This window comes from Paenibacillus sp. FSL R5-192, from assembly GCF_000517845.1.
Lineage (GTDB): Bacteria > Bacillota > Bacilli > Paenibacillales > Paenibacillaceae > Paenibacillus > Paenibacillus amylolyticus.
Genome location: NZ_ASPR01000014.1, coordinates 1,441,787 through 1,499,457, shown reverse-complemented (window position 1 = coordinate 1,499,457; position 57,671 = coordinate 1,441,787). Strand labels below are relative to the sequence as shown.

At 45.3% G+C, this 57,671-nt stretch carries 50 protein-coding genes and 1 pseudogene (2 of these 51 running past the window's edge); 10 read left to right on the top strand and 41 right to left on the bottom strand.

The genetic code is table 11. The features are described from left to right. The 11 genes from C161_RS14925 to C161_RS14875 form a co-directional block, all read right to left on the bottom strand. On the bottom strand, positions 1–560 hold the 5' portion of the coding sequence (locus C161_RS14925; RefSeq protein WP_036670954.1) for an RICIN domain-containing protein. The gene continues 1,147 nt to the left of window position 1, outside the view; 560 of the gene's 1,707 nt are visible here — the first part of the coding sequence; its start codon is at positions 558–560; its stop codon lies beyond the left edge, outside the window. Positions 561–571: 11 nt separating this feature from the next. Further along, positions 572–775 carry a hypothetical protein gene (locus C161_RS14920; RefSeq protein ID WP_036670952.1) on the bottom strand — a complete coding sequence of 68 codons (204 nt, stop codon included), beginning with the start codon at positions 773–775 and terminating at the stop codon, positions 572–574. Positions 776–833: 58 nt separating this feature from the next. Further along, positions 834–1,781 carry a carbohydrate ABC transporter permease gene (locus C161_RS14915; RefSeq protein WP_036615897.1) on the bottom strand — a complete coding sequence of 316 codons (948 nt, stop codon included), beginning with the start codon at positions 1,779–1,781 and terminating at the stop codon, positions 834–836. A gap of 17 nt (positions 1,782–1,798) precedes the next feature. Then, the gene (locus C161_RS14910; protein ID WP_082219083.1) at positions 1,799–2,644 is read right to left on the bottom strand and encodes a carbohydrate ABC transporter permease; all 846 of its coding nucleotides are present in this window, start codon (positions 2,642–2,644) and stop codon (positions 1,799–1,801) included. 53 nt (positions 2,645–2,697) lie between these two features. Beyond that, on the bottom strand, positions 2,698–5,274 hold the full coding sequence (locus C161_RS14905; protein ID WP_084650178.1) for a DUF5696 domain-containing protein: 2,577 nt from the start codon (positions 5,272–5,274) through the stop codon (positions 2,698–2,700). A gap of 17 nt (positions 5,275–5,291) precedes the next feature. After that, positions 5,292–5,927: a YIP1 family protein gene (locus tag C161_RS14900; RefSeq protein ID WP_036670948.1), complete on the bottom strand. Its 636-nt coding sequence runs from the start codon at positions 5,925–5,927 to the stop codon at positions 5,292–5,294. After that, on the bottom strand, positions 5,911–7,374 hold the full coding sequence (locus C161_RS14895) for an NHL repeat-containing protein (RefSeq protein WP_036670947.1): 1,464 nt from the start codon (positions 7,372–7,374) through the stop codon (positions 5,911–5,913). The genes C161_RS14900 and C161_RS14895 overlap by 17 nt, the downstream gene beginning before the upstream one ends. 15 nt (positions 7,375–7,389) lie before the next feature. Further along, on the bottom strand, positions 7,390–8,265 hold the full coding sequence (locus tag C161_RS14890; protein ID WP_026081082.1) for a carbohydrate ABC transporter permease: 876 nt from the start codon (positions 8,263–8,265) through the stop codon (positions 7,390–7,392). Positions 8,266–8,267: 2 nt separating this feature from the next. Then, on the bottom strand, positions 8,268–9,224 hold the full coding sequence (locus C161_RS14885; protein WP_036615906.1) for a carbohydrate ABC transporter permease: 957 nt from the start codon (positions 9,222–9,224) through the stop codon (positions 8,268–8,270). A 19-nt stretch (positions 9,225–9,243) separates the two neighbouring features. Next, entirely contained in the window at positions 9,244–12,141 is a 2,898-nt protein-coding gene (locus C161_RS14880) for an extracellular solute-binding protein (RefSeq protein ID WP_036670946.1), read from the bottom strand. Positions 12,142–12,246: 105 nt separating this feature from the next. After that, entirely contained in the window at positions 12,247–13,602 is a 1,356-nt protein-coding gene (locus C161_RS14875) for an extracellular solute-binding protein (protein ID WP_036670945.1), read from the bottom strand. A gap of 274 nt (positions 13,603–13,876) precedes the next feature. Between C161_RS14875 and C161_RS14870 the strand changes: the two genes are divergently transcribed. Continuing rightward, a complete protein-coding gene (locus C161_RS14870; protein WP_036670943.1) occupies positions 13,877–14,644 on the top strand; it encodes a helix-turn-helix domain-containing protein in 768 nt (255 codons plus the stop codon). Positions 14,645–14,768: 124 nt separating this feature from the next. Here the strand turns inward: C161_RS14870 and C161_RS14865 are convergent, their stop codons facing one another. From C161_RS14865 to C161_RS14845, 5 genes are all read right to left on the bottom strand, one after another. Next, on the bottom strand, positions 14,769–16,394 hold the full coding sequence (locus C161_RS14865; RefSeq protein WP_036670941.1) for a response regulator: 1,626 nt from the start codon (positions 16,392–16,394) through the stop codon (positions 14,769–14,771). Further along, positions 16,379–18,145 (bottom strand): sensor histidine kinase, encoded by a 1,767-nt coding sequence (locus C161_RS14860; RefSeq protein WP_327196789.1) that lies wholly within the window; start codon positions 18,143–18,145, stop codon positions 16,379–16,381. The genes C161_RS14865 and C161_RS14860 overlap by 16 nt, the downstream gene beginning before the upstream one ends. A 48-nt stretch (positions 18,146–18,193) precedes the next feature. After that, positions 18,194–19,873 carry an extracellular solute-binding protein gene (locus tag C161_RS14855; RefSeq protein WP_036671098.1) on the bottom strand — a complete coding sequence of 560 codons (1,680 nt, stop codon included), beginning with the start codon at positions 19,871–19,873 and terminating at the stop codon, positions 18,194–18,196. A 125-nt stretch (positions 19,874–19,998) separates the two neighbouring features. Further along, complete coding sequence (locus C161_RS14850; protein ID WP_036670937.1) at positions 19,999–21,549, bottom strand: glycoside hydrolase family 43 protein; 1,551 nt, start codon at positions 21,547–21,549, stop codon at positions 19,999–20,001. A gap of 7 nt (positions 21,550–21,556) precedes the next feature. Continuing rightward, positions 21,557–23,074 carry a glycoside hydrolase family 43 protein gene (locus C161_RS14845; RefSeq protein WP_036670935.1) on the bottom strand — a complete coding sequence of 506 codons (1,518 nt, stop codon included), beginning with the start codon at positions 23,072–23,074 and terminating at the stop codon, positions 21,557–21,559. Between the two features lie 161 nt (positions 23,075–23,235). Here C161_RS14845 and C161_RS14840 point away from each other — a divergent pair, with 161 nt between their 5' ends. Next, complete coding sequence (locus C161_RS14840) at positions 23,236–24,105, top strand: AraC family transcriptional regulator (protein ID WP_036670934.1); 870 nt, start codon at positions 23,236–23,238, stop codon at positions 24,103–24,105. A 121-nt stretch (positions 24,106–24,226) separates the two neighbouring features. Here C161_RS14840 and C161_RS14835 read toward each other — a convergent pair whose 3' ends face one another. The 4 genes from C161_RS14835 to C161_RS14820 all read right to left on the bottom strand — a co-directional run bounded on the left by C161_RS14835 (position 24,227) and on the right by C161_RS14820 (position 27,941). Next, positions 24,227–25,921, bottom strand: a complete 1,695-nt coding sequence (locus C161_RS14835; protein WP_036670933.1) for an ABC transporter substrate-binding protein — start codon at positions 25,919–25,921, stop codon at positions 24,227–24,229. Positions 25,922–26,196: 275 nt separating this feature from the next. Further along, positions 26,197–26,472, bottom strand: a complete 276-nt coding sequence (locus tag C161_RS14830) for a barstar family protein (protein ID WP_036670932.1) — start codon at positions 26,470–26,472, stop codon at positions 26,197–26,199. A 14-nt stretch (positions 26,473–26,486) separates the two neighbouring features. After that, positions 26,487–26,921: a ribonuclease domain-containing protein gene (locus C161_RS14825; protein WP_036670931.1), complete on the bottom strand. Its 435-nt coding sequence runs from the start codon at positions 26,919–26,921 to the stop codon at positions 26,487–26,489. Between the two features lie 258 nt (positions 26,922–27,179). Further along, positions 27,180–27,941 (bottom strand): alpha/beta hydrolase, encoded by a 762-nt coding sequence (locus C161_RS14820; protein WP_036670930.1) that lies wholly within the window; start codon positions 27,939–27,941, stop codon positions 27,180–27,182. A 139-nt stretch (positions 27,942–28,080) separates the two neighbouring features. Between C161_RS14820 and C161_RS14815 the strand changes: the two genes are divergently transcribed. From C161_RS14815 to C161_RS14805, 3 genes are all read left to right on the top strand, one after another. After that, positions 28,081–28,692, top strand: a complete 612-nt coding sequence (locus C161_RS14815; RefSeq protein ID WP_036670928.1) for a TetR/AcrR family transcriptional regulator — start codon at positions 28,081–28,083, stop codon at positions 28,690–28,692. Positions 28,693–28,719: 27 nt separating this feature from the next. Beyond that, positions 28,720–29,601, top strand: a complete 882-nt coding sequence (locus C161_RS14810) for an AraC family transcriptional regulator (RefSeq protein ID WP_036670926.1) — start codon at positions 28,720–28,722, stop codon at positions 29,599–29,601. Between the two features lie 108 nt (positions 29,602–29,709). After that, positions 29,710–30,990, top strand: a complete 1,281-nt coding sequence (locus C161_RS14805; RefSeq protein ID WP_036670924.1) for a glycoside hydrolase family 27 protein — start codon at positions 29,710–29,712, stop codon at positions 30,988–30,990. Positions 30,991–31,048: 58 nt separating this feature from the next. On the opposite strand, the gene C161_RS14800 is transcribed toward C161_RS14805, so the two are convergent. From C161_RS14800 to C161_RS14785, 4 genes are all read right to left on the bottom strand, one after another. After that, the gene (locus C161_RS14800; protein ID WP_036670923.1) at positions 31,049–31,405 is read right to left on the bottom strand and encodes a hypothetical protein; all 357 of its coding nucleotides are present in this window, start codon (positions 31,403–31,405) and stop codon (positions 31,049–31,051) included. Between the two features lie 138 nt (positions 31,406–31,543). Continuing rightward, positions 31,544–32,272: an amino acid ABC transporter ATP-binding protein gene (locus tag C161_RS14795; RefSeq protein WP_036670921.1), complete on the bottom strand. Its 729-nt coding sequence runs from the start codon at positions 32,270–32,272 to the stop codon at positions 31,544–31,546. Beyond that, positions 32,265–33,710, bottom strand: coding sequence for an amino acid ABC transporter substrate-binding protein/permease (locus tag C161_RS14790; RefSeq protein WP_036670920.1), 1,446 nt, complete (start codon positions 33,708–33,710; stop codon positions 32,265–32,267). Before C161_RS14790 ends, C161_RS14795 begins: the two co-directional genes overlap by 8 nt. A gap of 344 nt (positions 33,711–34,054) precedes the next feature. Further along, positions 34,055–36,160 carry a serine hydrolase domain-containing protein gene (locus C161_RS14785; RefSeq protein WP_036670919.1) on the bottom strand — a complete coding sequence of 702 codons (2,106 nt, stop codon included), beginning with the start codon at positions 36,158–36,160 and terminating at the stop codon, positions 34,055–34,057. Positions 36,161–36,445: 285 nt separating this feature from the next. Between C161_RS14785 and pdxR the strand changes: the two genes are divergently transcribed. Continuing rightward, on the top strand, positions 36,446–37,876 hold the full coding sequence (gene pdxR, locus C161_RS14780) for a MocR-like pyridoxine biosynthesis transcription factor PdxR (RefSeq protein WP_036670918.1): 1,431 nt from the start codon (positions 36,446–36,448) through the stop codon (positions 37,874–37,876). A gap of 45 nt (positions 37,877–37,921) precedes the next feature. Continuing rightward, positions 37,922–38,542, top strand: a complete 621-nt coding sequence (locus C161_RS14775) for an NAD(P)-dependent oxidoreductase (RefSeq protein ID WP_036670917.1) — start codon at positions 37,922–37,924, stop codon at positions 38,540–38,542. A gap of 154 nt (positions 38,543–38,696) precedes the next feature. Here C161_RS14775 and glyA read toward each other — a convergent pair whose 3' ends face one another. The 10 genes and pseudogenes from glyA to C161_RS14725 form a co-directional block, all read right to left on the bottom strand. After that, positions 38,697–39,941: a serine hydroxymethyltransferase gene (gene glyA, locus C161_RS14770; RefSeq protein WP_036670916.1), complete on the bottom strand. Its 1,245-nt coding sequence runs from the start codon at positions 39,939–39,941 to the stop codon at positions 38,697–38,699. 25 nt (positions 39,942–39,966) lie between these two features. Further along, the gene (locus tag C161_RS14765) at positions 39,967–41,172 is read right to left on the bottom strand and encodes a benzoate/H(+) symporter BenE family transporter (RefSeq protein ID WP_036670915.1); all 1,206 of its coding nucleotides are present in this window, start codon (positions 41,170–41,172) and stop codon (positions 39,967–39,969) included. 19 nt (positions 41,173–41,191) lie between these two features. After that, a pseudogene (locus C161_RS14760) lies at positions 41,192–41,934 on the bottom strand (YggS family pyridoxal phosphate-dependent enzyme). Between the two features lie 328 nt (positions 41,935–42,262). Continuing rightward, positions 42,263–43,195: a ribose ABC transporter substrate-binding protein RbsB gene (gene rbsB / locus C161_RS14755; protein WP_036670914.1), complete on the bottom strand. Its 933-nt coding sequence runs from the start codon at positions 43,193–43,195 to the stop codon at positions 42,263–42,265. A gap of 13 nt (positions 43,196–43,208) precedes the next feature. Next, entirely contained in the window at positions 43,209–44,171 is a 963-nt protein-coding gene (locus tag C161_RS14750; RefSeq protein WP_371129067.1) for an ABC transporter permease subunit, read from the bottom strand. 10 nt (positions 44,172–44,181) lie between these two features. Beyond that, entirely contained in the window at positions 44,182–45,663 is a 1,482-nt protein-coding gene (locus C161_RS14745; protein WP_036670912.1) for a sugar ABC transporter ATP-binding protein, read from the bottom strand. A 14-nt stretch (positions 45,664–45,677) separates the two neighbouring features. Further along, positions 45,678–46,079, bottom strand: a complete 402-nt coding sequence (gene rbsD, locus C161_RS14740) for a D-ribose pyranase (RefSeq protein ID WP_036670911.1) — start codon at positions 46,077–46,079, stop codon at positions 45,678–45,680. After that, a complete protein-coding gene (gene rbsK, locus C161_RS14735) occupies positions 46,079–46,957 on the bottom strand; it encodes a ribokinase (RefSeq protein WP_036670909.1) in 879 nt (292 codons plus the stop codon). The genes rbsD and rbsK overlap by 1 nt, the downstream gene beginning before the upstream one ends. Next, the gene (locus C161_RS14730; protein ID WP_036670908.1) at positions 46,950–47,939 is read right to left on the bottom strand and encodes a LacI family DNA-binding transcriptional regulator; all 990 of its coding nucleotides are present in this window, start codon (positions 47,937–47,939) and stop codon (positions 46,950–46,952) included. The genes rbsK and C161_RS14730 overlap by 8 nt, the downstream gene beginning before the upstream one ends. 312 nt (positions 47,940–48,251) lie before the next feature. Beyond that, positions 48,252–48,659 carry a cupin domain-containing protein gene (locus C161_RS14725; protein ID WP_036670907.1) on the bottom strand — a complete coding sequence of 136 codons (408 nt, stop codon included), beginning with the start codon at positions 48,657–48,659 and terminating at the stop codon, positions 48,252–48,254. A 200-nt stretch (positions 48,660–48,859) separates the two neighbouring features. On the opposite strand from C161_RS14725, the gene C161_RS14720 reads away from it, so the two are divergent. Beyond that, positions 48,860–49,420, top strand: coding sequence for a TetR/AcrR family transcriptional regulator (locus C161_RS14720; RefSeq protein ID WP_036671096.1), 561 nt, complete (start codon positions 48,860–48,862; stop codon positions 49,418–49,420). A gap of 157 nt (positions 49,421–49,577) precedes the next feature. Then, positions 49,578–50,546: a DMT family transporter gene (locus C161_RS14715; protein WP_156946115.1), complete on the top strand. Its 969-nt coding sequence runs from the start codon at positions 49,578–49,580 to the stop codon at positions 50,544–50,546. Between the two features lie 98 nt (positions 50,547–50,644). Here the strand turns inward: C161_RS14715 and C161_RS14710 are convergent, their stop codons facing one another. The 5 genes from C161_RS14710 to C161_RS14690 all read right to left on the bottom strand — a co-directional run bounded on the left by C161_RS14710 (position 50,645) and on the right by C161_RS14690 (position 55,111). Continuing rightward, positions 50,645–51,787 carry a DUF4309 domain-containing protein gene (locus C161_RS14710; protein ID WP_036670905.1) on the bottom strand — a complete coding sequence of 381 codons (1,143 nt, stop codon included), beginning with the start codon at positions 51,785–51,787 and terminating at the stop codon, positions 50,645–50,647. A gap of 301 nt (positions 51,788–52,088) precedes the next feature. After that, complete coding sequence (locus C161_RS14705; protein WP_036670903.1) at positions 52,089–53,222, bottom strand: serine hydrolase domain-containing protein; 1,134 nt, start codon at positions 53,220–53,222, stop codon at positions 52,089–52,091. Positions 53,223–53,438: 216 nt separating this feature from the next. Further along, positions 53,439–53,633 (bottom strand): hypothetical protein, encoded by a 195-nt coding sequence (locus tag C161_RS14700; RefSeq protein ID WP_017688524.1) that lies wholly within the window; start codon positions 53,631–53,633, stop codon positions 53,439–53,441. Positions 53,634–53,791: 158 nt separating this feature from the next. Then, positions 53,792–54,664, bottom strand: a complete 873-nt coding sequence (locus C161_RS14695) for a YitT family protein (RefSeq protein WP_036670902.1) — start codon at positions 54,662–54,664, stop codon at positions 53,792–53,794. 90 nt (positions 54,665–54,754) lie between these two features. After that, a complete protein-coding gene (locus C161_RS14690) occupies positions 54,755–55,111 on the bottom strand; it encodes a MerR family transcriptional regulator (RefSeq protein WP_036670900.1) in 357 nt (118 codons plus the stop codon). Between the two features lie 111 nt (positions 55,112–55,222). Between C161_RS14690 and C161_RS14685 the strand changes: the two genes are divergently transcribed. After that, positions 55,223–55,996, top strand: a complete 774-nt coding sequence (locus tag C161_RS14685; RefSeq protein WP_036670898.1) for an SDR family NAD(P)-dependent oxidoreductase — start codon at positions 55,223–55,225, stop codon at positions 55,994–55,996. 200 nt (positions 55,997–56,196) lie between these two features. Here C161_RS14685 and nspC read toward each other — a convergent pair whose 3' ends face one another. Continuing rightward, positions 56,197–57,324 carry a carboxynorspermidine decarboxylase gene (gene nspC / locus C161_RS14680; protein ID WP_036670896.1) on the bottom strand — a complete coding sequence of 376 codons (1,128 nt, stop codon included), beginning with the start codon at positions 57,322–57,324 and terminating at the stop codon, positions 56,197–56,199. Between the two features lies 1 nt (position 57,325). Next, positions 57,326–57,671: the final stretch of a saccharopine dehydrogenase family protein gene (locus C161_RS14675; RefSeq protein WP_017688530.1), read on the bottom strand. It continues 893 nt past the right edge of the window; 346 of the gene's 1,239 nt are visible here — the last part of the coding sequence; its start codon lies off the right edge, out of view; it ends in the stop codon at positions 57,326–57,328.

The following is a 57,671-nucleotide window of genomic DNA, read 5'->3' as shown; positions in this document are numbered from 1 at the left end:
CCCCAGATTTCGTTGAATTTTTGCAGGTTGGCAGGTGTTGTTGCCTGATCATCCTTCAGTGTGAAGTCCAGTCCCAGGACAACATAGACACCTTTTGTTTTGGCATATTGAATGTACGGAATAATTACATTTTGCGTAACGGTCTGCACACCGGCAAAGTTATATGTACCAGCAGCCACATCTCCCATGTCCTGACGATCGATGAACAGACGCACCTGATTCATATTCCAGCCATGATTGCTTCCGTACTTCGCGCTGGTGTCAGCAAAAGTATCGGTAATGTCTTTCAGATAAGCCAGTGTAGCTGCATGACGGTTATTGCCGTGCAGATTGAGATAATAATTGCTGTCCTGATATGTCCAGTAGGCACCTGAGGGTTGATGCCAACCGTTCAGTAGCACAGGCTGGTTGTTGCTGTTCACCAGGTTTTTGCCGTTTACGTGCAGCTTGCCCATCGGCATGCCCACCCATGCTTCGGCACGGCTGCCTCCCCATGGAGCAATTGTGATCAATAAAGCCAGAATGAGTACAAGTTTACAAGATGTCATGAACTTCTTCACTTTAATTCCTCCTAATCTGATATATTGCCTTGCAATAATGCGAGGTAAGTTCCGTCAGAGTATCTCTGATCAAACAGATCGCTCAGGGTCGGCGCCCGCTCCCGCAGCCCGTTCCACACCAGCAGGGGGATCCTGCGCAGGGAAGGATCCCCCTGCTGTGAGCAGACGTTCATGAGATCGTTACATGCCCCCTTTTCACAGATGGAATGTTGCATGAAGTTCCTCCTCCCTCTTCCAGTCTGATCCCACTCCAAACGTACAGAAGAACTTAACTTAACCGACGATTCCCGTACGCTCTACACTCTCTACGAAATATCGTTGCACAAACAAATAGATGATGATCAAAGGCAGAATGGCAAGAAGAATTCCTGTATCCTGGATCATACTCAGATAGAACGGATCGGCTTGGGAAGCTGCACCGTCAGTAACCTGCTGGGCCAGATTATACGGAAGGGACGATAACTGAGTCGACATGACTTTACTTGAAGTCAGATAAGTCGTCGTATAAAAGCTGTCGTTCCACTGCCATACGAAGGAAAACAGCATGACTGTTACCATGGACGGAATGGCATTGGGCAGCATGATTCTTGAAAATGTTCGTCCGATGCCCGCGCCGTCCACATAGGCCGCCTCCTCCACTTCCTTCGGAATACCTCTGAAGAATTGCCGGAAGATAAAGATGTACAAACCGGCTTTAAGTGAATTGGCCGTAATTGCCGTCAGAATAAACGGCCAATAGGTATTAAGCAAATTAACAGGTTTGCCGGCTATAAGCGTCATAAGCCCCATCAGGTCAAAGCTTTTCAGATTCAGGTATACCGGAATGAGAATGGTCGTTGGCGGTACAAGAATCGTTAGAATTACACCAGCAAACAGCCAGTTGCTTCCCCTGAATTTCAGTCTGGCGAATCCGTATCCTGCAAGTGCACAGGATGCTGTAGTCAGCAGTGTAGTCGTTGCAGACAGGGCAAACGTATTAAACAGCGTTGCCCAGTAATCCATTACGCGTATCGCCTCTTTGAAATTGTCGATGGAGAAGTTCTGTGGAATCCACACCACCACTGCCGAATACAGATCACCTTTAGCTTTGATGGATGTGGAAACCTTCTGAAATATGGGAAACAGGATAACGAAGGAAAGCCCGGTAATCAGAACGAATCGGATCATGGCCCACAGCCAGCCTTTCCAATGCTCCAGCGATAATAATCGTGATGTTGTCACGTGGGACACCCTCCTTTCTAATCTTGATAGAAGACTCGCTTCGAGAAAATGATGTTTACGATAACCAGAATGATGGCAATGGCCAGAAAGTAGACCCATGCCATGGCAGAACTTAATCCAAAGTCAAATTTGACGAAGCCGGTATCCCGGATCAGTTCCGTCATGGCGTTATTGGCAAACGAATCAATGATTGTATAGATCGCATTGACAAAAATAAGCGGGCTGACCATTGGGAACGTAATTTTCCAAAAGGCTTCATAACCCGTTGCCCCTTCCATCTTCGAAGCCTCATACAGTTGAGGGGAAATCGTCTGGATCCCTGCCAAAAAGATCAAAATCTGTACACCGGATTGACTGACGATCTGATAGATCCGATCTACGGCGCTACTCAGATACGTAACGATCCAATCGCTCACTCCGGCGTTAACCATCAGATTTTCGAGTTCAAATGTCCCGAGTGAGCTTCCACCTGTGCTACTCTGATTAACCGCTTCAATCAGGCTGGTGCTCTCCAGTGTCATAATCACTCCCGATGCCAGAATAACGGGCAGGAAAAAGATCGACCGCGCAACAGCCCGGCCCCTGAACTTCTGATTCAGGATGACGGCAAGGAACAGACTGAATATAACGATAAGCGGTACGTTGATGAGCACGTCTGTGATCGCCTCAATTAACGCACGGTTAAAGCTTGTATTGACGGTCAGCGCCTGAATATAATTGGCAACACCGTTGAACTGAATTGCTATGCCTTCCGCGTTAGCCTGAATTGTACTCATGCTGTATCGCAGAGAGGCTAACAGCGGAATGAAGAAAAACAACACAAAACCAATGAGCCAGGGAAGCACGTAGATTACGCCCCACATGGCTTTCTGCTGAGCATACGTACGACTTCCCCATTTCCATTTCAGGAGCGTCTTCAGAGCTGCTCACCACCAGTCACATAGCTTTGGGCTTCCACTGTATCGTTGTCAACTTCTACAGGGAAGTCGTTATAATTGACGATTACGAACCCGCCACCTTCATATGTTGTCCGGAAGACGCCCTCCTCCAGGGATTCATGGGACATCATGGAACGTCCAGCAAACGGTTGGTTCACCTGGTTCACCTCGTTGTAGATCTCGGCAGCCAGATCGATCCATTGTTCATAATTCGCCGCGTAGAGATCATCATAATCCGTTTCTTTCACAACATGGTTTGGCGCATTGAACCATGCAAAGTAAGGACTGGCTCCATATTCAATCAGCTTCAGCACATATTGCCTTGCATTGGTATATGTGGAGAGATTGTATGGCGTCCCCGTATAACCGATGCTGCCGTGTACAACGAGCTGATAGAACGGAATCTCTTCATCCTCCAGCTTGAAACGACTGCTGGTCATCGGCGCATCTGTCAGACCAGTTACATACGGCAGGGCATAAGCGTTCCCGCCTTCAGCAACAAGCGAGCCAGCCTGCTGCCCGATCTGTTCAAGTGCCTTCTTTACGGAGCCAAGCGCTTGTGTTCGGTCCACCAGCTTTTTCGGATTCATATCGCTGTTTAACTGAGCTGCCAGATCATTCAGGCTTAGTGAGAGTCCATCCTTTTGAAGGGACCTCAGCTCATCTAACATGTCTGCCGTCACGTCCTCCAGCTTGTTGGGCGAAAGCACATAGGTTGGTGAACGATCCCGGTCCCGCCGCTGGATGGCCTGGTTCATCGGATACAAGACCGCCGGTTCCTGAGTTAATGTGCGTGAAGCTTCCTTGGACGGTTTAAACCCTTTTTTGGATTGCACATTCAGCAGAGCGATATCGGGATAGAAACCGATGCCCGCTTCTTGTGTGTATGCGCTGAAATCCCGCAATCCCTTTTTCCCGCCTACCGCGCCGTCTACTTGGATGGAATCCGGCAGTCGATGATGAAGCCCGCCGTTAAGCCATCCTGCATAGCGCACCTGAATATTGGATACCTTCTTCTCCGTCAAGGCGGAGAGAATGTTTTTGGCTTCATCAAACGTGGTCAAAGCCTCCGTTGAATCATACGGTATGCCCAGCATATGCTGCCTTGTTGTCATGCCGCCGAACAGTTGCAGATAAAAGGGAACGTTACTCTGCTCTTTGCTGGCGTTTAACTCGGGAAGTCCGCCGTTTTGCATCAGATAATCCCGATAGAGAGATGCAAGCCCCGAGTACGAGGCCTTATCTGCCCCGACAAAAGCATATCGAACGACGAAATCAGACGCGGTCGGTTTCTTCTGGAATTTCGGAAGTGTACGAACCATATCACTTGCCTGAAGGGTCACATCGCTCTTGTTCACCACATAGAAGCTGGGATATACGTTGTTGTAGCTGTTCAGCTTGCCGCTGATATCGGCATTCACAACTGCAACGGCATCCCCTTCTTCAATAATGCCCAGAAAAGCTCCCTCTTTCCGAATCAGTCCAAATACCGGCAACCTAGCTCTGGCTTCATTCGAACTTGCTTCCCGTAGTTTCATGGTCATATCCGGTCCATATATATCTTGTTGATAGGCAGGATACTGCAGCTTGCCATTGTTAAAATGGATCAGCGCTCCCGAACCGTCCGGAACCAGTATGGAGCCCTCTTCTTCTGAACCCCCAGCCCCGAAGTAATCCATTACAGATATGCTGTTGATCGGATATTCCTCCGGAAAATGAATGCCTGAGGACGGAACACGTACAAGCAGATCCTCTTCATCCAGCTCATATTCCATCGTAAGCATAAACAGCCGTGGTCCACTTCGTTCCTCTTCAATGCCAAACTCGGCATGATCCTGAGCCAGATCCTCCGATGTGTAACCGGCTGTGTCAAAAGCCTTCAAGGCCCGGGACAATTGCAATCCTTGCATCGCCTTATCAATCCGGACGTAAGCGCCTTCATCCTTGTCTTCCGCATAGCCGACCTTCAAGGCCCGTTGCCCGGCCTTGTCTAGCTGTGCAAGCAGCCTTTGTTCAAATCGCTCCTTGCTGATCTTCATCGGCAAGTCTTCTATGGATCGCTCAGTGCTTCCAAACTGGTAGTGGACCCGCACGCCGCTTGGCAGCACCTCGTAGCTTATCTGCTTGTGTGCAACACTATCCGTGAAGGAATTCACGGTGCTGCTCTGTCCGAGGCTGTTGAAGAAGCTGAGCTTCGTTTGTGATGACAATAGGTCTTTGTTTATCCCGGCTGCAACCCCATCCTGCTCACGATCTGCAGGATTGCTGCGCCAGATCTGGCCGCTCTGCGTGTGAATCACTGCAATCTCGGCAGTCTCTTCGTTAATGAACAATTGCAGCGCAGCATTCTGCGCAATGCCTACCATGCCGGGAAGGCGGACATCGCTGAACGATGATTTCAGTTTCTCTCCGGGAGGCAGGGAGGGAAAGTCCGTCTGATCAGCGGCAGTCACTGTCTCGTGAGCGAGCGGTGTTGGCGAGAATTGACAACCGCCCAGAAGCAGACTGCCCGCGAGCAGCATTCCTGTTATTTTTTTGGCTACGGTATAATTCATAACAAATTCCTCCTCCCTTAGCCCCGAAGCACTAATTCCTGATAGATGGTTACGACAAACGATACAATCTGCTGTACAAGACTGAAGAATAACAGGCACAGAAATGCCATAAACGCCATCGCCACAAGTGTCAGCAGCATCGTGAGCACCGTTTTGGCTGGTGTGTACTGATGAACCGTCATATTCCCCACAAATAACAGATATACCGTCCATGCAACGGCGAGTGCATTGGAGAAATAATAAAAGGCAGTTTCCTGCGCAGAGATCACAAGACTCAGCCAGATCCATGGAAAATGAATGAGTAACAACGGTACTAGTGCAAAACACGTTGACATGAAAATTTCGGAGAACTTGCCTTCCCCGTCCATCAATGTGGTTAACGACCAGTTGGCCACACACCAAAACAGTACCGGTATAATGACATATAACATTTCGAGCAGACTGTTCAGGTACTTTGGATTACTGAGATTAATGAGAAAACCGCTGTACTGGGCATGCAAAATTTTGGTGATGACCAGAAGCACCAGGATCATGAAAGCAATCAGCAGTGAGTTTCTCTGGTTCCGTTCATACTTCAATTCCCAGTATCCGTCAAACGGATGAAAAATCAGATGCAGCGGGTACTGGTATAGTTGCTTACTTGATGCCTGCATTCGTAGTCCTCCTTTTCTGCCTGCGAACGATGATGACGGTGACAATCGCAGCGACAGCCAGGAATATACCGGACATCATCCATGAAAAATGCTCACGCATCAGCTCTTTGCGGTACAAAAGAAAAGCTTTGGAATACCCTTTGGGCTCCATGCTGCGCTTGAAATATTTCGCAGACTCGGCGTATTCCTTCTGACGAAGCAATGCTTTGCCAATTCCCGCATACGCATATTCCAAGTTAGCGTTCATCTCGGCAGCTTGGGCAAACAGCACCGAAGATTGATCTTCATCACCGTTATAGTAGCTGCGCACCGCTTCGTGGAGTGTACGTCCGTATTCAGTTGTTTGAAAGACGGTGATTTCACCCAGCGCTTTATCCAGAACTAACATCCGGTCTCCCGCACGTTCCAGGGCAACAGGTGTATTAAATTGGCCCAGCCGGTTCCCGATGCCCCCATAAATATGGAGCAGATATCCGTCTCCATTGTAGGTAAAGATTCGGCCCTTGCTGGAATCCAGTACGGAATACATGTCACTGTCACCCACATCCACATCAATCAGGCGGGATGGCCCTGCTTCCTGGGTATACAGCAAATCACCCTGCGGAGTCTGATAGCCTTCTCTGCGCAAAATGTCTGTACCCTGGGCATTCAGCTTCTTGACCGGATCTTTGCCGCGATCCCCGCTAGTGGCGTAGATGAAGCCCTCTTCATCCATATCCAGATTGGTAAATTCCGTTGGAGTGAACATCACCATCTGGCTCCGCTGCTCCCGTGTTGCAAACCGTTTCCACAGATACTCCACCGGGTCCACCTGAACTCTGTTCGCTCCAATGAAGGAAGAGAACGTACCATCGGCGCTGAACTCCATGAATCCATCAAATACGCCTTCGGCCATGACGTAGATACGCTCCCCCTTGTCCATAACAATCCGCATCGGTTTAAACTGGAAGTCTGCTTTTAGCAGATCCGATTTTGGTTCAGACACGATCTTGACCAACTTCCCCTGTTCATCCAGATGCACCACCCGGTGATTATCCGAATCAGCGACCAGCAGATGGCCTTTTTCCGTGACGTACAATCCCTGTGGATTTTTAAAATGATCTTCCTTGCCTTCCTGCTCAAATGAATCAATCGTCCGTACCAGCTTGAAGTTGCGATCCATCTCAATGATGCGGCCATTGCCCGAATCGAGCACAAAGACGTGCTGATTGGCGGTAACATGCATGTCACTTGGCTCTTTCATAGGAGTTGTGTTCAGCTTCTTGCCGGTGATAATGGTTGTTGCCTCATATGCCGCCGGTGAAGGAACTGCGTCACCCCAGAAGGAATAATGATACGCATCCGTTTTACCGTCTGCATTCACGTAGGGCGCCTCTTGAACGAACAACAGGAGGCAGATCATGCCCATGATGATCGATTTACGTTTTTTCCATGTGCTTCTCCGCACCTCGCTGCCTCCTTTCTACTCTTTCATGCCCGAAGTGGCCATCGTCTGCATAACACTGCTCTGAGAGATGATAAACAGAGTGATCGGTACGATCATCAGCAGCAAAGCAACAGCCGCACCTACACCAGCTCTTGCAATCCCTCCCTGCACAATCTGACTGAGCGCATAATGCAGCGTTTTGAGATTTTCACTGTAAATGAAACTCCCGCCATCCGTTCCCCATAACGCTGGAAACTGCAGGATCATGAGCGTGAGCCATGCCGGCTTCACATTGGGCATCACGATGCTCCAGAATATCCGGTATTCATTGGCTCCGTCGATTTTGGCTGCCTCCAGCAAAGCATCGGGAATCTGCTCCATGAACTGTTTCATCAGGAAAAGTCCCAGTGAGAACGCAAGTGATGGCACAATAATGGACGCATGAGTGTTAATCCAGCCAAGCCAGGACATGACCATGTAGTTCGGAATCGCCGTAACATGCGGCGAGAACATCAGGGACAGGATGACAATGGTGAACAACACTTTGGAACCCGGAAAACGATATTTCGCCAGCGGATAAGCTGCTGCAGATGCAAGCAGGATATGCCCCGCTGTGCCAAGTATCGTAATGAGCAAAGTGTTGGCAATATAGCGGGATAACGGCACCCACGAATTGCCCATGAGATTGATCAGATCGGCAAAATTCTCCGTTGTCGGATTGTTCACCCAGAAGCGCGGCGGGAAAATAAACAGCTCATCCAGCGGCTTGAATGCATTGTTGACAGCATAGATGAGCGGAAGCACCATAAAGGAGCCGAACACGCCCAGCAATGCAAATAACATCAGGCTGACGGTAAATGACCGATTAAGCCTTTTTGGCATGCCAAACACGGCACGTACTTTGCTGGTCATCGTCATTCACCTATCTTTCTAAGCATTTTTTGCGTGAAAACGTTTGTACCCAGCATCAGGGCAAACAGAACCGTTGCGATGGCCGAGGCATAGCCCATCTCGAAACGAATGGTTCCGAAGTCCATCAGATGTGTGACAACTGTGTGTGCCGCATAGTTTACGCTCGGGAAACCTGCCAGTGCGATGGAGATCTCAGCTACGGCGAAGGAAGCGGTAATCTGCATTACCGCACCAAACATCAGCTGCGGTCTCATCGAAGGCAAGGTGATGTACCAGAGCTCCTGCCAGCGATTTTTGATCCCGTCTACGGTTCCTGCTTCAACCAGAGAACGATCAATGGTTTGCAGTCCTGCAATAAAGGCCAGGAAGCTGGTTCCCAGGCTCAGCCACAGCTGTACAATAATGACGATTGCCAGTACATACTTCTCGTCTGCGAGCCATTGGATCGGTTCCAGTACGACGCCAAGGCGCATCAGGAATCCGTTCATATACCCGTAGCTGTCACCCGAGAAGATGATCAGCCAGATGAAAAAGACGTTGCCCGATATGGATGGGGCATAGAAAACCAGCGTCATGACCGCCCGAATTTTAGGAGACAGCTCATTGATGATCCACGCAAACAAAAAGCAGGCTATATAACTGAGAGGGCCTGTAATTACGGCAAAAAGCAGCGTGTTTTTGAGCGCGATCAGAAATACGTCATCGTTCAGGAAAAGCCGGGAATAGTTCTGCCAGCCGACAAATCGCGGCAGCTCCAGCATATTGAAGTGAAAAAAGCTGAGCCCGAGTGAAATGCCGACCGGAATGACAGTAAACATGAAAAAAATCAGCATAAACGGTGCCATCAATACGTAATAATGCCTGCTGAGATACAGATCCCGCTTCAATAGGGACCACCAGCCGACCTGGCGGGTATGGACGGCAGGAGCGGCGGCTGTCTTGGTAGTTTTAGCTTGCAACCGTTACCCTCCCTTTCCTCTATTTCAGATTAAATTCTTTGCGTTTCAACTCTATTTCATCATCAATGTACAACACATAATCCGATAAGGCTTCACGCGGATTTTCATTAGCATTGACAACCTTACGGAAAGCGTTGTCCAGATGTCGTCCCGTGAAATAACCTCCAGGAAGCTGCGGGATTCCCTGTACCCATTCCCATTGTTTCTCGAGATTTTGATAATCCTTCACAGGCCAAGGCAATTGCTTCAAGGCTTCGATATTGGCCGTCGGGTAACGGGCAGCCGCTCCCATAAGACCTTCCATTTCTCTCCCGTATTCAATCTGGGTCTGCTCAGCAGTCCACCACTTCATGAACTTCCACGCCGCTTCCTTGTTGTCGGCATTTTCGAGCATCATCACCGCACTCGTCGCGCTGGCCACTTCATGCCGTATGGACCCATCCGGAAGCTGTGTACCCGGAACAATCGTAAAGTCCCAGAGATTGCGGATTTCCGGAGCCATAACTGTCAGCATGTTATACGTGGTGTAATCAGCAATCCCGATCGGCATTTCCCCTGTACGGAACCGGTTCGGAAAATCGGCTTTGAGCGGAAACTTGTAATTGGTATAAAATTGCGTCCAACGTTTGAACGCGTCCATTGAAATCTCCGAATCCAGTGCACTTTTCTTCTGGTCTTCGGTGTAGAACGTTCCGTCATTCTGATATAACAACATCGCAAAGGTTGAATTCGGAACCAGGTTGGCATTGTTCAGCGTATCCTCTATCGGCAGATAAAACTCCATGTTATGTTTCTGCAGCACGGAGATGGCGTTATATACGTCTTGCCACGTTTTCGGCGGTTCGAGGCCCAGTTCATTCAGAATATCTTTGCGGTAAAAGAGCATTGGAAAATGCTGCTGCTCCGGAAGGGCATATACCCCGTCGTTGTACCGGTAAGGCGTCAATCCGCTTTCACGGAACCTGCCCGAAACTTCCTCAAAATCGGGGAACTGGCTCAGATCCGCTGTTGCATTCCTCATCGCATAGTTCACCGGAATGTCTTCACCCATCTGCATGGCTACATCCGGTCCTTCCCCCGAGAGTGTTGCGGGCAGCAAAATATTAGGCGGAACGAGACGTAACTGCACGGACACATCCGTATCCGGGGTAAACGAATCGTCGATCATACCTTTCAGTACTTGGGCCTGATCTCGTCCGGTTGTGATCCATACGGTGATGGCATCCTTCTTTTGTTCCACGTTCCCAATGCTGTCGTAATCTTCGGTATACGAGGCAACATATGCGCCCAGTTCGTGCTTCACCTGCTGGACAGTGCTCGCTTCCGCTTTTGGCAGCGATTCACCCGGCGGAGATACGACAAGGTAATCCAACGTAATCGGCTGTTCACGTACCGATAGAATCCATGTGCCGAGACCGCCTACGTTAATTTTGAACGTATCCAGCCGTTTGGGAACCGTCTCTGGTCTGGCCGCCATATCTTCAAGCTGCAATACCATGGCGTGCAGTACGGCCACTTTGTCACTTTGCTCACCCGTGGCCTTTTCCAGGTAATCTGCAACGGAGCGCAAGGTGTCAGCTTGTCGTTCAAACACCTCCGTCATCTCCGGAATACGCCGTTCCAGCTGGTAATCCCGCAGTGGGTCCGGACTGTTGGAGGTGATCATTAATATTTTGCGATACATCTCATTCAGTTCCAGCACGCTGGATTCCACGGTCCGCAGCAGCGGAGCGATGTCGCCAAGTGTAACCGTCATTCGGATTCGGTGTTTTCCTTTTTCCAGATGAAACTGATATGGCTGATCTTCTCCCGATCCCAACACCTGAGTTTGCCAGGCAGGGCTGTAGTTAAATCGAATGCGTTTCATTTCCTTAAACGGAACTTCGCCGTTAATCGTCAGACTGCGGGTGGCATAGATGCCACGCAATTGATCCTGCTTCACCTTAAGCGCCAGTTGATACAGTCCGTCTTCAGGCACGTCAATTTCCCATTCAATCCATTCGCCCGGCAGTTTCCAGTTAATGCCCCCGATGGCGTTCATCCGAATTTTCGATACATTATAAGGCTCCAGTGAAGGACTTGATCGGTCCGAGATTGGTGCCAGTGTAGGGGATGATTTGCTGACAGCTTCCTCCCCCTGTACTTTCAGCATGACAGGAGCCGCTTGTTTCAAGCCAAGTGAGGCATAGGTCTTCTCCAGCTCTGTATAGGACGGGACTTCATTTTCCTGGTAAAGCTCGATATAATCAATCGCCATGCTTTCTCTTAATGAAGTGAGCGAGAACTGCTGACTGCCTTTTTCAAAATAAAACTGAAACGGTTCCTCGAAGTACCCTGCACTGTCCTTGAAGGAAGTCAGTTGCCATTCGGGCTGTTCCACTTGTCTTGGTCTAAGCTCGTTACCACGATCGTCCTGCCGGACGTTATCCTCGCGATTCCCCCATACCCTGTCAAACAGAAGAATATCGGCCCCTCTGAACGGGACCTTACCGTTAAGTTCAAGCCTGCGTTCGATCCCGGAGCTTTTGCCTTCTACGGGATAATAGTGAATGCGAATGTTGTACAAACCGCTCACTTGAACGGGAACATCCCAGCGAATGGTTCCAGTTTCCGGCGTAATTACGGCACTTCCGTCTAATCCGGCGTACCCTTGCACAACCTCAAATTCCCCATCCTCTGCCTGAACATAAGATTCGCCTTCGATGCGTACAATTTCATCCGGTTTGGCCGTATTGTCATGAGCAGTCAGATAATGCTCATAACTGAATGAATCCTCGGTTCCCGATACCGCCTCAAAGTCCTCAAGCGCATGTACGGTTCCCGGATTACGATCCCGCGATGGATATAGTGTCCATATGGAGAGCACCAAGGCCAGGACAAGCACCAGGATTAGTCCCTTTTTCTTACGTGACCGCATGTTTGAATGTATCCCCTTTCCTGTAAGCGTTGAGAGAACTGAACGATTGACTAACCCGGACAGACCGCACCTTCACTGGTGCGTTCTGCCCGTGTAACGTAATACTTATTTGTAAACCTCATCAATCGCAGCCTGGAAAGGAGCCTTGTATTTCTCGATCAGCGTAGATACGGACACCCCTTCTTTGAGCTCCCCATCAAAGTCCCAGAACGGCAAGGACGGGAATGTGTTATGGTCGAGAACCAACATACCTTCCGCGACCTCTCTGGCGTTGTTGATATCTGCTTCATCGGTCAGATGTGTCTCCAGTGTGGATTGTCCCGGATACTCATAGATCGAATCGATCTCGTTAATTTTCTCCCAGATGTACATCAGTTGTTCCGGATTCTCTACCGCTTTAGGAATCGTTATAGCCTGGTAACGTGACTCACCGGAGTGATACGCTGTTGCACTTGGACCTTTTGGAAACGGTACAAAACCAATATCGTAGTCCTGCATATCCGTCATAATACCTTCGACTTCGTACATAGCACCTGAATACATCAAGGTGTTGCCTTGACGGAAGAACGTGGATGGCTCTGTCCAATCGCCGCCCTCAGAAGCTCTGCCGACCTTCTCGGTAGCCAGTTTGGACAGGAAGTTCAACGCTTCTTTCGTTTTTGGATCTTCCAGGTTCTGCTTATCTTCTTTGGTCAGAGAAGCCTCGTTGGAATACAGAATCGGTTCCAGCAAGCCCGTTTGAGCGAGTCCCCAAGTATCCAGCTTGCCATCATTGTTTCGATCCTTGTTCGCTTGCTTGGCAACACTGATGAATGTATCCCAGTTCCATTCATCGGCATCCACATACTCTTGAAGTGGCTTCAAGCCGAGCTCTTGCATGAGTGTGCGATTATAGAAAATTCCGTTGATAAACGAGGACTGGTCCTCAGTAAAGCCGTAACCTTTACCTTCATACTGCATGTATTCCTTGGTTGTTTTCTGGTTGAATACCTTGTCGTTTTTAATATAATCATCCACCGGCCATAACAGATCCTGTTTGGTCAATGCCGGAATTGCATAGTTTTTGCCCAGTCTCACCAGATCGCCAAGCGGTTCACCGGCCATCAGGGAAGCAACTACTTTTTCCTGATATTCACCGAAATCGATGGAAACATATTCAATATTAAAGTTGTGTTTTTTCTTCAGCGCTTCGAGATTCTCAAGGCGTTGAATGTTGTCCGGGTTGTTCCCCTGTATTTCCATGTCCCACCAAGCAACAACCTTGATGGTTCTGCCGCCCATGTCAAAGTCCATTTCTGGCGTGGAGTTTTCATTCTTTGGCTCGGTTTCCGCGGGTTTTTGTTCCTCCTGTGGTGTTGTCTTTTCCGGCTCGGGTTGAGCAGTAGGTGCAGAACTGCATGCAGCAATCACCAACAAGACCGCAAATACCAGGCTTAGTAGCATGAACTTGTTTTTTCTCATCGTCTTCCCCCCTGATTGTCGTTTGCTATCACAGTGTATCGTCCAAATGAAAGCGCAAACAACCTGCCAGAATACAGATGTTTACCCGGGCTGAATATAGATTTGCGTAATTTTACTCAAGCAAATTGCATTATAGGTTTTAATTGGTAAAGAAATGCACTGTCTACAAAAATATGCACATTGTATGCGCTTTCTTTTATTACCATAATGAAATTAAGTCAAATTTCAGTTAACCTAGCGCATTACAATTCAGCAGAAGGTGAGGTATTGCTTCATGTATGATATTTTACTTGTGGATTTCAGCCGTCGTTTGTGCGGGGAGTTGCAACAGATGTTGCTACGGAGCAAAGCTCAATATACTATCGCAAATTGTGTGTTCTCATCGGCCGAGGCTTTGACCGCATTGTCAGAACGAGACTTTTCCCTTGTTATGGTACATACAGAGAGGTTTGATACCGCGGGGCTCTGGTTATGCAACGACATTCGAAAAAAAAGTCAGATACCTATTCTCCTTATGGGTGGAAGAGATCACTTCAGGTTCGTACGCAAAGCCTTGACGTATCAGGTAAATGATTATCTCCCGTATCCTGTTAGTCCCTCTTCTTTACTTAACAGTCTGCATGCACTTAGATCTCACCTTGAAACCGACCCGGCACACAAAACGTCGTCGTTCTTCAAAACACCCGTTCAAATGAATGGTAAACCCATGCACTCCAGTCATGTTATTCGTATCGTCAAGGCCTATGTACGGGATCATTTGAGTGATGAAATCACGCTGAAGAAGATCTCTGACATGCTTCATTTTAACTGTGCGTACCTTGGACAGAAGTTCAAGCTGGAAGAGAAGATGTCTTTCAATGATTATATGCTCCAGCAACGTATGGAAAAGGCCCAGCAGTTGTTGTCTTCTACGAATTTGCGAATATATGAGATTGCTATTGAGGTAGGTTATAAGGATATTGACTGGTTCTATAAAAAGTTCAAAGCGTATGCCGGATCGAGTCCCAATGCTTATAGAAGACAAAAAATCCACACGGCCTAAAGGTGGATTGCCAAATCGGTTTGTTTATTAATTAGATAATAACCACAAAAAAACGCAGGATGTATTCTTCTTCCTGCGTTTTTTTGTGGTTGTTTGGGTTTGGTCAATTCCAGAGTATTCACCATTAACGTACCAAAAGGGATTCCCGGTATTCTTGGGGAGTCATTCCCGTTATTTTCTTAAAAAGTCGGGTAAACGAATGTGCAGCCTCATACCCCACTTGAAGTGCGACCTCACGTACCATAAGATTTGTGTTCTGAAGCAATTCTTTGGCTTTCCGTATTCGGCAGTCGTCAATGAACTCTGACACGTTTATTCCCATTTCCTGCTTAAAAAATCGTGACAGATAGGATGGATTAAAATGATGAAGTTCTGCCAATCTCACCAGAGAAAGATCTTTCTCCAGGTTCTCCTTGACGTAACTGCATAAGGAATGAATTACAACGTTAGCGCGTTCCTGTTCATTTGATCTTTTGTAGCGTACCAGTTCATCGGCAGCACGATATAGAAATTGTACTGCATCCTTCATGCATGTATACTCCCCTAAGTGCAACAAGCTTCGTTGATCCGGGATCTTCTGTTGAAGACCCCAGCGATTGATCGTTGAATGCAATAATAAGGCCAGATTGTAGTATGTCTCCATAGCACGTTCCATCGTAATATCCTGTTGCAGCAGTTCGCCTGCAAGCTCCTCAAATATATCGTAAAATGGTTGAATTCTTCCCGTTTCCAAATATCCTGACATAATCTCGATCCGGTTTGAGATCCTCATGGATTCTTTGGGTACATCAGATGAGAGATCATTGCGATGATCCGTGAGTACCATGGATACACCATCCCCAATTTTCATCCACTGGAGTAATCGCAGACGTTCATATTGTTTGGTTAACTCGGACCAATTGCAGCTTCGACTACTTAATGAAAAAGCAATGGATACGCCAAGTGATACCATGCATGCTTCCTGTACCAGTTCCAGTGTACCTTCTAGAAATCGCACAAGTTTATCATTTGGCAACCCTTCCTCCTGCTTCGGCTGCAGCAGCCAGATCGTATCCCCATAATGGTCCGTTACACTTGCGCACACTGTCCGCTCATTCATCAGAGAAGAGCCTATAATACGAACAGATTCCTGGACTTGTGTGAGGTCCGAACCTTTTTCTGGCGGATTATTAAACCGACCCAGTATGAGATAAACAGGCGAGTTGATCTGTAATCTTATATCTCGTTTGGATAATTCGTCCTGCATATCCTTAGTAGAATCTATAACCGCTGTACAGTCTTGAAGTAACTTCCGCAAATACTCTTTTTGCTGTATCAGTGCAAGCTGTGAGTTGACTTTATGAGAATGTTCCAACAACTCAACCATGCTGTGACTTCGCCGGATCTCTTCCATCACATCTTCTACAACAGACATCACCTTGTCATAACCTTCCGTTTTGAGCAAGTAACGCACATTAGCCATCTGAAAAGCTTGATATGCATAATCAAAATCGCTGTGTCCTGTTAGAAAAATGACGCGGCAATTCGGCCAACTGGCTTGAATCCGCTCTGTCAGTTCCAAGCCACTCATGCCCGGCATGCGGATGTCCGTTAGAACAATGTCAATTCTCGAACGCTGCATCCAGGACAATGCTTCTGTTGCAGAGTAGGCTTTACATACGTCAAGCTGGTCGGGTATATGTCTAGCGAACGTTTCATAGAGACTATCCGTAATAATCTCCTCGTCATCTACAATTAAAAGTCGATACATTCGTTCTCTCCTTCTTTCCACTGGATTCGAATTGTGACTTTTAACCCTTGCAGTTCACTTCTGGATAGGAAAAGGCCACTTCCTTCTCCATACGTCAGGATCAGACGCCGATGAATATTTATTAACGCGGTCATTTCGTCTGTACCTCCGTCCTTATGCAAGCGTTGTTGAAGAGTTTGAATGTGTTGCTCTTCCAACTCATTACCATTATCCTCTACGGTGATCTCGGCATATGAACCTTCCATATTAAACCCAATAATTAGAAGTCCGGAGTCCGTATTCTTTTCAAGGCTGTGTTCGTAGGCATTCTCAATAATGGGTTGAATAATGAGTCTGGGAACTTTAATATGTTCCATCTCCGCAGGTAGTGACCCAAAATCAACTTTGATTCGTCTGGAGAATCGTAATTGTTGAATCTCTGTATAGATTCGTGAATGCTCAACTTCCACTTTCAACTTCACATGATCGGTTTCATTCCGGGTAATGAACCTGAAATACTCTCCGAGCATATTCGTGAATTGCTCAATACGTTCGGTTTCTCCTGTCCTTGCGAGTGAATTCAGAATAAAGAAGCTATTGTACAGAAAATGAGGATTAATCTGCGATTGGAGCTGTTTCAACTCGGCCCGCTGCATCATCAGTGTTTTCTTAAAATCACGGTCGATCAGGGATTGAAGATTTTCAATCATTAGATTGAAACGGGTGTAGAGGAAGCCAAATTCATCCTTTCGGTTATGCGCAATGGGGACATCAAGCATGCCTCCCTCCATTTTTTTGAATCTTTTCACCAACAACAGTAACGGGATATGAATCAACTTGTAACTTGAATAGAGATACGCCGTGATGGCAACAAATGATGTAATTGCAAACAGCCAAGCCCAATGATAGAACTTGCTAAGTGGCTTGGTAACAATTGCCTCAGGTAGATATGTAGCTACGGATAAGCCCAGGGAGTCCATATGCAACTGACTAACATGGTACATGGTGTCCCCGACTTTCATCCGAAAGCCATCAAGTGTACCCTTTACACAGTGCTCACGGTAATTCGCGAGAATAACACTAGCTTGATGTTTATCTGTGATGGCATGCCCCGTTTTGTCCTCAATCAGAAAAGTTGAACTCTCCGGGTACAAATTAAGCCGTGTGAGTTCATTCTGAAAATGGTATGTATCTAGCTCCACCTGAATGACAAAAAGCGGGGGTTCTCCTCTCGTGCCTGTCAGTCTGACGGCACTTAAGTTCAAGGCGTCCTCTTTCACAGTGAAACGTGTACCTTTTCCTTGCATGCCTGAACTGAAATATAGATATGAACTTTTATTGAAATCATCGATGCCTTGGATCGCGGATATACTCTTGCCAACAGAAGGGATATGTACATGAACGTTTTTGATATAAGCAGTGCTATTCTTGAATGAAGCGAGTCGTTCAGTCAGGTAATTTAATGTATCACGCCGCTCAACCTGATCCATCATGTCCCAGAGAATGGCCAGACGATTGAGTTTTCGATCCTCAACGATATCAAACTGCTGTAATTCCATCCATTCTATCTCTCTGTTTAATTCCACCACATATTGGTTCAACCGTCTTTCCGTTGACAACGATATTTCCTGGCTTGCATTGTCATAACTCCAATGATACAGATACACGCCAAGAAGAATAAGGGGGAGCACAAATACCAGATAGGTGATTATTAATCGCGCAAATATACTGTTAAACCATGATTTAGCAGGGATCTTGATCAATGCATTCACCTCCAATGCCAAAGGCTGAGTGGGTTCCTTGTAAGAATAAAGTGAACATTAGCGCTCCTTTGGCTTGCTGGTGCGAAACCACGCGTTAACCTCCGATGTGATCTGATCTCCCCCCAGCTTGCGCCAGTTCTCAACGAATTGATCAAACTCATCTATCGACCTGCCTAGAATAATGTTCATATAGGCTTCAAGCTGAAGATCCCGAAGAATAATTTGTCGATCAACCATCGTGTCCGTAATTCCGCCCGTGAATTGATCATAGAGAAGTTGGCCGTTCTTCTCGTAAGAATCTGCAATGCTAAAAGCACCCGAAGGCCCATAGGTTTGTTCCCAGCCCCATCCGCTCTCTACATCTTCCAATTCATAGGCCACAATGCGTTTGTGAATGGCGAGAGCTTCATTCTGCAGAGCCGAGAAGTCTCCTGTATTTCTGGCATCCCGAATTTGTTTGTATGCATCTATATTTTTATTACCGGGAAAAGGAGTTACCGGTGATAGCATCCACACAGCTCGGGAGTCGTCATTGTAGTATGTTTCATACTGTGCCTGATCCCCCCAGTTGATGTCGAGATGCAGATTCATAAGCTTTACAACGACCTCCGGATTAGAAAAGCCCTTTTTTACGGCAAAGTATTGCCCTGTGTTGGAACGTAGCGGTACAAACAGATTTCGGTCCGACTTGGCAACAATGGGATATGCCTGCCATTCTACATCTATACCTGTATCACGGGTGGTCTGGAGCATAAAGGATGTCCACTGTTCACCGTAGAGCATCCCTATTTTCCCATCCTGAACCAGACGAAACGCCTTGCTTCCACTTTTATAGCCAAAATCCGGATCAAGTTGGCCTTCACGATACAACGTTTGCAGTGCTTTCAGAGCCTCTCGAACTTCAGGCTGTATACCTCCATAAGTGAGGTTTCCTTCTGCATCTTTAACCCATATATTAGGGTAGGCACCGTAGCCTGACATCAAGCCTGCAGCTCCCATAACTGGATCCCATAGATGGTTTGTTAGCGCAAGTCCGTACGTATCCTGCTCTCCGTTCCCGTCAGGATCTCCTTCTGTAAACGCTTTCGAAACTTCGAGAAGTTCTTCCATCGTTTCAGGCGGCCGTAGCCCCAAATGCTCCAACCAATCGGTTCTAATCCACAGGTACTGCGCAGTCTCAATCGAGGAAGATGATTCGGGAATAGCCATGAGTTTACCATCAATGGTTGCCGCATCAAATGCTCCTCTTCCCTCCGCCTCCAATATACTCTTTGTAAGTGGGGAAGCATACTCTTGGTACACATGGGTTAAATCTTCGATCATTCCAGCGTTGCTCAGTTGTCTAAGTTGATATGGGTTTACTTTTACCACATCTGGGAAACGTCCTGCGGCAAGGGATACACCAAGCTTCTGATTGTATACATCTCCATTAGCAATCCAGTCATAGTGAATTTGAATACCTAGCTCTTTCTCGTACAAACGAGTCCAGCGATTATCCAGCATCGTCTCACCAGGTAACTGACTAATCATGCGCTCAAGGTCATCTCCGGTTTCCCTGACAAAAGAGACTGCTATGGGAGGAGAATACCTCTCAAACGTAGCGGGAAGTTGAATCTGTTGCCCATCTTGCTGCGGATGATGTTGTTTGGTATTACCTTCGGTATGACCTGCTGGTATGGACACAGCAAGGAACAGAATGAAGGTCCATCTTGTTATGTCCAGACATCTCTTATACATGACGACATGCCCCCAGTTCGGTTTGAACAACTCTCTTCTCTCTGTCAACTTTGGATCCATATCATTGTACAACAACTTGTAATTATTGAATACGAAAAGCCGCCGTTGGGCGGCTTTTACATATTTCATTGTTTCTCATCAGGGTTAATCACACGATATTCAAAATTCGAAAAGTCAGCTGTTCCTCCAACCATCTGGGTTGAATATACAAACACCCCCGTTCGGCAACCCATAAAATGATCCAGTTTATATATCATTTTATGGACAATCCCTATATCTCTCCATTTAATCCCATCGAAATAAGCAAAAGAGCACTCATCCAGATTGTTCTCAAAATTTCCGAATGCTTTTAGTTTAACTACTGGATCTGATACCGGGATACGTTCATGTTCAGTGGCTGGCTTCTGGTCGATCAGATTGCCAAATATGGTGGAATCCTCACTATCTCTGGCATGCATGACCAGGTAAAACTTGCTATCCTGCTTCGTAAGAGCGATCATACCGTATGAACCGATCAGAAAGCACAATCCGGCATAATCCCCATCATTTAGACAACTGCCATCAAGCGTAACCATTGCTTCGCAAGCGGGCCCCATTGAACGCTGGGTTAGTGTGTTTACCGCAAACGTCAGATTTGGGCTGATCTGTCCCGTTCGAACACGATACACCCCCGATTTCTCTGTGACGGACCAGAGTTCATTGTTAGGTGTATGATTCCATTGCCAAAAATCACGGAGGCGGACGCTTCCATCTTCTTCGGGTTCATAATTGAAACTGTCGCTACCTACTAACGGGTTATAACGGTGCTCTGGTCTCGTGCTAGCGATCTCAATCTGCTTAGGCGCTTTGCTTGCAAAAACCGGTATACCTTGATCAAAATGTAGAGGAACCAAAACAGGAACCCGGCCAACAGCCCCATGATCCTGAAACAGCATTGCATACCAGTCTCCATCCGGTGTATCCACGATACCGCCCTGAGCAACACCTGAATTGAAATAATCCATATCGTCATTGAATACTTCTCCACCAGTGAAGACATCTTCCAGAGAGTCGGCCATATAAAACGCCTGTGTTCTCCGTCCGGAAGCTTTCGTTATATGAATCAGGAATACAATATATTTCCCGTTGATCTTGTAGAAATGTGCCCCTTCATAACCAAGGTGATGAGGCTGCTCATCTTTTACGATCAAGCGATGCACTCCACCAGGTTTGGGCCCGGACAGATCAGAGCTTAATTCGGTCAGATAGATCTCGGTATTACCGTACACGAGATAGGCTCGTTCATCATCGTCGAAAAAAAAGGAGCAGTCATGGTAAAATCCTTCGACTACTTGTTTCTTCCAAACTCCCGAAATGGTGGGGGACGTATACAAGTATGTTTTTCGGGTATCATTTGCAACAAAGATCACATAGAACATCCCTTGATGATAGCGGAGTGATGCAGCCCACATGCCTTTGCTATAAATATGCTGACCATCCACCAGCCGTTGGGCAGGTGTATCGTCCAATGTGTCGTATACATATGTGGCAACTTCCCAATTGATCAGGTCATATGAACGCAGGATGACACATCCCGGCATCATGTGCATGGTTGTACTGACCATATAATATGTGTCCTCTACACGAATAACGTCAAGATCCGGGTAATCGGCCCAAATAATCGGATTCGGATACATGCTTCAATTACACCTCATTTTTTCTATTAAACTTCCATTCTCTTAAAAGGATGGTTGGGCTGTCTGTTGAACTTTTAAGCTTAATATACAAGTCTTGCACACCTTTTGCACCCGTAACATTAGTTGTTAGTTCCATCCATTGAAGGGAATCGGTCGCAGGCGGAACAATGATTTCTCCAATTAACGGTCCATCTGCACGATCAAGCCGAAGTTCCAACGTACCTTCTGTTCCTTGATTTCCAATAGTTGCTGAGAAGGTTGCCGGTCCTTCACTTTCAAAGTCGACCTTGGATATAGCTATCCAGCTGTCATTTTGCAGTATAGCGGACATCGTATTCGAATCCGATGCAGACAAGTCACCAGAGTCAAGATATTGCTCTGTTGATACTCCGCTACTCCATCCAATCGTGGAACCGCTTACCCGCCCATAGGGATCGAAGCACTTGATTTGATCTACGCCCTGATAATCTGCATGCACCTTCTTGATCTTGCCAGTAGCCTCATCATGCTCGACTCGATTCAGATGTGTTGAACGGTAACCTTCGGGAATATTCATGGCTTGGCATAATGTCTGGGCATGATAGGCGATGTACCATTGATCCGCTAGTTGAAATATAGCATGGTGGTTGTTGCCGCCGATATCAAAAAAGTGTCCAGGATTCTGGAGTAGCGTTCCCTGATATGTCCATGGTCCCATTGGCTGAACACTGGTCATATATGCAATTTCACCGGGTGGTGGGCTGCCCTCTGGCCGATCACCTTCGACAAAATTGGAACAATACGTATAGTAGTAACTATTATTATATTTATGTATCCCTGAACTTTCAAACATATAAGGCGCCTGAATAACCTTCGCGATGCCAACCACGCTGATCATATCGTCTCCCAATCGCATCACTCTTGCCGTATCAGGTCTTTCTGCTTTCCCCTGCGGAATACCACCACCGAAGTATATGTAGGCCTGATGATCATCATCAACAATGACAGCCGGATCGAATAACCAGGTTACTTCCTCCACTCCCGGAGTTTCTCTTGTAATAAGTGCCTTTCCTATAGGATCTATCCATGGACCTACAGGTGTTGGTGCAGACAATACACCAATTCCACTGGCATTGTTGGCGAAATAAAGAAAGAAACAGTCCTTGCCATCCACGATTCGATGAGCAGCTGCGGGCGCCCAGGATTGTGAAGCCCATGTTGCTGCGCCTTGAGGTCCAGCAACTCTGATCTCCCCGTGATCGGTCCAGTTGATTAAGTCATCCGAAGAAATGACCGTAATCCGGTTGATTGAACTGTAACTGTTTTTCTGAGGAAGACCGTCCTGATCATATTCCAGCTTATCACTAGTCATATATAAGTAAACTCGATTGTTAAATACCAAAGCATAGGGGTCGGCTCCAAATTTGTGGGCCACCAGAGGATTACCGTTGGGACGAAGCTTTCCAATCTCCCCTGCAATATGCTCCAGATTGGCAGCTTGGTCTTGCTTTTGCTCACCAGCATGTGGTGTTGATTGATGATTCATCGAAAGAATCCCCCTAAAATCGTTTTAGTTGCGCCTTTTACAAGAAAGCGTTTGCAATACAAAAGGTATCATGATAGGATGATTACATTTTAAGGTAAGCTGAGTACAATTTCATTGCGTTAACCGCTCTATTTATTGCGTGAAATGACGGGAGGTACTTCATGAGTGGATCCTCTGAGTGTTTTTATGATCCCATCCAGCCTGAGCTCTTATATCTACACAGCGTAACGACGTATAAGCTGGAAACGATCTATCATCGCCATAATGCATACGAGATCTACCTGTTTCTTCGTGGCAACGTTCACTTTTATGTAGAAAATCGATGTTACCATGTACAGCCTGGCGATTTGCTTGTGATGTCACCCGAGGAGATGCACCGAGCCTTTATTCTGGATGAATCTGAGTATGAGCGAATTACAATCAATCTCAAAAAAACATATCTGTTTCAGCTTTCCACACCATCAACCAATCTATCGTCATGTTTTGATCATCGCCCCAAAGGAACAGGCAACATCGTACATTTAGACGACTATAACATGAAGCAGATGCTGCAATGTACGAACGAACTGGAAGGATTGCTTGCTTCCGATGCTTATGGCACCGATATCAAAATAAATGCAGCCGTAGCCCAATTGTTGGTCATGATTAACGTCTGGTTCCATAACAATTCCTTTGTTCCCAATGACATTATGCCTGAACTGGTTCGTGAAACCATGGATTATATTGAAACACATCTAAATCAAGACATTACGCTTCGCAAACTTGCCGAAGTGTTCTACATGAATAGTACTTATATCAGCCGCCAGTTCAAAAAGCATACTGGATTGACAATCCGTTCCTACATTTTGGGTCGACGTATTGAACGGGCCAAATTCCACCTGTCAGAAGGAATGAGTATTACGGATGCATGCTTTCAATCGGGCTTTAGTGACTATGCCAATTTTATTCGCAGTTTCACCAAAATGGTCGGCATCTCCCCCGGTAGATATATCAAACAAAGACGTGATGCGATGGAAGCTTTGCCACAATAATGACAAGCTCATTCAATGTAAACTAAAAAACATCAAGCCATCCTGCATGGCTCGATGTTTTTTTAGTTCTTGATATACTTCGGATCTGCAAACAATTCATTATTGTAATTATATCCGTAAGTTAATTGATCTCTTTTCCCGTCCACAATCGAACGCGATCTTTAATCCACTCCGTATACTGCTGTTCCATGCCTACTGCACCTGCATTATCAAGTTCGGTAATCATATTGTCGTATATGCCTTCAAAGGCACTTGGAGAGGATGTAATCGCTTCGGCGATCCGTTTCTGAATAATATCCTGCGTTTTCTGATACACAACGTTATAATCCCCGCTATCCGAAGGTATCGGCATATTGTAAGCCGCGCCCCATTCTTTCACCGGAAACTCTTCTTCGGAAGGGAACAAGTCCTTCCATGTAGTTATGCCATAACCTTTCAACGCTTCTTTCTCCTCATCAGAATAACTTTGCTGAATCTGTTCAGGATAATTCGTTGTATAGTAGTTATCCGTTGAATCTTTGACACCATCCCCGTAGTGAGCACCGAAAATGTAATACAAGCCTACTCCGGTTTCTTTGGTGAATGTGTTATTGTCTTTGTTTTTACGTTCCTGTACATCGGCCGGGATGGTGCGAACACCCTCTTCCACGTTATATTGCTCGCCTTCAACGCCCCAGTTTCTCAATACTTGCCCTTCTTCAGAAGACATCCAATCCAAAAATTTGATGGCACGGACAGGATCTTCACAATCGACTGTTATGCCAATACCATAACCATCAAAGCCGATATTCTGGAAATCTTTACGTTGAAAACTGTCATCTAACGTCACCGGATAGAATCCGTAGGTCATATCGTCTTTCCCTGCGCTTTTCAACGCATTTTCCGCATCACTGAATCCCCAGCTTGGATCAAGCAAGGATAACACGCGACCACTGGCGATTTTGGACTTATACTGGTCATCCTTCTGAACAAAACTGTCCTTGTCCAGCAAACCTTCATTGTACATCTTGTTCAACCACCGGAAATATTCCTTCTCCTCAGGACGTTTGTAATGTAGAACGGCTTCGTAGGTGTCAGGATTGATGAAATACTCACCATCTCCAGGTCCTCCAGTAGACATGACAGCGGGATCAGTAACAGTGATCATTCGCCGCCATCCATCTGCACTAAGCGTCAGCGGAATTGTGGGTTGGCCATCATCTGTGGTCGGATGTTTCTCGTAATATTCACGTAGCACATTTTCGAAATCGTTTAAGGTTTTGATCTCAGGATACCCGAGTTCCTTGACTACACGATGTTGAATGGCAGTACCATTCGTCGCATCGAAGCTGACCTGATCGATTGCACCATTCGTTGGAATCCAATAGATTGAAGGATCGTCATTGCTGTATTTCAACCGATTGAAGTGCTCACCGTAGATCTTTTTCAAATTGGGGGCGTGTTCTTCGATCAGATCCGTCAAATCAATCATTGCCCCGGCATCAACGAGTCTAGTCAAGTTACCTTTTGGGAAGATCAAATCCGGATAATCGCCGCTGGCAGCCATCAGGGAAATGCGGTCGTTTCCACCTCCGCTCGAAATATCGAATTCTGCATCAATGCTTACACCGGTTTCTTCCGTAATTTTCTTCCCTACAGCATCCTGCATTTTGTTCCAGTTCGGACTTGCATCTGCCCCGAAGAATGTAAATGTGATCGGGCTGTTGGGGTCACTCGTATTTGATTCGGAATTCTCTCCAGCGTTTCCGCAACCGGCGGAAACTAGCACAACACTTGTTACCAGACATGCTCCTAGCATTTTTGAAATGGCTCTCATTATTTTTCTGCCCCCTAAATGGTGTTAGTCGTAATAACCAATCTAGACCTTACGATGGTTCGCTTTGAAATAGTATACGCTTACATATTCAACCGTTAGTAAACGATTACAATCCTGCCTACCCTATTCCATGTTTAAAGTATAAGGAAGTCTAATCACCCCAACCTTGATTATTAAGCCATGAAAATAGCATGATCTAGACATGTGTCTCAGTAAAAATGTGAAGACCAAAAAAGCGATGGTTGCCCATCGCCTCATAAAATCAAACCTGCTTTTCAATAATATAATTCCAACGTAAATCCTAGGATCTCCCCTTCCACATCACGCAACAATTCCATGACCTGGTCAGCGTAATCTCCAAGAATCTCTTTGCTTTTCTCAAAACCAATCCATTGAACAGTAAGCGGCATGCTTACAGCCCCAGTCAAGACATCCCATAGTGCGTCCAAATTGCCTCCATAGCTCTCGTCTAACTCAAGCTGGTTCTGAAAAATTTGATGAAGCTCTTCCTTACTGTGAAAGTCGTTTCCGTTAATCTGAATGATGCTCATATCATTTCCTCCGTTTATTTTAACTGTTCAAATGACTTGTAATGATCTGTCGTCTGGTAGATTAAACCGTCATTTGAGTATAGAATTCGGTCGCTTCCGCGCCGTCCTCCTGAGTAATTTATATCGGCTTCATACCATATGCGGCCTTTTTTCTTGGGAAGTAGTCCTTCCCGGTTTCCGAACACGTCGCCGCCAATGCTTTTGCCTGGAGCGACTTCATGTAAATTCCCTTCACTTGGTTCCCAGCCCAATTCCCTGGCCTCTTTCTTGGTAATGTAATTTGGTGGGAGTTCATTGTGCTCCGAGATATAATTGGCAACCTCATCAAATCCCATATCCTCCGAAACTTGAGGCGATCCAATATCAAGTACAGACTCTGTTGTACAACCCGAGAACAATAATGCAGCGAGGATGATCACTAACGTGTAAGCAAATTTTCTGAAAAACATAATCTTTTCTCCTTTTGATGTTCTTGCTCTTGTTGTCTTCAGTTTTACTGCTACTTCGATGACAATGCCTTTAATGTTAACGACTTGTGGTAATTAAAGCAATTCTGTAACCCTATTATGGAGTTGAAATTCAATCAATAAAAGCAGTTAACCCTGCTCCATTGAGGCATACTCGTATCCTTCAACAAAAAAAGCCGCTAAAAAAGCGACTTTAATCGTACCACGGATCATTACCATTCAACACATAAATTTAATACATTATTTTAATTTATCCATCCAGTTCCCTAATGCTGCTACAACCTCTTCCAACTGCTCTTCTTCCGTAATAGCAGGCTGATTATCTCCTTTTTGCATGCCATATGAGCCAAATTGACCGTGATTTCCACCCTCAATACTCACATATGTCGTGTCATCCGGAAGATTTGCTTTGGAGTTCTCCCAATCTTCCCTGTTAAGCACTCCGTCATCCGAGCCTGTAATCTGTAAGATAGACAAGTCCGTATTCTTCAAGCTACCTCCTTCATCTGCATAGGAAGCCAAGAAAAAGACGCCTTCCAACTTTTCATTGTGCTCTGCAGCATATCGTGATGCAAATGATCCTCCCAATGAATGGCCACCAATTACAAATGCTTCATTGGGATGTTCTTCGATAAAGGAATCAGCCTTGTTTTGACCGAAAATCGCCAAGTTTATTGGCATGTTTGCGATATATACGCGGTGACCCTGTTCTGCCATTTCTCTGGCAAGTGGAGAATAACTTTCAGATTCAACCAGACCCCCTGGATAAAAAATAATATTCGGTTTGGTTATCTCTGTACCCACGGGTTCAAATCGGTAACCGTTCTTAATCTTGGTGACATTAACCTGAGCATCACTTGTCATCGCCGTTTCCGCTCGTTCAGAAGGACTATACGTAACCGAATTGAGATATACGAAAACGCCGGCCACGATGATAACGATGGACAGGATCGTCCACATGATTATCTTTTTCCATTTGTTTGTACGTTGTGCTGTTTTCAACCTTAAAACCACCTTGTTATGAGGATAATGTGTTTTCTTTTTTAACTCTTCAGTAATTATACTTACCGGTAAGTATAATTACAAGCTAGTTTTGCTAACTATCGTTATTTGTCATAAAATATTCATGGAGGGAAGTCTAATGACAGAAAAATCACACAAACGTTTGCCTGGAAGACCCAAACACGGAGACGACGATATCTCAATTCAACAAACGATTATTCATACAGCTTCAAAGCTATTCATGGAGTATGGCTACGAAACAGTCACACTTCAGCAAATTGGCAAAGCATGTAGCGTGTCAAAACCAACCATTTATTATCATTTCACCAGTAAACCAGAGCTTTTTAAGGTTGCCTTTACAACGATGCTACAGAATGTGAGTCGGTTAACCTCGCATATGCTTGATCAAGCCGAGAATCTGGAGTCGGGGCTTGTGCGATTGGCAGAGGCCAGACTGGGCAATCCACATGCGGAGATTGAAACCATGCTCAGAGAAGCTGAGCCTTTTCTTGAACCAGCTCAAATTCAGGATATACGCAACGCGGAGCATCAGATTCACGAAGTGTTAGCCTCCCATTTCCAACGGGCAATGGATGAAAACAAACTGCGGACGGACGATCCGTTTTTCTTGGCAGAGACCTTCTCGACTATGATGTTAATGGGTAATCGGGAAGATAACCTGCATAAATATGGTTCCAACTTTTCACTAGGCCAGAAGCTAGTAGATATTTTCATTCGCGGAGCGCAGTAAAAATTCAGGGCAACAAGGAGAGCTGACATGAATATCCCTAGAGGAACCTATGGGTTTCGATTCGCCGAAGACAAGGAGCTCCAACTGTGTGTACTCTATGCGGCTGGAAGTGATTCAATAACTGATCCTTCTTATCATTGGGATGGACTCGAACGTTCGGACGGGCCTCTCCTGTTATTCCAATATACACTCTCGGGTGAAGGTGTATTTGAGTCGAATAATCGCATTCATCATGTTACCGCAGGACAAGCTTTTTTGGCCGAAATTCCAGGACCACATCGCTATTACTACCATTCAGCATCAAAAGAACCTTGGGAGTTTCTGTTCCTGTTGTTCAGGCCCACTCTTATTATGCCCCACTGGCGAAAATTTCTTCGTGAAGCGGGAGAAGTTCCCTACCTTCCCGCTGATTGTACACCGATCCGACTGTTGCGGATGATCGTGACTGATGCGGCGGCAGGCAGAATCACTGATCCTCTGATCGCATCATCCAGCGTATATCAGTTCATGACAGAATTGACTCGATTACAGAAAACAACATTGCGCAACAGGGAGAATTGGTCTGAGAACATTCAAATAGCCGTTGAATACATAGAAAACAATTACTCCAAGATGATCAGTATCGATCACCTTGCGGAGCATGTTTCCCTTTCCAAATATCACTTTATACGTCGCTTTTCCGCAAGTACTGGCTTGACGCCAGGTACTTATCTGACCCGTGTACGTACCGAGAAAGCAATGGAACTGCTGCGCGGAACTACGCTTAGCATTGAAGTCATCGCCAAGCAAGTCGGGTATTCCAGCGGAAGTTATTTTATCAAAGCCTTTCGCAGCATAACCGGCGTTACGCCAGGTGAATTTCGTAGTGGCGGAGAAAGCCTTGTGTACCGTAAATTGTTCTTCGACTAACCGCAATATTTTGCTATCCCACACTCAACATTACTGTAGATATTAATAAAATCCTTTATTATGATGAATTGAGCGAGAGCAATAATTAATCCATAAAGGAGCATTCCCATGAATCATACGCTTGCAGCATCAACTCCACCGCTTGGCTGGAACAGCTGGGATTGTTACGGCGCGGCCGTTACGGAAGACGAAATTCGTGGCAACGCCGAGTACATGGCAGAACATCTTAAAGACTTCGGCTGGAGCTATATTACGGTCGATATTCAATGGTACGAGCCTTTGGCCAATTCTTCGCAATATCGTCCGTTCGTCCCACTCATCATGGATGAATATTCGCGGCTTATGCCTGCCGAGAATCGGTTTCCCTCCGCTGCAGGTGGACAGGGATTCAAGCCATTAGCAGACTACGTCCATAGTCTTGGGCTACAATTTGGCATTCACATCATGCGCGGTATTCCACGTCAAGCTGCACATGCGGCTACTCCGATTCTGGGTACAACCGCCACTGCGCGCGATATTGCTCATCCGAATTCCATCTGTCCGTGGAATACAGATATGTATGGTGTTGATAGCTCAAAAGAAGGCGCACAAGCCTACTACGATTCGCTTTTTGAACTGTATGCACAATGGGGCGTTGACTTGGTGAAGGTGGACGATATTGCTGCTTCCAGGCTCTATGACACCCATCAGCCTGAGATCGAAATGATTTCCAAAGCAATTGAGCGCTCTGGTCGGCCCATGGTACTGAGTCTCTCTCCTGGCCCTGCCCCGGTGGAATACTCAGAATTCTTAGCTGATCATGCCAACATGTGGCGTGTCACCGACGATTTCTGGGACCTTTGGCCGCTGTTATTGGATATGTTCGACCGCTGCCGGACGTGGCAGGGCGTTCCCCAAGCAGGCTGCTGGCCAGACTGTGATATGTTGCCTTTGGGTCATATCGGTATCCGTTCTGTAGACGGTGGTGGAGCAGATCGTTGGACTCGGTTCACGCCTGATGAGCAGTTGACGATGATGTCGCTGTGGAGTATCTTCCGTTCCCCACTCATTTTTGGTGGTGAACTGCGAGATAACGACGACTGGACACTATCTCTGCTAACTAATCGTGAGGTTCTGCGAATGCATCGCGAGAGTTACGGAGCCAAAGAAGCCTTACGCAAAGAAGAGCTTATTGTATGGACTGCCCAGCATGCGGATGGTTCCTCTTACGTAGCTGTATTCAACATAGGTGAGAATGCTCTACCTGTGGATCTATCCATTGATGAGGTCGGACTGTACGGCATTACCAAAGGTACTGAATTGTGGAGCCGAGAAGCAGCTGAATTTACAGAGAACTCCTTAGTTACTACTGTAGCTGCGCACGGTGTGCGTCTCTATCGGTTTTCGTAAGTTTGCAAAAGAAAAAGAGAGGTCTGTCGTTCATTAGACAGACCTCTCTCTCATTTCATCAGTATGTATCCATGACTTGAACGGCCAGATGAAATGCTTTAATCCTTCTTTCCAGAAGAGTCTTTTGCGAGCTACCTTCCTTGGACTTGGCATACATGCTTTCAAGGGATGGAAACAATCCAATCAAGACAAGACGGGCTTCTGTTATATCTTCCTTGGTGTATGAATGAGCTTTTTGATTCCAGACATTTTCCAATAACGCTGCGCCGATATGCAGAGCTTTGAGGCGTTTTTGTAATAAGGTAGTATTTGAACTTTTCTGAATCATGTTTTCTAGAGCATTTTCCGATTTGCGGATGGTTGATTGAAAGGCTTTGATAGATTCCAGTTGATCTTCTTGTGACACATTTTCCATGGAGTACAGACCTCGCTTTCTTCGCTTATTTGGTTGGTCTTTCAAGAAAAGAGCGATACCTATTAAATCACCTCATAAATATAACAAAAAAAGCCGCTTAAAATAGCGACTTTTAATGTGTTAATGCTTGATTCAGTGCTAGAGTACCTTTTCCAAAAAGCTGATCGTCCGTTCATTCTTCGGATTTCCAAATATCTCTTCAGGAGTGCCCTGCTCGACAATATAACCACCGTCCATGAAGATCACACGATCAGCTACTTCACGTGCAAAACCCATCTCATGGGTAACGATCATCATCGTCATACCTTCGCTCGCGAGGTCCTTCATAACACCAAGAACTTCTCCTACCATTTCAGGGTCAAGAGCTGAAGTCGGTTCATCAAATAACATAACATCCGGATTCATAGCAAGCGCACGAGCGATAGCTACACGTTGTTTTTGTCCACCTGACAGTTGTGTTGGGAAGCTATCTGCTTTATCAGACAGACCCACACGTTCAAGTAATTTGAGTGCTGTATCGCGCGCCTGCTGGGCATTTAATATCCCGAGTTCTCTGGGCGCAAACATGATGTTTTTAAGTACACTAAAATGAGGGAACAAGTTAAAATGTTGAAATACCATACCAATATTTTCGCGAGCTTTGTTCAGGTTGGTTTTAGGGTCATTCAGATCCTGATCATCCACGATAACCCGGCCTGCCGTAATCGCATCTAATTGGTTAATGCAGCGCAAGAAGGTACTTTTTCCCGAACCGGAAGGCCCGATGACACAGACAACTTCTCCTTCGTTGACCGCCACATCAATTCCCTTGAGGACCTGATTCGAGCCGAAACTTTTCTTCAAACCTTCAACTTTTATTTTAGCCACGACGAACCTTCACCTCCAGATAATCAGCAATTTTGGTCAATGTGATGATGACAATCAGGTACATAACCGCAACCGTTAACCAAATGTCAAAAGAGGAGAACGTTCTTGCAATAACGATTTTACCCGATTGCGTCAACTCTACGAGACCAATAACGGATAAGATTGACGTATCCTTCAACGTGATAACCATCTGGTTAATGAAGGACGGAATCATAACCCGCACTGCCTGCGGAATGACAATCTTTATCATCGCTTTGCGATAAGGAAGACCCAATGAACGGGCAGCTTCCATCTGACCACGATCAATCGATTGAATCCCGCCTCGGATAATCTCGGTTACGTACGCTCCTGCATTCAGACTAAGTGTCAGAATCGCTGCCAAGAACAATGGCATCGTGAAGCCCATCGCCTGTGGAATCCCGAAATAAATAAAGAATGCCAGGACAATCAGCGGAATGCCGCGGAAGATATCTACAAATACAGTGGCAACACCACGAAGGAATTTGTTCTGTCCCACCTTCATAAATCCGAAAATCAGACCGATGATAAACGCAAAGAATAGGGACACAATCGTGTATAAGAGTGTTTTTCCCAGACCTTTGAAAAGTGCTGGAAGGGATTTCTGAATTAGCTCCCAACGCCCCTGATTTGCGACTTGGGCATTCTCGCCAACATATTCTTCGATAATGCGCTCATATTCACCACTAGCTTTGATATTCACAAGACCAGCATTAAACATCTCCAGAAGTTCCTGATTTTTACCCTTACTTACCGCAAATCCGTAGGAAGCCCCGTCTTCTTTAGCGGTAACAATTTTTAAACCATTATTCTGTTTTACCCCATATCTTAAAACGGGTTCATCTTCAAAACAGGCTACCGAATTACCAGTCTTTACATCATCATACATTTGATATGATTCGTCGAATGGAACAATCGTAAACCCATACTTTGAGGCGATGGATTCAGCAAAGCTGTACCCTTCTGTTCCCGTTTTTACAGCGACCTTTTTACCACGAAGATCTTCGTAGCTTTTAATGGTGTCATTATTGGCGCTAATTCCCATAACAACGCCTGAATCATAATATGGCTCAGAAAAATCAAATTTTGCTTTTCTTTCATCTGTAATACTCATCCCTGCGATCACACCATCGACTTGATTCGCCTCAAGTGCCTGTACAGCTGCATTAAATCCCAGAGCTTTAATTTGATACTTAAAATTTTGATCTTTGGCGATGGCATCCAGCAAATCCATATCGATACCAACAAAATCACCATTCTCATCTTCATATTCGAATGGAGCAAATGTGACATCAGTTCCGATAACATAGGTTTTACCGGAATCGGACGCTGCAGCAGCGTTCCCTACCCACCCTGTTAGACCGCTCACCAGGAGCAGCATCAGTGAAAGTATAAAAAATGAGATCTTCGTTGTTTTCATGTGTCCTCCCCGTCTCGGTGTTGTCCGAATAATTCATTATTTTCTTGGAATAGGTATTACTGTTAACCTTTTTGTCGATCTTCTGTCCATTTGATTGTTATTATTTACTGTATATTAACAATCAATGCTTTGCCTTTCCACTTGCAACATTTTCCTCCGTCATTTTTTTCCAACCAGTAAAAGCCCTTTTAATACTTACCCTCCAGGTAAGCTTTGCGAAACCCAATATTACATCGTGAATCTGAAAAAAGGTACATTTACTTTAAAACGTATTATTTAAAATTTAAAACTCAAAAAAAGCCGCGATTTCCGCGACTTTTTGTTATACAGTTTTTTATCATCTATTAATTTGCTCTGATTGTCAATACAATCTCGAACTTCGAACCAGCTTCACCCGCGAAGACAATGGTTCCGTTCTCAGGCAATACAATTTCGTTTTGACCACTGACCACTGTATGATTCATGCCTACACCCGCTTGGTTGTATACAGCAAATGCGCTGTTTGCAGACATCTTGACGGTCATTTCTTTACCTGCAGCTGATGTTGGAATCGAGTACCATGTGGCATGACCATTCGCCTGAATCGTAGTCTTCGATTGTTTTCCCGCATAGATCGGTTTGATGATGTCTTGAGCAGCATAAACGTTGCCTCCAGCTGTAACATATTCCACGCCATTTTCCTCATAGAAATTAAACTCCATCGTGTCACGGCCCGCTAATCCAGGAATTTGCAATTGGTTCACGGCTTGGTTAGCTCCAACAATTTTGTTGGTGTAGATATAACCAGACAGCTCATTAAAAGTATGAATGGGAATCATCGGCATCGCTGCGTTGTACAGTGTTGATGTGTATTTTTCATTGACCAACACGTAGGCTTTGCCTTCCCGTTTCTGCCATGCGGCCTTTACTTCTGCAGACAATTCATTGGTTTCAAGCTTTTCTGCTTTATATTCCGAGGAAGCAACTTGCCCAAGCCCAGGAACGGACTGATACGAGCGAGACCACAAGTATGTGTTCCCGTTGACTTCCTGAACGAACTTCAGCTTTTCCGTAGCCGCATCATTAACAAATGAGCCATCATTGGTGTACGTATAGGTCTGATCAAGACTGTTAGGAGAGGACAGATTAGATAGCGTTAATTGCCCATCATCTTTTACGTCCATCTTCATTAACATGTTTGCCCCACCCGCGTATATCCCAGTGTGCTGTGTAAGTTCCTTCGGCATGGTTGTTTTCACCGGTGCATCATAAGACTTCTCCGGCTTACGCTCTGGAATGATATTCTTCTCCTCAAGCGCGCCAAGCAACAGCTCAGTTGCCAGCAATTGATCCGTTGAGCTATGACCACCCGAAGAGGTTACCGCAGCAGCCATATTATACTCCGGAAGTACAATCAATGAGGAATGATAGGTTATTGTATTGCCGCCTTTGCTTACTGCCTGGATGCCGTAATCATTAAAAGGAAACAGGTTCACGCTGTCCCAGCCCAGGCCGTAACCAATAGAAGAATCGCCTTCTTCTGGCCACATGCCTCTCTTGTATTCTTCTTGCTCCATGGCCTCTACGGATTCCTCCGAAAGAACACCTTCAACCTCACTTGTAAAGATTTTCGAGAACTGAACCAGATCTTCAGCGGTGGAATAGATGCCTCCCGAGGCAATCATATTTGTAGTCTCTAATGGGAGTTGCTCCTCATGCGAAGGGGAATATGTTGCTGCCATCTGGCTAAAGTCCACAATATCCTGTGGTGTTTTGGTATTCTCCATACCAAGAGGTTCGGTTATGTACCGGTGCATGAAAGTTGTGAAGCTCATGCCGCTAACCCGCTCAACCAGAATTTCAGCTAATGTAAAACCGTCATTACTATACACCGAATATGCGCCAGGATCGGCCTTCAAATGTTGCGTCGCCAATTGTTCCAGTAACGTATCATGTGCATAGGTATCATTATCTCCAAACAGTATTGCACTGTTACTTGATGTTCCGAGAAGTCCGGATGAATGATTCAGTAACATGCGTGGTGTAATCTGTTGGTAACGCTTGTCTTTCATTTTAAAGTCTGGAATATACTTCACGACAGGCTCATCAAGATCGATCTTGTCCTCGTCAACGAGCTTCATTACGGCGGTTGTGAGCATCATTTTGCTGGTTGAACCAATGCCATACATGGTATCTGAAGAAAGCGGGATGTTGTTTTTCAGATCATTTTTGCCTGCCTGACCGGAGATCACAATCTCGCCCTCATCCATCAGTGCGTACTGCACACTTGTCGTAGCGTATGATTCAGTGAGTACCTTTGCCTTCGCGCTTACTGCCTTTTTAGTTAGATCATACGTAGGGTTACTATCGTTACTGGTAGCGGGTGTGGCCATGGCCGACATTGGGGACATCATTGCAAACACCAAAGTTATGGCGGCGATAGACGTTCGTTTCTTTCGTGTCAATCTCATCTTCTCCTGTCTAGTCTATGGATTAGGAATCTCTGTGTTAGTACTCCAGTAGTGTAACCGAAGAAGATGAACTGTCTGTGGCTTGAATATGAATCGAGTATGAACCAAGCAGGACCAACCCAAATAGGTTGGACACACGGTAAAAATCGCTTTAGTCCAGCTTTGTTTTGTTTGCAAATTAAACTTTTGTTATAATGGTATATCAATCAATGGAGTGCCAATAACATGGCTAAGTACATAAATAAATGCAATCCATAATTCAGTATGAGTAATGGAGTTGAAACAATGCTAAAAGTTAATCGGAATGACCAACGCCCGATCTGGCAGCAACTTTTGGATCAAGCGATTCATAATATCACAACCGGGAAATGGCAACCAGGCGAATTGCTGCTTCCATCACGTGAACTTGCTCAATTAATTGGTGTTTCACGGTCAACCATACAGATTGTGTACGAGGAATTATTCAGCCGAGGGTATACGGTAACCTCCCGACGAGCCGGGACAAGAGTTAGTGATTGGACATATGCACCTCGGTCAACAGAAGGCATCACGATGCAAGGGCCTATTCCGCCCGAACTGCCTACACTAAACGAATCGATTGGTCATCTCCATAGTTGGTTCGGCAATAGAGACAATCGCAAAATAGAAATTGATTTTAATCCCCACGAGCCTTATCTGGATGAAAGTTTCACAAAAGCCTGGAGGCAATCCTTTTTACAAGCTTCCACTGAACCTAATCTGGATCTTTGGGCTTATGGTGATGCCAGAGGGTTACTGGCGTTAAGAGAACAGATTCAGCGTTATTTGTCACTTGAACGAGGCATTCATATCGATGTTGATCAAATCTTGTTAACCTCAGGTGCACAACATAGTATTGATTTAATTGCCCAGGCACTCTTAAGTGAGGGAGAGAGAGTTTCCGTAGAAGATCCCGGCTTCCCAGCCGCTTGGATGGCGATGAAATACCGCCGGATGCAAGTCGATCCCGTTCCAGTCGATGAATATGGATTATGTGTAGATCATATTCACCCACAGACAAAACTCGTATTTGTCACACCTTCTCATCAATGCGCCGTTGGTGTTATTATGTCGGAGCCACGCAGGCAACAATTGATGCACTTGGCAGCTCATCATCGATATTGGATTGTTGAGGATGACTACGATAGCGAATTTAGGTACCGTGGAGATCCGCTTCCGACTATATTCAGTCAGCAACCTCAGAATACGCTTTATATGATGAGTTTTTCCAAAATGGTTGCACCAGGCATTCGACTATCCGCTATCATTGGCCCCAAAATAGCTATCGATCGCCTTACTCAAGTTCATGAATTAACCTATCGTCATCTGCCGATTATGGAACAATTAACGCTAACTCATTTTATTGAACGTGGTCATTTCATGCGCCATATGAGAAGAGTTCGGAACATATATCGACGCAGACACGAAGTCATGACCAAAGCCATTGTTGCTTCTGGGCTAGGCTCACGATTTACATTAAGTGGTGTGGAAACAGGATTACATATGCTTCTAGAATCTGAAACGTCATTTGACGAAGAAGCGCTGACGAATGCTGCCCTTGATCAAGGTGTGCGCGTGTATCCGCTTAGTAGATATTGCTTGGAGAGTCATCGAAAAGGATGGATATTAGGTTTTGCGAAAGTGGATGAGGAGCAGATTGAGGAAGGCATACATCGACTTGCAAAGATTGTACTATGATGGAGAACATGCTCTCCAATCGGATTCGAAAGGATGTTTTTTGTGATGAAAATTTTAGTATTAGGAGCCACCGGACGGGTTGGAAGTCATTTCGTCTCTAATGCCCTACGTTCCAATCATCATGTAACTGCACTGGTTAGAAGCCCGGAAAAGGTACAAATCAACGATGACAATCTCGTTCTGCATCAAGGGAATGCTTTAGTCAAAGAAGATATTTATCAAGCCATACAGGGTGTGGATCTCGTTGTTAGTTCCTTAAGTACCGATGGAACAACTACATTATCACAATCCATGGAATTGATTGTTAAGGCTATGGCTCAGGAGCGTATCAAAAGAATCATTACCATTGGTACAGCAGGAATATTGCAAAGTCGAACGGATCCTGGCTTGCTTCGTTTTCAATCGCCCGAGTCCAGACGCAAGTCCACGCGGGCAGCTGAAGAACATCTGGAGATGTACAACATTCTCAAAGCTTCTAAGTTAGAATGGACCATCGTGTGTCCTACCTACTTATATGATGGAGAATCTCTTGGTAAGTACCGGGTTGAGCGCGACTATTTGCCTGACGGCGGAACTTCTATATCAGTAATCGATACTGCGGAGTTTGCTTATCAGCAATTAATGTCTGATGAGTATGTACAGTCTCGTGTAGGTATAGCCTACTAGGGCGTGTCTTAAATCTCATTTACGGTATATCTCTTCTGTTCAAAAAAGTAAGTTTCAATATAAGCAAGTTTCAATATAAGCAAGCAAAATAAGAGCCTGCAATTGTTATCCAGTGGTAACAATTGCAGGCTCTATCTGTGTCTGTTGTTAAACTCTATTTTAGGTTTTTATATAGAGGGAATTGCGAAGTGATTTCACGCACACTACCTAATATTTGATTTTTTACATCCGAGTTCTTTGGATTTTTAAAAGCGAGCCCTATCAGCTGAGCAATTTCTTTCATTTCCCTTGCCCCAAGTCCTCTTGAAGTCATAGCCGGAGTTCCAAAACGAATACCGCTCGTAACTAAAGGACTTGCCGTATCGTGAGGGATTGCATTTTTATTCGCCGTAATCCCTACTTCATCCAGTAAAGCTTCGGCTTCTTTGCCTGTAAGCCCCATAGTTCGTAAGTCAACCAACACGATATGATTATCTGTTCCTCCCGATACAAGGGTGAGTCCTTCATTCATTAAAGTATCTGCCAATACGTTGGCGTTACTCAGAACACCTTCAATATATGTTGTGAAATCGGATTGCAATGCCTCACCTAATGCCACCGCTTTCCCCGCGATAACGTGCATGAATGGCCCACCCTGGGTTCCCGGGAATACAGCTTTGTCGATCACCTTTTCCCAGGAGTCCCGGCACAAAATGGCTCCCCCTCGTGGTCCTCGTAAGGTCTTGTGTGTGGTGGTTGAAACAAAATGGGCATGTGGTACCGGGTTAGGATGCAAACCTGCCGCAACAATTCCTGCTATATGCGCCATATCTACAAAGAAAAGAGCTCCCACTTCGGCGGCAATCTGGGCAAATAATTCAAACTCAATGGTCCGCGGGTATGCACTTCCACCTGCAACAATCATGCGTGGACGATACTTATAAGCAAGTTTACGTACTTCGTCAAAGTCAATGCGGCCCGTCTGTGCATCGACACCATATGAAACAAAATTGTAAAACCTACCTGAAAAATTAACAGTACTTCCGTGTGTTAGATGACCACCCTGGGATAGATTCATGCCAAGTATTGTGTCCCCAATCTCAACCGAGGCAAAATACACAGCCATGTTGGCCTGAGAACCGGAGTGAGGCTGCACATTTGCATGTTCAGCGCCAAAAAGTGCTTTAAGGCGGCTATTTGCTATCTCTTCGACTGTATCGACATGCTCACACCCGCCATAATATCTTCTGCCCGGATACCCCTCCGCATATTTATTGGTCAATACCGAACCTGTTGCTTCCATCACAGCTTGACTTACAAAATTCTCTGATGCAATCAGTTCTATCTTATCCTGCTGCCTTCCAAGCTCTTGCTGGACAGCCATTCCTATTACTTTATCTTGCTTCTCCAAATGTTTCATGAACATCTTCCTCTCAATATTACGGTTATTTATTCGTTCCAAACTGTTTTTTGGGAAATTTACTATTCATCAGTAGATGTGCCATCATTCCTGCAAACAGTCCCCAAAATGCACCACCCACACCAAGCAAAGTCACATTCGCTGCTGTCGCCAAAAACGTAATCAATGCAGTTTCACGTCCCTTAGGGTCCGTTAATGCATTGGCAAGACTGCCACCGATCGTTCCAAGTAAGGCTAATCCCGCTAATGTTGCAATAAAGGTAGCAGGAAGAATCAAAAACAGAGCAGCCAATGTTACGCCAAAAATGCCGACAAAAATATAAAAAACACCACAAGCAATACCTGCAATATAACGTTTGGTTGAATCCTCATGTGCATCCTTTCCCGTACAAATCGCTGCTGTAATAGCTGCCACATTAAAAGCATGTGATCCGAATGGGGCTGCAAGAAGCGAACCCAAACCTGTTACAGCTAAAATGGGATTGGCACTTGTCTTGAATCCATCATTACGCAGAACAAGCATTCCGGGCATATACTGCCCTGTCAAGGTAATAATGAACAGCGGTAGCGCAACGCCAAGTAAAGCATTTAACGAAAATGCTGGAACAACAAATACAGGCGATGCTACAGCCAATTGGATCGTACTGAAGTCTGTTTTTCCCATGCATATCAAATAAATCAAACCGATCGCCAATATGCCAACAATGGCGTAACGGGAAGTAAACCTTCTTAGCAAGATATAGCCTGTAAACAGTACAATCACAAGCAAAGGATCAGCCTTCGCCCCTCCAAAGGCCGAAATACCAAACTGTAGTAAAATACCTGCTAACAATCCTGAAGCGATGCCTGGGGGAATAAGTCGAACGAAACGTTCAAACATGCCTGACCAACCCAAAATAATAAATCCAACTGCTGAAATCATGTAAGCGCCAATAGCTTCTGGATAAGGGGTTACCGCTAATGCTGAAACGAGAAACGCCACACCCGGTGTAGACCAGGCTGTAATAATCGGCTCCTTATATCGATAACTGAGCCAAATCCCTGTTACGCCTACCCCAATCGAGATGGACCAAATCCAGGAAGCGGTCATTTCCGGGCTTAAACCAGCCACTTTTGCAGCTTGAAAAACAAGGATAAACGTACCCCCGTAATTAACAATTACGGATATCAAAGCGGCGATTACCGGCGATATCAAATCACGGCCACGTAACGAAGGGGATGCTGTCTTCATATTTAACACTACCTCTCACTTAATCATCGATGCGTGTGTTTTCATTCCAGTAATATTCGTCTGGTAAATACCGTGGTCCAAATACACTTGTTCCTACACGTATCATTGTAGCTCCTTCTTCAATAGCGACCTGGAAGTCACCAGACATACCCATCGATAAAATATCCATTTCTACGCGTGGAATATTTTTCTCTTTAATCTGTGTACGGATCTGGTTTAACAATCGAAAACAATGTCGTGTTTCTTCGTTTGTCGCATTCAGTTTTCCAATGGTCATTAAACCTTTCACATTTAATGTCTCGAATTGAGACAACTGTTCTACAAGCTTGCGGCTGTTTCTGGAGAGGCACCAAATTTACTTTCTTCGTAAGACGTATTAATTTGCGCAAGAATATCTAAGGTCTTATTCTCTTTGAGAAGCTGGTTATGTAACGCCTGACCCAGTTTCAGACGATCTACGGAATGGATGAGCGTAACATATTTAACAACGTCCTTTACTTTATTTGTTTGCAGATGCCCGATAAAATGCCATTCCACCTGCTTGCTTTGTTCCATGAGTGGGAATTTGTCTCGGAGTTCCTGAGCTTTGTTTTCTCCAAACAGGAGCTCACCTGCTTGAATAGCTATTTGTAATTTCTCAAGCGGTACCGTTTTGGTCGCGAGCAACAATTGGATGTCCTCTATGTTGCGACCTGAAGCCTGGCAGGCCAATGCCATTTGCTGTCTTACAGTTTGAAGATTTTCTCCTACTAGATGTTTCATGTCAGCCACCTTCTTTCTATTCCAAACAGGAATGAATCAATGAGATTAGCTCCTCCTTATGTATTGTGAAGACTGTGTGGAACGTCATGCTAGTATAGCAACGCATGGATTGGATATACATATCCAAAAATGCTCCTTTTGAGCAGTCCAAAACGACAAAGTGGACATTAATTCAATTGGGGCACCTTTAATATGCTTTTAAAAGTCAATAATCTGATTGATGTGATGCCCGCACGCTTCTTCTGAAATGAAAAAAAAGCCGCTAATTTAGCGGCTTGGTTTAGTCCTATGTTCATGTCCAATACGAAGATACATGTTTTATGATGATTTACTCATTCACATTTTCCTTGGTTACCAGCTTCAATTCAGCGGGAATGGATGACTCCACCTGCTTGCCACTGAGCACATCCAGAGCTGCTTGCAGCGCCAGTTGGCCAATCAGCACAGGCTGCTGAGCAACTGTTGCCGTCAATTTCCCATCCTGAATGGATTTGATTGCATCATCATTGCCGTCGAATCCGATGACCGGAATGTCTTTACCTGAGCTTTGAATCGCTTCAATCGCACCAAGTGCCATCTCATCATTATGGGCAAATACCGCCTGCACGTCAGGATTACCCTGAAGCAGATTCTCCATGACATTTAATCCTTTGGACCGATCGAAATCAGCAGATTGTTTAGAAACCACATCAAGTTGCTTGTCAGCCACTTCATGGAAACCTTTACCCCGTTCTCTTGTTGCGGAAGCGCCAGGTACACCCTCAAGTTCAATGACTTTTGCGCCCTCACCGAGATGTTCTACGAAGTATTCAGCTGCCATGCGTCCGCCTTTAACGTTATCCGATGCCACCAGTGCTGCCACTTCACCTTTATCTGCGGAGCGATCCAGCGTGATCACGGGAATGCCGACACTATTAGCGGATTGGACTGCTGTGGAGATCGCTGCAGAGTCAGCAGGGTTAATCAACAGTGCACTAACGCCTTGCTGAATAAGATCATCCACATCATTGGTTTGTTTGGCCGAATCGTTCTGCGCATCAACCACGATGACCTGTACTCCCTGTTTTTTGGCTTCAGCCATGACTCCATCCTTCAGTGATACAAAGAATGGATTGTTCAGTGTAGATATCGACAAACCTATTTTCTTCTGTCCGTTACTTTTGTTAGGGTCAGGTTTGGCCCATTCCGGTGGCTCCAGAGAGCACCCGGCCAGAACGATGATCATCAGCATACTTACGAGTGTTAACGTCCAATTTTTCATATATATTCTCTCCTTATGCTGTTTTCTTGCGGTCCAGCAGGACGGCAATGGCAATGACGATACCTTTCACAACCATTTGGTAAAATGAGTTTACTTCAAGCAAGTTCAATCCATTATTCAACACGCCGATAATCAAAACACCGATCAGTGTACCGACGATGCGTCCACGTCCTCCAGCAAGACTTGTACCACCCAGTACAACCGCTGCGATTGCATCCAGCTCATAGGATGTACCTGCTGTTGGTTGCGCTGAATTCAAACGCGATGTCAAAATTGCACCTGCCAAAGCAGCGAGCATACCTGTCAGGGAGTAGATCATAATTTTCACGCGATTAACTTTGATACCTGAGATAATAGAAGCTTTCTCATTACCGCCGATGGCGTACGTTTTGCGGCCAAAAGCTGTTTTATGCAAAACAATCCACAGAATCATGAAGGTAATCAGCATCGTGATTGCAGGCACCGGAATGCCCAGCAGGTAACCACGGCCGAACAGTTGGAACAACAGATTATCCCCGAGTCCTGTAATTGGATTACCATTCGTGTACACCAACGTCAGTCCTCTAAATATCGTCATCGTTGCCAATGTAGCGATAAACGGAGCCATTCTGCCTTTGGTAATCATCAGTCCGTTCACCATACCCATGACACCACCGAGTGCTACACCGATAATGATGGACAAGATCGGGTCCAGGCCGGACAACATCATGTTTGCTACAAAAGCACTGGATAAAGCCAAGATTGAGCCGACCGACAGATCAATTCCACCCGTCAGGATAACAAATGTCATACCGAAAGCAATCAGTGCATTAATCGAGACTTGACGCAATAAATTCAAGATATTAAGCGGTTCCAAGAAACTTGGATTCAACACCGATACGATGAGAATAAGAATGATTAAGCCGAGCAGCGGTCCTAATTTTTGTATCACACTTGAGAAACGGAAGCCGCTTTTAGCCGTTTTGTTTTCCTGCATTGTTGTCATATCACTGTCCCCCTGTGGCCAATGTCATAATGTGTTCTTGTGTTGCTACTTCCCTTGCAACCTCGCCACTGATGTGTCCTTCATGCACAACCGCGATTCGGTCGCTCATGCCAAGCACTTCAGGTAGCTCCGACGATACCATGATGATTGCAACACCGCGGTCTGTCAGTTCATTCATCAATTCATAGATTTCGCGCTTCGCTCCGACATCCACTCCGCGTGTGGGTTCATCCAGGATAAGTACGCTTGGACCGATACCAACCCATTTCGCGATAACCACCTTCTGCTGGTTACCCCCGGATAGATTCCTTGCTGCCGTCTCGGAGGATTGTGTTTTGATCTGTAGACGTTTGATCAATGTATCTACGAAGTCTTGTTCTTTCGAAGCTGAGATGAAACCTTTGTTTGAGAAACTGAACAGATTCGTCAACGCCATATTTTCGCGAATAGAAAAGTCTAATACCAGCCCTTCATCTTTGCGGTCTTCTGTAATAAATCCGATTCCATGTTTCACTGCATCTGCCGGTTTACGAATGTTCGCTTTTTTGCCGCGGATGAAGATTTCACCGCTATCCAACGTATCCAAACCAAAGATGGTTCTCATGATCTCTGTTCGTCCAGAACCCATGAGTCCTGAGAAACCGAGTATTTCCCCCGCTCTCACGGTGAAGTTAATATTCTCGAATAGACCTTTGCTGCTTGCATTCCTTACTTCGAGGACAACTTCACCATATGAAGGATTCCGGACAGGATAACGCTCGGTAAGTTCACGACCTACCATTTTCCGCACCACTTCATCAAAGCTTGTCTGCGGAATAGCTTGCGTGTCTACCGTTCTTCCGTCACGCATGATGGTAATCCGGTCACAGATCGTGAATATCTCCTCCATTCGGTGAGAAATATACACGATGGACACGCCTTCCTTCTTCAGCGAGCTGATTACACCAAACAATTTCTGAATCTCGCGCTCCGTAAGTGCTGCTGTTGGCTCGTCCATAATGATGACCTTGGCATCTGTCATTAACGCTTTGGCAATCTCGATCATCTGTTGCTGCCCGACAGAGCACTCTCCCGCAGGACGTTCCAGTGGTATGTCTACGGAAAGCTTGGCGAACTGTTCTTTGGCAAGCGCTTTCATCTGTCTTGTATTGAGCAATCCGAACGATGATGTCAGTTCCTTACCGATGAAGAGATTATCCAGCACCGTCATTTCAGGCCATACGTTCAGCTCCTGATGTATGAATGTGATACCCAGTTTCTCGGCTTCCTTTGGACTTCCAAAATAGTTTTCTTCTCCGTCGATCATGATGGTCCCTTGGTCTCTCTGATGGAGACCAATCAGAATATTCATCAGTGTGGATTTGCCGGCTCCATTCTCCCCCATCAGGGCATGGACCTCACCGTCTTTTAGTTCAAAATCCACTCCGCTCAGCACCTGATTCGTTCCAAAGGCTTTATGAATATCTTGCATCTGAATGTGCATTACGCAACCTCCTTTTAACCGAAATGGACTCCCGATTGTAAAATGCAATTGGCATAGGGTGTGGCCTCACCTGTGCGGATGATCGCCTTCACCTGCCGGGTTAATACTTTGAATTGTTCGTGGCTGACGGAAGCATCGATTGCTTCTCCCCCGAATTTCTCTGTGATGAATTGCATGGCTACGGGATTACCTTCGCGAATCTCTTCAGCCACAATGACTTTCTCAATGACCATATCTTCAGCGATCGCTTCCACCACTTCGTGAAAACTTGGTGTTCCCAGTTTGAGGGCCAGATCGATTTTGAGTACCCCATCCGGTACCGGCAGACCTGCATCCGCAATTGCAATCATGTCCGTATGGCCCAGATCAGACAAAATCTTGGAAATGTGACTATTCAACATGCCATTTCTTTTCATTACAAACTCTCCTCTACTTCATCACGCGTTGGCATGCCGCCCTGCGCTCCGAACTTGGTGACGGACAACGATGCAGCCCGATTGGCGAAGCGTATACTCTCTTGCAACGCTTTTCCTTCAGCTAAAGCAACTGCAAATGCGGCGTTGAACGTATCCCCTGCCCCAGTAGTATCGATAGCCTCAACTTTATAAGTTGGGACTAGAATTTCCTCAGTGCCATCAAAGTAACGTACACCTTTACTGCCCTCCGTGATGAACAACTTGTTAGGATACTGACGTAATGCCTGTGCCGGACTCATACCCTGAAACAAAATCTCAGCTTCATGCTCGTTCGGCGTGATATATGCGGCATTGTCGATCACTTCTTGCGGTAATGTTCTCGCCGGTGCGGGATTAAGCAGTAGCGGTGTTCCGAATTCTGCACATAATGTACTTACATGAACAACCGTTTCCTCCGGAATTTCCTGCTGAATCAGCACGATATCTGCATCACGGATCACTTCAGCTGCTTCATCGACATATGCAGGAGTGACTGCCCGATTCGCCGCTTCAACCACTACGATACTATTATCACCTTCTGCCAGAATGATATGAGCCGTTCCACTTTCTAAATGTGTAACCGGTTTCACATTTTGCGTATTTACAGCATTTGCTCTAAAGTTCTCTAAAATATCTTTGCCAAAAGCATCGTCGCCTACCCGGCCGATCATCGCAACCTCGGCACCCAGTCTTGCAGCGGCAACAGCCTGATTGGCTCCCTTACCGCCAGGGACCGTTTTGAAGCTGTCGCCAAGAACGGTTTCACCCGCCCCCGGCCGTCTTGACGAAGTAACAACCAGATCCATTGAACTGCTTCCTATTACACATATTTTAGCCATCTGATTTCACCTTTCTCGTAGTGCCCCGTTCGATGAAACTTACGGGCAACTGTATGTTTTTGTTCTCTATTGCAGCTTGTTCGACAAGCTGGATAAGTAATCCCGCCGCTTCTCTTCCCATCTCGTATGCTGGCTGATGGATGGTGGACAATGCCGGCGATAACAGGCTGCTCATTGGAATATCATCGAAACCAATAACTTGTACGTCATCAGGAACTTTTTTTCCGATTCGTGATGCCTCATGCAGTACTGCCATGGCTGCGATGTCATTGCTGGCAATGACCCCGTCTGTGTCCGCGTACTTCCTAAATAATTCTTCAGCCCATACACCCGCCTCGTTAATTGAAAATGAGGTTGTCTTGATTACCCGGTAGTCTAACCCAGCATCACGGATGATTTCAATCGCTCCTTCAAAACGATCCTGAGCCGGTCTGATCTGTGACGGTCCCTGCATAACCGTGATCCGGCGACTGCCACGTTTGATAATCTCCCTTGCAGCTAGTCTTCCACCTTCCCTGCCATCCGCATACACGGATGGACGATCCAGTGATGTTCTGTCCAGAAACACAACGGGAATCTTCAGTTTTTCATATATTGAAGAATGAGGATAGTTCGTTGAAGAGATCACACCAACCACGTTGTTCTGGATAAACGTCTGGATGTAATCCTGCTCCTTCCGTTCATCCTCATCACTATTTCCAAATATCAGTCTGTAATCCTGTTCCTGCATCCTGTCCTCTACACCGCGGGCCAACTGCGGGAAGTAAGGGTTGGCAATATCCGGCAACAACAGGCCTATCAGTTTGGACTTGCGCTTATATAATGAGCGGGCCACTTCATTTGGCGAAAAGTTAAGCGCCTTCACAGCATCTTCCACTTTCTTGCGTGTGTCCGCATGAACATAACCTCTATCATTAATGACTCTGGATACGGTGGCAACAGATACGCCAGCCAGTTGAGCTACGTCTTTAATTGTTTTCATAAGTTGCTCTCCTCTATGTGTAACCGGTTACAGACATTAAATTATCATATTATTTTCAATTTGACAAGCGTTTTCATTCTGGAAATTTCTCCAAGTATACATAAATGTGCACTGGAATCCTTCTATATCATGCTTTTCACCTGTCAGGGAGATCGATACTTCATAGACGTAAAGAGGCCATCACTCGATTAAAACTCAGAGTGATGGCACCCAGATCAACATAAGAATCAGTAATCTCGCTGAACTTAAATAGCCTTTAATTTAACAAATTAGGAATAAATTTTCCTAATAAATCAATTCATAGCGTTTATATTATAACTCCCCGTATACTTCATCTGTAACAGGTTCCAACCATTCCGGTGTGCCTGCAGTGATCGCAATGTGTTCAAACCAACTATCTTTAGCGGCCCCATGCCAATGTTTCACACCATCATGAGTCACAATAACATCGCCGGCTTTTAGGAATTGAGCAGTTTTCCCTTCTTCCTGATACCAACCTTCCCCACCAGTTACTAACAACAGCTGAAATCCACCGCGATGGATATGCCAGTTATTTCTGCATCCCGGTTCAAACGTTACATTCCCAACACCCACATTCACTTTGGGATCAGCAACCAAGGATTGGAGATAACTTTGCCCTACAAAATATTGTGCAAATGCTTCGTTTTTTTCTCCTACCGGGAATATCACTCCATCTTTAACTTCTTCATGTTTAGCCATTTCATTTCCTCCAATGTGATCTTATTAATTAATGCGTCCTGCTCCTATGTTGACCTAAAAATGATTACACACGAATGTGCGATATCGCACATTCGTGTATAATGTAAAATAATTGCACTGCCTCTGCAAGGATCAAATGAACCCGATCTGTGCCTTATGGCGCAAGGAGACAACATTTGTGCAATTACTCTCTGGAAAGAATGGTGATTTCTATCGTTTCTATTACAGATCGAAGAATACTAAAGTCTCAGGAAGCGATCAAATCCGCTTTTATCAAACTCATGAACGACAAACCTTTTGATACCATTACGATGCAAGATATCTCTGATCATGCAAATGTCGGCCGCAGAACGATATACCATCACTATTCGGACAAATTTGACTTGCTGGATAAATTAATTGAAGAACATATTGATGAACTAAGAAGATTGTGCAAAGAAGCATCCGATCTGGATTTTATAAAAAGCAATGTACTTTGGTTCGATTATTTTGAAGTTCACTATTCATTCTTCTCGGCTATGTTACTGAGTAAAGGGGCCCCTTTTTTCCGCAATCGCTTCCTGGCTCTCGTCATTGAAGAACTGGAAGATGAGGTGAATGTAACTCAGGGCAAAAATAAAGGACTAACGAAAGAAGTTATTCTTACGTTCTTTGGTACAGCAATCGTTGGTATCGTGGAATCCTATTTCACGAATGGATTACCTCGGCAACCTCACATTGTCGCAGAACAAGTTGGGATTTTATTAGAAAGGAATCTATAACATAGACCCCACATGAACCGTTCCTTCTTTATAATCTTACCACCTGGGGAGCGGTTTATTAATTATCATTACAAACATTGGCGTTATGTGATATGGTCAGTGAAGATATTAGATTCGTACATACATATGTGCATGAAATGCGAGGAGAAGATCGAAAGTGATAGAGAGAAATACCCTTGAGAAACCAAGTAAGTTTAGTGATCCCATTTTTGTCATGCTCGTGGCAAGCCTGTGTTGCTTGTTATGGGGAAGTGCGTACCCGTCCATCAAACTTGGTTATATCGCATTTAACATTCTGCCGGAAGATATTGCTTCCAAGTATGTATTTGCCGGATACCGATTTACACTGGCTGGCTTGCTGCTCTTGCTCCTGTCTCGTATCGTTAGAAAAGAGAAGCTCCAATTGTCCAGGAAGCAGTGGACAAGCCTTATCATGTTAGGTATATTGCAAACCGGTTTGCAATATATGTTTTTCTACGTTGGCGTAGCCAATACGACGGGTGTCAAAGGCTCCATTATGAACGCAACGACAACCTTTTTCAGTGTTGTTCTGGCCCATTTCATCTATAAAAACGACAAATTAAGCAGAAATAAAATCGTTGGCTGCTTGCTCGGATTCATTGGTGTAATCATCGTAAACTTCCATACGGATCTGCTTGCTTTTTCCTTTTCATTCACAGGCGAAGGGTTTGTTATTATAGCAGCACTTGTTTTTTCCGTTACGGCCCTTTACGCAAAACGTCTCACCGCTACGATTGATGTTCTGATCATAACAGGGGTCAGCCTGTTTGTTGGGGGACTGGTACTTACGCTGTTAGGTCTATCACTCGGCGGTCGGGTTACTCATTTCACCTTGGAATCCACCAGTAACTTGATCTACCTGGCCTTGCTGTCATCCGTCGCATTTTGTTTGTGGAATATGCTTCTCAAGTATAACAAGGTCGGAAGAGTGTCTGTCTACAACTTCCTAATCCCTGTGTTTGGCGCATTGTTATCGGCGTTATTCCTGGGGGAAACGATCTTGGAACTGAAAAATCTGGCTGCATTACTGTTCGTGTCGGTTGGCATTTACTTAGTCAATCGTGTACGTTCTGTGCAAAGCTCTAATGATACCCCAATAAAATAGACTACCGTCCATCTCATGGAAATCAAAAAAGCCGCTATTTAGCGGCTTTTTTTTGTAATAAGAATACGATACACTTTTGTTTCTTACGATGGTATAGCTTAATATATACTCGTAAAGTCAATCAAGTCCTCTTCTTCCTCATAATTGAATACAATGGCGTGATTACCCAATTGGTATACCATCTCATAACCACCAACGACTTCATTGTAATACTCTGAGGAAGGTTTCCCCATCCATATTTTCACATTCCATGGTGACAGATTCTGCTTTTCATTGTACAAATCAAAAACGGCAATACGTGATTTATTGGTAAGCTCGTGCATGTATGAATCAAATCCGACGCCGAATTTAGAATAATAATAGACCGCTCCCCATTCCTCATTTGAACGAGAGGTTGGTTTCCCCAGCTTTTTTTGCGCATTTTGAAGCGTCATGCCAATCTTGATGTCCGTCCGGCCCGGTAATGCACCCTTTAAAGCAGCTTCCTTCAAGCTTTTCAGGTAAGCGCGATCGCCAACACCCGAGTTCGGCCAAGCTTTTGAACGGAGGTTGCGCGTATCTTCCAACCGCAACTCCGATTTGTTTACATTCAACTTAAACGTATTAACTCCATAGACGAATTGAAGGTTGTTGTAATTTTTGAACTGTACTCGGGCACCTGAAAGAGTACGGATTCCATCATCTCTGCTTGCAGAGTAGGAATCGTCGATTTTTTTACCCTTATTATCGACATATGTTACACGCCGCAATTCCCCGGAACGAACAATATAGGTTTTCACCTCATTAAAATTAGAAGTTCCCCAATCGGTAATCATCAGCATGTCTGGTGTACTAGCCTCTTTGCTTTTCACAACGAAGTTCCAGGTTTGCGGCAAAATAATCGTATTCAGATCCAGTTTTGCTGCTTGGACTGTTCCGTATGCTGCACCTTTTTTCAGCAAGGCTGCGCGATACGTGCCTGAATAACTCTTGTCGCCTTTTTTATTGTTTGTCCAACCATTTTCTTCGGTCAGCGTGCTCTTCTGTTCATCATAAGCGAAAATATAAACGGTGTAAGCCGTTTGTTTGGCATCACGAAGCGTAAATGAAAGCCGGCTCATACTTTCGAGCTGTTTGGCGGAGATTTGCTCTCCTTTGGCAGCAGCATTAGGTGGAAGCAGAAGCAATGCGCTCAGAACATAGCCGATTAAAGTTAGTAGGGCCAGAGAAGCCCATTTTGATTGGTGCTTAGGGTGTATCATTGTTGACTCTCCTTTGAGTAAAAAAATAAAAATCTAGTAGCGTTTTTCTAATTTTAAACCGTGCACAATCTCAACATTCAAACAAGTAATTGCTAGCGTGTAATCTTAATCAAACTATGTAATTAATATAGGTTCATGTTCAATAGGCATATCCTCCTACTAGTACTATTTTCCTAAGAATGATAACATACCCTATCTAATAAAGAAATATATAACAATCTAAATCAATAGTTTTCCTTCCATATAACATAAAAAAGCCGCTGATCAGCGGCTCTTCAAGTAACTTCGAATACGATATGATTTACAGGCAGGAGTACACGACATTTCGTAAGCGTCGTTGAACGTATGGCTCCTGACTATTCAGCAAATGCTGGGCATACATAACTGTAAGCTCTGAATCCGGATCAATAATAGCCATACAACCAGCAGCGCCGCTCCATCCAAATTCGCCAATTGGACTCAGTGAGCCGCTTCCTGCTTTGGAGATATGTGTGCGAACACCCAATCCATAGCCGTATCCATACATATGATCCCAGGAATAATCACCCCGAGTCATCTCGTTCAGGTGATCCGTTCGCATCAGTTCCACTGAAGCTTGTGACAAAATGCGGACGCCTTCGGGACTCGTACCACGCCCAGTAAGTGCATTCAAGAAAAGTGTATAGTCACTAACGGTTGACAACAATCCTGCACCGCCGCTTTCCAATTCTGTGCCTACCCGGAATCCGTTGCCGTCCAGACGGACAGCCTTCTCAAGCTCATCATTATAAGCATATTGCGGAATCAGGCGTGTCTGCTGCTCATCGTTCAGATTAAACGCTGTATCGTTCATACCAAGTGGTCCGGTGATTTCGTCCCGGAGATACGTACCAAAGCTTTTGCCACTTACCACTTCCACCAAGGCTCCCAGCACATCATGGCACATGCTGTAATTCCAGTGTGTCCCTGGTTCAAACAACAACGGTTCTTTCGCAAGCGCTCTCGCGAAGTCGCGTGTAGGCAATGTTCCGTTGGTGCTTTTTACAGCTTCTTGAATGCTTGGACAACCAACGTCATACGAGAACCCGGCTGTCATGGTGAACAAATCTCGCACTGTAATGGTTCTTGTCGCCTTTTCCAGTCGGATCTCGCCATTCGCCATCGTTTTCTTAACTGTCATCTCAGCGTACTCTGGCAGATAATCGGACAGTGGGTCGCTTAACAGCATTTCACCTTTCTCCACCAGTTGCAGCCCTGCCACGCAGGTCATGATTTTGGTCATGGAGTATAGATTAAAGATCGCTCCATCACCGATGGGCGTTTTCTCTTCCAGATTGGCGTAACCGTTACGATAATGGAAAACGGTATCATTTCGATGCATGACCAGCACCTCTGCCCACGGAATGCGCCAGGATGTCATGCGGTCAATAAATGAAGCAAGCGGTTTAAAATCCATTTTTTCCCGTCCTTCTATGTAAAATCGTTTATCATATTGCGATGTGGTCCATATTCAATCCCACAATCGACATATTAATAATATACGACCTTTTACAACGATTGACCACCACCTATATACTCTACTATGTGCAATTACAATACATATTCTTTGTTCATCACACTGCTCCACACGAATAAACCGATCCATGAAAGGATCGGCTTATGTTGTAACGTTTTAGACTTCGCCGCGTCTGTTCTCAACCGATTTCATACGGTTTTGATCATCTGGTACCCGGTCAACACTGAACTCTTGACCAGCTTCAACCTCACCATGACCAGAAATATTCCGCGAAAAATTAGTGAACTGTCTTTTTTGTTCATCCAGCTCGTGTTTTTGCTTCAAAAGCTCTTGCGGGTCTTGTTTTGTCACTATGCTAACCTCCCATAGAATCATGCTATTTGATCACACTACAGAAGTTTTCCATAAGAGAGCTGGGCTTATGCATGAAGTACAAAGTATTACTATTAAACAAGGTAAACAAAAACGCGCTGGCAAGAGTATTCCTCCTGTCAGCGCGTTTTTGTATGTTAGTGAATATCTTTCTTTTTGAAATTGCCGCCTCTCACTTCAGCTACATCGTATACGACTACAAAAGCAGTTGGGTCAATTTCGTGAATGATATCTTTAATTTTACTCTCTTCCATCCGGTTAATGACACAAGTAATTTCCTTGAATTGCTCATTAGAGTAGCCACCGTAAGCCTCGGTATACGTTGCTCCACGGCCTAAACGGTCCCGAATGGTTTCAACCATAATCTCAGGTTGATTCGTAATAATTTTAAACGTTTTGGAGCCGCTCAAGCCCTCTTCAACAATATGTATTACTTTAGAAGCAATAAAATACGCAAGTCCTGACAAGATCGCGCCTTGCAGACCAAACACGGTAGAAACGACAATAAATACAAACATGTTGAGGAACAGGATAAGATCACTGGTCCCAAAAGGTACTTTTCGCGAAAGGAGTACAGCCAGCATATCTATGCCATCCAAGGCCCCGCCATTACGTAATGCAAGTCCCATACCAAAACCGATGATAATCCCGCCGACAACCGTAACAAGCAAGGTATCACCTTCAATGATGGTTGGTACATGATGCATCAGACTGGTGCTGATTGCAAGTGAAGCAATACCGATGATCGAATATAACGCAAAGCTTTTTCCGATTTGTTTGTACCCGAGCCACACAAATGGAATGTTAATAATCCCGATGAGCATCCCCAGTGGTAATCCGAACAGCTGTGATCCTACGATACTCAGACCTGTGACACCACCATCTGAGACATTATTCGGGATCAATATGGCTTCCAGGCCATATGCCGTTATAAATCCCCCAATGATAATCAATAATACTTTGGAGAGGATCTTTAACTTGTTTGACTTTTGTTTTCTGTTTTGATGCATTGCATTTCCCCCTTGATGAACAACCGATAAAAAACAGTCTATAATAAAAATCACTGTTTTGGCAATAGATCGTCATTTGTGTGTGTTAGTTCATTGTCCGATGAGCGTTCGATACGACGAAATTTTATGCTCAAGCATCTCATCTGCTGTGTTAAGTATGTGCATCTGTTTTTGAATCGACTCTTTATGCTCCTCCAGCAGCTTTAAACGATCCGCCGCCGTATGCTCCCCTTCCTGAAACAAGGACGCATATTTCTTAATGATAGCAATGGGCATTTGAGTCTCTTTTAATTTGATCACAAATTGTAGCCACTTCAGGTGTGACTCGTTGTATCGCCTGTCTCCACTGGCATCTCGGAGAGGAGTTACAATCTGTTCCTTCTCATAATAACGCAACGTATGTGCACTGATATGGAGTAATTCTGCCACTTCACCTATGGTATGCATGGTTAACCTCCCCTCCATTTTCCCGCTTGACTTAGAGTAAGCTCTAATCAGTATAATCAACTCGTGGTCACATCACAATAAAAAATGAAATCAGATCTAGGAGGAATTCCCATGAAATATACAGTGATTACCGGTGCCAGTTCAGGCATTGGATATGAAGCGGCTTTAGCTTTTGCAGCTCGTGGCAAAAATATGATCCTGGCTGCACGCAGAACCGATGAATTGGACAAATTAAAAGCAAGAGTAGCTGAAATCAATCCAGATCTGGATGTTGTCATTCGTACAGTGGATCTGTCTATTGCCGCTAATGTGCATGAATTCTATGAAAGTCTTCAGGCTTATTCCATTGAGACTTGGATCAACAACGCCGGATTCGGGAATTTCGCTTCCGTTGGCGAACAACACCTGCCAAAGATTGAGCAGATGCTTCATCTTAATATAGAAGCTCTTACGATTCTTTCTTCCCTGTATGTACGTGATTATGCAAATGTTGATGGCACACAGATCATTAATATCTCCTCTGGTGGTGGATATACGATTGTAGCCGATGCAGTAACCTACTGCGCAACCAAGTTCTATGTTAGTGCCTTTACGGAAGGACTTGCGCAAGAGTTAAAAGGTAAGAACGCAGCGATGCAGGCCAAGGTGCTCGCTCCGGCTGCAACCGAGACGGAATTTGCGAAACATTCCTTTAATGTAGATGAGTTTGAATATGAAGGCAGGGTTCCCAAGTTCCATACGGCGGAACAAATGGCTGGATTTTTGCTGGAGTTGTATGACAGTGAGAGTGTAGTGGGCATTGTGGATGGGTTAACATATGACTTTGAACTAAGAGAACCGATCTTTCCGTACGCTGCGAGAGCAGCCTCGAAACCACAAAATTAACCCGAAAACTGAAGTCGAAGCTAAGTCGGCTCAATACCAGTAAACATTCATCTAACCTCGATGATAAACATCATTAAATGTAATCGTTAAACATCAGTTAACGTTAAAAAGGGAACCTGTCTCCAGGTTCCCTTCTTTGTATTTATATTCAATGCTTTATATTCAATTCTTAATTGAATGTTTACTATATAATGAAGTAATTATGCCAGCCTCATTTTGAAATCCTGATATCCGAATTCACGGACAACTTCGCAATCGCCGTCTTTTCTTTTGACTGCAATCGCTGGAAGCGGCATGCCGTTGAACGTGTTGGTTTTCACCATGGAGTAAATCGCCATGTCTTCGAATACCAGACGGTCGCCTTCTTGCAAAGGCTGATCGAATGAATAGTCCCCAATTACGTCACCAGACAGACAGGTTTGTCCACCTAAGCGATACAGATGAGCCTTCTCACCGACTTCTCCAGAACCGATCAGCGGGGGGCGATATGGCATTTCCAGCACATCCGGCATATGGCATGTAGCTGAAGTATCCAGAATGGCAATGTCCATACCGTTCTTATGGAAGTCCAGCACAGAAGTCACCAGATAACCCGCATTCAGCGCAACAGCTTCTCCCGGCTCCAGATATACTTCCAGACCATAGTCGTTCTGCATACGCTTGATGCATGCTTCCAGTCTTGGAATATCATAATCTTCACGTGTGATATGGTGCCCACCACCGAAGTTGATCCATTCCATCTGCGGCAACCATTGTCCGAACTTCTCGACAACTGCATTTAGCGTAGTCTCCAGATCGTCGGAGTTTTGCTGACACAGTGTGTGGAAGTGCAGTCCGGAGACGCCTTCCAACAGGTCTGCATCGAAATCCTCCAGTTTCGCGCCAAAACGCGAACCCGGAGAACACGGATCGTAGATCTCGTGTCCTTCTTGGGTAGAGCATTCAGGATTAACGCGCAAGCCGACCTTACGGCCAGCCTGAAGCGCTTTATCCTTGAACTTTGCTAGCTGTGAAAAAGAATTGAAAATAATGTGGTCGCAGATGGAGATAATCTCGTCGATCTCTTCTGCGCGGTATGCCGGAGCAAAGACATGATTCTCTTTGCCCATTTCCTCATGGCCCAGACGCGCTTCATACAAACCGCTCGCCGTTGCACCGCTCAGGTATTCTCCAATCAGCGGATACATCGCAGTCATGGAAAATGCTTTTTGAGCGAGCACGATTTTGGCACCTGTACGCTGCATAACACCGTTCAGGATTTGCAGGTTTTTCTCAATAAGCGCCTCGTCAACAACAAAACATGGTGTCGGTAATTGCTCGAACCGCATTTTAACGAACAAGCTCCGATTCTTTAACTTCTTCTGGCAGCTCATCAACGAGTACCGGGTTGAAGTCTTCTACCCATGGGAGGCCCCATTTGTTCAACTCTTCCATGAATGGATCTGGGTTGAACTCTTCTACATTATATACGCCTGGTTTGTTCCACTTGCCTGTCATGACCATTGCTGCACCGATCATAGCTGGAACGCCTGTTGTGTACGAGATTGCTTGGGAACCCACTTCTTTGTAACACTCTTGGTGATCACAGATATTGTATACATAATATGTTTTGTCTTGACCATCTTTTTTGCCTTTGAAAATACAACCGATGTTTGTTTTACCCACAGTACGTGGT

Excerpts from the sequence above, each read along its gene's own strand:
- C161_RS14920 (WP_036670952.1), bottom strand. The coding sequence starts at position 775 with ATGCAACATTCCATCTGTGAAAAGGGGGCATGTAACGATCTCATGAAC.
- C161_RS14910 (WP_082219083.1), bottom strand. The coding sequence starts at position 2,644 with ATGTGGGGCGTAATCTACGTGCTTCCCTGGCTCATTGGTTTTGTGTTG.
- C161_RS14905 (WP_084650178.1), bottom strand. The coding sequence starts at position 5,274 with ATGAATTATACCGTAGCCAAAAAAATAACAGGAATGCTGCTCGCGGGC.
- C161_RS14900 (WP_036670948.1), bottom strand. The coding sequence starts at position 5,927 with ATGCAGGCATCAAGTAAGCAACTATACCAGTACCCGCTGCATCTGATT.
- C161_RS14890 (WP_026081082.1), bottom strand. The coding sequence starts at position 8,265 with ATGACCAGCAAAGTACGTGCCGTGTTTGGCATGCCAAAAAGGCTTAAT.
- C161_RS14880 (WP_036670946.1), bottom strand. The coding sequence starts at position 12,141 with ATGCGGTCACGTAAGAAAAAGGGACTAATCCTGGTGCTTGTCCTGGCC.
- C161_RS14875 (WP_036670945.1), bottom strand. The coding sequence starts at position 13,602 with ATGAGAAAAAACAAGTTCATGCTACTAAGCCTGGTATTTGCGGTCTTG.
- C161_RS14870 (WP_036670943.1), top strand. The coding sequence starts at position 13,877 with ATGTATGATATTTTACTTGTGGATTTCAGCCGTCGTTTGTGCGGGGAG.
- C161_RS14865 (WP_036670941.1), bottom strand. The coding sequence starts at position 16,394 with ATGTATCGACTTTTAATTGTAGATGACGAGGAGATTATTACGGATAGT.
- C161_RS14855 (WP_036671098.1), bottom strand. The coding sequence starts at position 19,873 with ATGTATAAGAGATGTCTGGACATAACAAGATGGACCTTCATTCTGTTC.
- C161_RS14850 (WP_036670937.1), bottom strand. The coding sequence starts at position 21,549 with ATGTATCCGAATCCGATTATTTGGGCCGATTACCCGGATCTTGACGTT.
- C161_RS14845 (WP_036670935.1), bottom strand. The coding sequence starts at position 23,074 with ATGAATCATCAATCAACACCACATGCTGGTGAGCAAAAGCAAGACCAA.
- C161_RS14840 (WP_036670934.1), top strand. The coding sequence starts at position 23,236 with ATGAGTGGATCCTCTGAGTGTTTTTATGATCCCATCCAGCCTGAGCTC.
- C161_RS14835 (WP_036670933.1), bottom strand. The coding sequence starts at position 25,921 with ATGAGAGCCATTTCAAAAATGCTAGGAGCATGTCTGGTAACAAGTGTT.
- C161_RS14830 (WP_036670932.1), bottom strand. The coding sequence starts at position 26,472 with ATGAGCATCATTCAGATTAACGGAAACGACTTTCACAGTAAGGAAGAG.
- C161_RS14825 (WP_036670931.1), bottom strand. The coding sequence starts at position 26,921 with ATGTTTTTCAGAAAATTTGCTTACACGTTAGTGATCATCCTCGCTGCA.
- C161_RS14815 (WP_036670928.1), top strand. The coding sequence starts at position 28,081 with ATGACAGAAAAATCACACAAACGTTTGCCTGGAAGACCCAAACACGGA.
- C161_RS14810 (WP_036670926.1), top strand. The coding sequence starts at position 28,720 with ATGAATATCCCTAGAGGAACCTATGGGTTTCGATTCGCCGAAGACAAG.
- C161_RS14805 (WP_036670924.1), top strand. The coding sequence starts at position 29,710 with ATGAATCATACGCTTGCAGCATCAACTCCACCGCTTGGCTGGAACAGC.
- C161_RS14800 (WP_036670923.1), bottom strand. The coding sequence starts at position 31,405 with ATGGAAAATGTGTCACAAGAAGATCAACTGGAATCTATCAAAGCCTTT.
- C161_RS14790 (WP_036670920.1), bottom strand. The coding sequence starts at position 33,710 with ATGAAAACAACGAAGATCTCATTTTTTATACTTTCACTGATGCTGCTC.
- C161_RS14785 (WP_036670919.1), bottom strand. The coding sequence starts at position 36,160 with ATGAGATTGACACGAAAGAAACGAACGTCTATCGCCGCCATAACTTTG.
- pdxR (WP_036670918.1), top strand. The coding sequence starts at position 36,446 with ATGCTAAAAGTTAATCGGAATGACCAACGCCCGATCTGGCAGCAACTT.
- C161_RS14775 (WP_036670917.1), top strand. The coding sequence starts at position 37,922 with ATGAAAATTTTAGTATTAGGAGCCACCGGACGGGTTGGAAGTCATTTC.
- glyA (WP_036670916.1), bottom strand. The coding sequence starts at position 39,941 with ATGAAACATTTGGAGAAGCAAGATAAAGTAATAGGAATGGCTGTCCAG.
- C161_RS14765 (WP_036670915.1), bottom strand. The coding sequence starts at position 41,172 with ATGAAGACAGCATCCCCTTCGTTACGTGGCCGTGATTTGATATCGCCG.
- rbsB (WP_036670914.1), bottom strand. The coding sequence starts at position 43,195 with ATGAAAAATTGGACGTTAACACTCGTAAGTATGCTGATGATCATCGTT.
- C161_RS14750 (WP_371129067.1), bottom strand. The coding sequence starts at position 44,171 with ATGCAGGAAAACAAAACGGCTAAAAGCGGCTTCCGTTTCTCAAGTGTG.
- C161_RS14745 (WP_036670912.1), bottom strand. The coding sequence starts at position 45,663 with ATGCACATTCAGATGCAAGATATTCATAAAGCCTTTGGAACGAATCAG.
- rbsD (WP_036670911.1), bottom strand. The coding sequence starts at position 46,079 with ATGAAAAGAAATGGCATGTTGAATAGTCACATTTCCAAGATTTTGTCT.
- rbsK (WP_036670909.1), bottom strand. The coding sequence starts at position 46,957 with ATGGCTAAAATATGTGTAATAGGAAGCAGTTCAATGGATCTGGTTGTT.
- C161_RS14730 (WP_036670908.1), bottom strand. The coding sequence starts at position 47,939 with ATGAAAACAATTAAAGACGTAGCTCAACTGGCTGGCGTATCTGTTGCC.
- C161_RS14725 (WP_036670907.1), bottom strand. The coding sequence starts at position 48,659 with ATGGCTAAACATGAAGAAGTTAAAGATGGAGTGATATTCCCGGTAGGA.
- C161_RS14720 (WP_036671096.1), top strand. The coding sequence starts at position 48,860 with ATGGTGATTTCTATCGTTTCTATTACAGATCGAAGAATACTAAAGTCT.
- C161_RS14710 (WP_036670905.1), bottom strand. The coding sequence starts at position 51,787 with ATGATACACCCTAAGCACCAATCAAAATGGGCTTCTCTGGCCCTACTA.
- C161_RS14705 (WP_036670903.1), bottom strand. The coding sequence starts at position 53,222 with ATGGATTTTAAACCGCTTGCTTCATTTATTGACCGCATGACATCCTGG.
- C161_RS14695 (WP_036670902.1), bottom strand. The coding sequence starts at position 54,664 with ATGCATCAAAACAGAAAACAAAAGTCAAACAAGTTAAAGATCCTCTCC.
- C161_RS14690 (WP_036670900.1), bottom strand. The coding sequence starts at position 55,111 with ATGCATACCATAGGTGAAGTGGCAGAATTACTCCATATCAGTGCACAT.
- C161_RS14685 (WP_036670898.1), top strand. The coding sequence starts at position 55,223 with ATGAAATATACAGTGATTACCGGTGCCAGTTCAGGCATTGGATATGAA.
- nspC (WP_036670896.1), bottom strand. The coding sequence starts at position 57,324 with ATGCGGTTCGAGCAATTACCGACACCATGTTTTGTTGTTGACGAGGCG.